Genomic DNA, 44553 nt, shown 5'->3' with positions numbered 1-44553 from the left:
TCTTCTATAAATGAAAATACTTCTGCATCTGCTTCTTGTAGTGTTTTGCTTGTTATGTAACTCATGGGTGAAATCCTTTTTAATATAATGAAATCTTTTTGTGAATAATTGTAATACATAATATAGGAATAAAACTATCAAATAAAGTTTTGTATTAATTATATTTTTGTATTTTGTGCAGTATAACAAAAAAATGAAGAAGGAACAATCCAGATATTGCTATTGTTTATCTTCAGGAAAAAATTAAGGCTTGTTTTGTTATACCGATTTTAATTGTAGTAAGGCTATACCTAAAGCAATAAAGATGCCCCCAGTAACTCTATGGAACCATGCCATTTTTCTTTCGTTATTGAATAAATGTTTTGCTTTTTTAGCCATGTAACCATAAGCAAATAAAGAAATAAAAGAAAAAAACATAAAAATACCTGTCATGACAAAAAACTGAGGCAAAATTTCACTTTGTAAATTTAAAAACTGAGGAAACAAAGCAATAAAAAATATTATAGGTTTGGGATTAGTAATTGCTAAAATAAAGGCTTCCAAAAAATAATGCAAAGAAGAATGTTCTTTTTTGTCTTTTTTATCTTCTTTTATAATTTTACTTTTTTTGGCATTTCTAAATTGTTTTACTCCTAAATACAGTAAGTATAAAGCACCAACAATTTTAACACCCATAAATAAAGACGAAGAAGTTGCTAAAATTACCCCTAATCCAGAAATAGAAACAGCTGATAAAATAAATAAAGCACAAATATTAGCAAAAGAAGAAATACTTAGGACTTTTAAATCATAAGTCATACCATTATGTAAAGCTAAAAAAACAGCAGGGCCTGGACTAATGACATAAAAAAACGAAACAAAAGCGTAGGTGATTAAAACTTCAATATTCATGTAAAAATCTTTTTTTGTTTAGTATAGCAAAAGATTAATTATTGCTTACTTTCTTCTTTGATATTAAATTCTTTAATCATTGTTGTTGCTAAGATTTGTAGGTTTCTTTTATGTGCAGCTGAAGAGAGATTTTTTTGAATATTGAGAATATTCTTATGAAATTTTTCAAAGAATTTAAGAATATCCTTCGTTTTTTCAGTATCGTTGTTAATTAGAGCACCTGCATTTATCATATCTAATACAAGAACCCGTTTTCCCATAAATGCAGCATAATTAATGGGTCTTACTCCAAAACTATCTGTTATATTAATAATTTCATTATTGTAGGAATGAATGAGTTTAAAGTAGCGTGAATTGTCTTTCCAAATACATTGATGAATAATACTTCGGCCTTTTTTATCAATAGCAAAAAAATTAGGTTTCGCTTCAAGTAATAATTTAACGGTATATTCACAGGATCTAGTAACTGCTTTATGTAAAGCGGTATCTCCAATATTGTCTTTTTCATTGATATTAACACCTAAGTTAAAGAGATTCTGAAGTGTTTCTAGATATTCATCTCTGTTTTTGATACCACTTTTTAGGTCAAGTTCTAAAAGATTAAAAATTATATTTCTGCCTTCTTTATCTTTTGCATTTATATTTTGTTCATTGTCTCTAAAAATTTTAAATAAAGAATAATTAAAATGCATAAGAGTATCAAAAAATAAAGGTTTTCCTAAAGAGTTTTTTTGATTTAAATCTACTTTTGAAGCAGATAATATTTCTAATAAAACAGTAAAATACTCTCCATTATCATGCAGCTGATTTTCTAATTCTTTGGTGATTTTTTTATTATTTTGTACATGAAGAATGATATCAATTAGTATTTCAATAATACTCTTGCCCTCTTTATTTACAATATTAGGATTGGCCATTTTGTTTAAATACATTTTTATTAATTCCAGATTATTTAAACCTTTATAGATTAAAGAAAATAAAACACTTTCTCCCTTAATATTTTGATGATTAATATCTATTTTTCTACTGGATATAAATAATTCAATTAAGTCTTTATTTTCACTTCTTGTTGCTTTAAAAAAAGCAGTTTCATTTTGGTCGTCTAAAGCATCAATTTTTACACCTTTTGCAATAAGTTTTTTAATCATTTCTAAATGGGAAGCTCTGGTACTTGTATCTTCAATATTGGTATTTAAAAAATGGTTAATTGATTCCATTAAAATGGTGGAGTTTTGTGCAGATCTTGAGTTTATATTACAGCCAAGTGAAACAGCTTTTTCTAAAATATTTGCATTCTGAATGCCTTTTGAAACAGCATAAAATAAAAAATTCTTTCCTTTTTTATCTTGAATGGTTGGATCCATTCCTAAATCCATTAATAAAATAGCCAATTCATTGTTTTTTAAGATTATTTCTTTATGTAAAACAGTATTTCCATCATTGTTTTTTTGATTAATATTAAGATTCTTTAATTTTGTAATTTTAATTATTGTATCAATGTCACCATTCGCAAGGGCATCAAATATAAGATTATGACCATAAGTATCACAGTTATTTATATCTTTTGTTTTTTCAATTAAAAAATCGACAAGTCTGTTTTTTGCAGAAAGTACGGTATCTTGCAATACATTTCTTTTGTAAATATTAAGATGATTGACATTTGCACCATGTTCAATAAGCGTATTTAACAAGGAGATATTATTGGCATGTATTGCATAAAAAAGAACAGTGCAACCTTCTTTATTGGTAATATTGGTTGAGGCTCCCTTTTTTAGTAACCACTGTATTGAATCTTTTAAGCCCTTTTTAGAACAAAGATGCAAAAAACTTTCTTCTTGCTCATTTAAATAATCAATATTTATAGTTTTGTTAAAAATTTCATCAAGTTTTTCTATATTAAAAAGAGGTTTGAGTAATTCATTTAATAAATCAATTTCCGTATATGTTTTTTTATTTAAAAACTTTTTAATCATTATCCCTCTTTATGTAATAATATTGAATTATATTATTATTATTCACCTAAATAACTAATAAATGGTAAATAAAAAACAAAAAGATTGATAATTATTATTGAATATCTTTTATTTGTAGGGCTATACAATATTTTTGCAAAAGTATTTTTCATTTTATATGGCTATAATACAAAAAATAAAGCTCATTATAAAGGAATAAATACGTGGACAGTCTTGAAATTTTTATCCATTCATGGATGCGTTGGTTAGTATGTTTTGGAGTTATTGCCAATTTAGCATTGGCATATTATGGATATTTTGCAAATAAACGTTTTACTTTGTTTAATAAAATATTCTCACATGTTTCAGTTGCATTTGTACATATACAGTTTATCTCAGGCCTTATTCTATATTATAACAGTGAAATCACTTCTATGTTTTTTGCAGATATGAAAGGCTCAATGAGTAATTTAGAAGTAAGATATTTTTCTATTGAACACTCATTGTTAATGCTTATTGCTGTTGTTTTAATAACAGTAGGTTCGTTTAAAGCAAAAAGAATCCAAGGGGATAAAAATAAATTCAAAACACTAATGATTTATTTTACCTTGGCCTGTATCTTGATACTTGTTGCAATTCCTTGGGAATTTAGTCCTTATGTTCAAAGACCCTTGTTCTCCTCATAGTATCTTATAATTAAGTAGGTAAAAAAGCTTACTTGATTATGTGTAAAAGGATATGAAATATTTATTTTTCATATGATGACTTAGTATAAAACAGCTTTATTCTAAAATTAAATATTAGTGCTGTAAAAGAATAATAGCTTCTGAAGTCTCTTTTGCTGCTTTAATTAACATAGGAAGAACATTTTTTTCAATGTCTTGGGTATTTTTATAACTCATATGAGAGCCAATATTCATAGCCCCTATTAATTTATTCTCTCTTCCATAAATAGGAACAGCAATAGATAATAAACCATCTTCTAGTTCTTCTTCTACCATTTGATAAGGATTATTCCTGTCTTTTCTTATTTTTGCTAATAATACTTTGGGGTCAATAATGCTTTTTTGGGTATGTTTAACAAAAACGGAATCTTTTATATATTTATTTAGACTTTCATCATCCATATGTGCCATGAATAATCTTCCTGTTGAGGTATAAAGTGCTGGTAATCTAGTCCCTACGTGAATTCCTTCATTTAAAATTCTAGTAGCAGGAATTCTCATTATACAAATAATATTAGAATCATCCAAAATAGAGATTGAACAAGATAATTTGCAGGCATCTACTACATGTTTCATATTTTTATGTGCTAAGTCTGTCCATGGTAAAGATGCAAAATAACTATAACCTAAATCTATAATTTTAGGAGTTAGAGAAAAAAATGTTCCATCTTGATGTACATAACCTAAAGACTCTAATGTTAATAATAAACGTCTGGCACTGGCTCTTGTAATATCAACTTTTTTTGCAACATCAGATAGAGTCATGCTTGTATTCTCATAACTAAAGGCTTTAATTACATTAAGTCCTTTAATAAACGCAGTGACAATATCTTTATTTTCAGTTTCATTTTTCATAGTTTCCAACTTTAACATTTAATTTTTTTCTTTTGCAATTAAGACTCCACCACTAATTATTGTAATAATACCAATAAAACCCAATATATTAGGTAAAGAATCTCCTAAAATAAGCCCAATAAGTAAAGAAAAGATAATAACTGAGTATCCTGCTGCTGCTACAAGCCCCGCTTTACTTGCTCCATATGCTTTTGTCATATAAATTTGGCCTAATGAAGCAGTGATTCCAATTCCTAATAAATATATCCATTGATTAGGAGTGGGAAGAATAAATTCTCCCATCATAAAAAAGAAGATATCACTTTTATAATAAGGAGAAATACCCATGGCTAAAAAAGGAATAATAACTCCCATAGCCATAAAACTTAATACAATGCTTCTTGTATCATAATATTTTTTGAGTTCTCTTATACTTGTAAATGCTAATGCAGCACAAACAGCATTCAAAAGCCCAAAAAGATGAGTCTTTTCAAAAAATAACCCCTCTGGTTGCATTACGAATAACATACCAATAAAACCTATAAAAATAGCCAACCATCCCTTTTTCCCAATTTTTTCTCTTAAAAACCATAGTGCAAAGATAGCCGTAAATATAGGTGACATCCTAGAATAAGTGATGGCCTCAACTAAGGAGATATTAGCAAGGTTGTAGAAAAAAGAAAGCATAGCCAATAAACCAATAGCTGCTCTGAAAAACAAAAGCCATGGTTTTCCACCTACTTGTTTAAGAGGTTTTTTTAAAAAAGTTAAACTTATTAAAAAAACACCAATAATATTTCTAAAAAAAACTATTTCAATACTTGGCATAGAGGAAGCAAGTACTTTGGCAAAAGCGCCCATTAAAGCAAGGCATACAGCAGAAATAAGCATGTATAATACACCTTGATTGATATTTTTTAGCAATATTTATCTCCTCTTAGCTTTTTTGTAAGTATAGGTAAAACAAGCTTTTAAAAACTTATTTCAAATCCTCATAAGGAAGACCTACATATTGTTCTGCAATTACTTGTTTTCCCGCATCTGAATTAAGAAAATATTTAAGTTCAGATTCTTCCATTTTTTTGTCAAAAGCATCTTTATTTTCATCGAAATTATGCAATAAGTCTGTCATCCACCAAGAAAATCTAACTCCATTCCAAATTCTTCGAAGCGCTATTGCTGAATATTGTTCTATGCATTTTTTATCCCCTTCTTTATAGACTCTTGTCAATATCTTATATAAGGTAGATACATCAGAAGCAGCTAGATTCAGACCTTTTGCTCCTGTAGGAGGTACTATATGTCCAGCATCACCTAATAAAAAAAGATTTCCATATTGTAAGGGTTCACAAATAAAAGAACGCGTAGGCACTATGCTTTTTTCAATACTAGGGCCTTTTACTAAATTCTTTCTTGCACTTTTTGGCATCCTTTTTTCGAACTCTTCCCAAAAAGCATCATCACTCCAGTCTTCAATTTTATCATCAAGTGGAACTTGTATATAATATCTTGATCTTGTTTTTGATCTCATAGAAGCTAGGGCAAAACCTCTATCATTTTTAGCATAAATTAGATGTGTGTTAATTGGTTTTACATCAGCCATTAAACCTAACCAACCAAAAGGATAAACTTTTTCGTATTCTGTTTTAACATCATTGGGAATGCTTTTTCTAGAAATTCCATGGAAACCATCACAACCAGCAATATAATCACACGCTAGGGTGAATTCTTTTCCATCTTTTGTATAGGTAATATAAGGAGCATCTGTTTTAACATCGTGCGGTTGTACCTTACTTGCTTCATAAACAGTTTCTAGGCCTTTTTCTTCTCTTACTTTCATCATATCTTTCGTAATATCAACTTGTCCATATACAATAACGCTTTCACCGGTTAATTCTTTTAATTTAAGTTCTATTCTTTCATCATTAAAAGCAAATTCAACACTGTCGTGAACTTCACCTTCTTCATCCATTCTTTTAGAAGCACCTGCTTCTCTAACCAATTTAGCAAAACCTTGTTCCAAAACACCTGCTCTAATTCTTCCTAAAACATAATCTCCTGTAACACGTTCTAAAATGATATTATCTATTCCTTGTTTATCTAGTAATAAACCCAATAACAAACCAGAAGGACCAGCTCCTATAATAGCAACTTGTGTTTTTTTATTTTCCATTATTTTCTCCTAAATATTTGCTTATGTATCCCAATTTGGGTCAATTCTTTTCATCATTCTGTAATATGCTGGCCATTCAGGAAGTCTAACTTCAGCGCCCGCTTGTGCTTCTCCACTTTCAAATTGATGCCGTGTTTTAATCATGGCTTCTTTTGAGGCTTGAATAATTTCTTCTCCCGTACTCATGGCTTTTATTTGTACCATACAGCCTTGAATTAATTGGTACATTCTCACAAATGCCCATGCCACACTAGCACCTGTTGTTATTACTCCATGATTATGAAGCATTAAACTATGATTAGTTGTACCCATCGCTCCTACAAGACGGTCTTGTTCACTTTCATCTAAAACAATACCTTCAAACTTGTGGTATCCAATTCTTTCATGAAATTGATAGGCTTCTTGCATTAAAGGAATAAAACCACATTTTAATGCAGATACAGCTTGGGTATCTGGATTATGCGTGTGCATAACACAATTTAAATCGTGCCTTGCTTTATGAATTGCGGAATGAATAACAAAACCTGCTTTATTTACAGGATAAGGACTGTCATCAACTTTATTGCCATCTAAATCTATTTTTACTAAATTAGAAGGTTTGATTTCGCTGTACATTAAACCAAAAGCATTGATTAAAATATGATCAGTACCTGGAATTCTTAATGAAATATGATTATAAACCTGGGTAGTCCATCCATAATAATCTACCAAACGATAAGCAAGTGCTAAATCTACTCTTGCTTTCCATTCTATATCACTATAAGTTTTAGAATCTAGTTTTTTATTAAATAAATCTTCCATTCTTCTTCCTTACTGTGGTTTTTCGCCAAGAACCGTAGCCCTATACATTTCACGTCTATAACCTTCATAATCATTAAAAGCTTGATGTAAACAAATTCTATTGTCCCACATAATAAATGTTTTGCTCTGCCATCTTAATCTACAGGTAAAAGATTCTTGTGTAATGAATTTTGCCAAGAAATTAATAATTGGCATAGCTTCATCTTCGCTCATTCCTTCAATGCCATTAGCATATGTACCATCAACATAAAGAGATTTTTCTCCTGTTACTGGGTGGGTTCTTATTATAGGATGGTAAGAACCTTTAATCATTTGTTGGGTATCAACATCTAATTCAATATTTCCAAGTTTTGTGATTTCACTACCTTGTTTGGCTGCTTTTTCAGCTTGCATAGCAGAAACTACTTTTTTTGCACTCATCCAAACTTTTAAAGGAGCTAACATTTTTTGCATAGCAGGTGTTAAACTATTGTAGGCTAATACTGTATTCGTGAACATAGTATCTCCTCCATAAGGAGGCATGTCTTTTCCATAATTTAAAGCAATAGAAGGTGGACGTTGTAAAAAAGCAGAATCGGTGTGCCATCCTGAACCAAATACCATTTTTGTTGTAGTTGTTGCTTCTTTTATAACAGGCTGAATGTTTTCATGTCCTACAACACCTTTTGTATATGCATCTGTTCCAAATTCACCAAGTCTTAGTGTTAAATTTTCATGATCAGTAAAAGAAATATCTTGTTCTCTAAAAAATATTAATTTATGTCTATAAAGCGCATTTTCAATTTCTGTAAAAGCTTCATCACTAACATTACTTAAATCTACGCCTCTTATTTCCGCACCCATTGCAGCTGCTAAAGGAAGAGCTGTTATATGTTTATACTCTCTTGGGCTATTATCAAAAAGCCCTGTTGGATGTACAATATTACTCATTTTTTTCTCCTAAAAATTAATTTCTAAATGACAAGTTAAATTCCTTACCAAAACATTTACTTAAAACGTAAAAAACAGTTTAAATTCACTATTTTTATTTATCCTGCCATCATGCGCGGTACTATTAAAACAAGCCACGGAGCCATTAATAAAATAGCAATTCTAATAATTTCTACACCAAAAAAGGGCATTACACCTTTAAAGGTTTCTATCATTGGAACATCAGTTGCTATTTTAGAAATTATAAATACATTTAATCCAACGGGTGGAGTTATTAGTCCTAACTCAATTACTATAAGTGACAAAATCCCAAACCATATTTTTAACTCGTCTAAATTCATTCCAAAAGCAGAAGAAGAAGCAGTAACATACTCTCCTCCATTAATATTTATTAACACAGGCCATATAAAAGGAATAACAACTAAAATCATTGCCATTGAATCCATAAAGAAACCAAGAATAATAAATATAACTAAAATTCCAATTAATACTAACCAAGGACTAACTTGAATAGTCATCGCCCATTCTGCTATGCCTTGGGGTAAACCTGAACGTGAAAAGAAACCTTTTAAAACTTCAGCTCCAAATAAAATAAAATATAACATAGCACTTGTTGTTGCAGTCTCAACTAAAGAATCTTTTAATCTAACAAAAGTTAAACCTTCACCTTTACCATTTTTCACTCTTAAAAATAATCCATAAACACCTATAATAAATACTCCAGCAGCAGCTGCTGGGGTTGGTGTAAAGAGACCAAGACCAAGTCCTAAAATAATTGAACCAAAGGTTACAACTACAGGAATTAAACGTAAAAGAGCTGTATTTCTTTCCTCTTTTGTAAGTTTTGGCCCTAAAGGTGCTAATTCTGGTTTTAATTTCACTTGAATCATAATTACTAGAATAAAAAATGAAACGGCAATAGCAGCTGGTAAAATTGCAGCTTGAAACATCTCTATAATTGAAGCTTCAACTACAATTGCATATAAAATTAAAGCGACTGAAGGAGGAATTAAAATACCTAAGGTTCCTCCTGCTGCTAATGTCCCTGTTGCTAACCTTGGGGAATAACCAAGTTTCTTAAGCTCAGGATAAGCAATTTTTCCCATAGTAGAAGCAGTTGCTAAAGATGATCCAGAGACGGCTCCAAAGCCAGCACAAGAACCAATAGCTGTTATACAAAGTCCCCCACGAAAGCGTCCCAAAATTGCATTCATTCCTACAAAAAGATCTTGCGCTAGTTTTGTCTGAGATGCCAAAGCACCCATTAAAATAAATAAAGGTATTACTGAAAGTTCATAAGAAGCTAAGTTCTCCCATAAAAGACTTTTATATTGTAAAATATAAGGTTCAAATCTAATATATGATACGGATAAGGACAGGGCAAAGGTTCCTGTAATTCCTACAAATATCATGGCAAAAGCAACTCTTGCTTTAAGTATTAATAAAATAAAAAACAGTATGATTCCTGCAAGTCCAATGAGTTCTTTTTCAATCATTTAGTTTTTCTCCTTTATTAATAAATATCTGAAAGGCAAGTACTAGTGCCCATAAAATTAGTGAAAGTACACCAGGTATATAAAAAGGCCATTCAATCCAGCCTAAAATACTTGATAATGCTCCATCATCTCTAGATTCAAGTAGTCCTAAAAACATTAAAATTCCTAAAAATATAACTAAAATCAAGGTTAAACTTAACCATAAAATATCAAGATTTTTTTGCCAAGCAGAAGAAAAATTGTTAGCAAAAAAATCTACTGCAATATGACCTCTTTCAGCTTGCGCCCAAGGGAAAAACATTAAAGCAATACAGCCAATTATTAAGCGTACAAAATCTTCATATCCTGGTAGTGCTGCTACATTAGAACCATACATTCTTGCTATCTTGTCTAAACCAAAAGCAGAGATATTAATAACAGTTACGAGTACTAATAATAATAGTAGTACCCCTGCTAAATAAACCCACCAAAGGCAGGCTTTTCTTAATAAAGCTTCCATTATTTACCTTTTATTTACTATTTCTTATAATAGCTTCTCTCGCTTTTTTAACTAACATATCACCATCAATACCTTTTTTGGATACTTCTTTAATCCATCTCTCTACAACTTTTTGTCCAGCTGCATCAAATTGCGCCATTGTTTTTGCATCATATCTTGCTATTTCAGAGTTTTTTGAAGCTGCTTGCATTTTCATACCTGGTTTTTCAACATCCATCCAAACTTGACCAATTTTTTTAACCATATCCATATTGAAACTTTCTTCAATTAAATCTTGCAAGTCTTTATCTAAAGAGCTAAATCTATCTTTGTTCATTAATAATAAAAATACTGATGTACCAAATCTATCCCCATTTGCACCTTGGGCAGAAAACTCAGTTAATTGATGGAACTTAAAGGGAGGAAAAACTTCAAAAGGAATTAATCCACCATCAACAGCTCCTTTTGAAAGTGCTTGAGGGAAACCAGGCATTGGCATTCCAACTGGTTCTGCTCCTAGTTCTTCAATTAACCAAGCTCCAACCCTTGAAGGAGTTCTTAATTTCATACCTTTTAAATCAGATACATTTCTAACTCTTTTATCAACCATATGTAAAGCATTTCCTGCATGAGTATGAATTAATAAAGGTTTAATTTTTTTAAAATCATCTTTAATTAAATCAAAATTTTCTCTAATTGCTATAGATGTTGCTAAAGAAGAACCTCTATGAACTGTTGGTAATTCATAAACTTCAGTTCTTGGGAAAACTCCTGGAGTGTAACCTGCAACTGTCCATACAATATCAGCTGAACCATTTCTAGCTTGTTTATACAACTCATTTGGTTTTCCACCCATAGACATTGAAGGGAAAAGTTCAATTTTAATTCTTCCCTTTGACATTTCTTCTATTTTTTTAGCCCATGGCATTAATAATTTAGTATGAGCAGGAGCTTTAGGACTTAAAAAGTGATGCACAGTTAATACTTCAACCTTTTCTTTTGCAAATAATGAACCTGTTAAAATAAGAGAACTTGCTAATAAAATAGCGCTTTTTGTTAATACATTTTTCATTTTCTATCCTTTTTTTGTTAAATTACTTTTGTAATTCTTTTTCACATAAGTCTAAGATCTTCATTGCCGCAAGAGCTTGTTGCACACTGGCATTTGGCTCACGTTTTTCTTTAATCGCTGTTATAAATTCTCTGTCTTGCAATTCAATACCATTCATTGAAACAGCTATTTTAGAGACATCAATTTGCTCATCTTTCCCATTAAATAAATCATCGTATCTTGCCAAATAAGTTCCTTTATCACAGATATATCTAAAAAACGTGCCAAAGGGCCCATCATTATTAAAAGAAAGAGACAAGGTACATAGTTTTCCTGAGGCTGTTTTCAAACCTATACTCATATCCAAAGAAATACCTAGTTCTTTATGAATTGGGCCTTGCATAGCTTGTACTTGTGTGATTTCTTCCCCTGTTTGGTAAGCAAATAAATCAACCGTATGGCAAGCGTGATGCCATAATAAATGATCAGTCCATGAACGCTTTTCTCCTAAAGCATTCGTATTTGTACGTCTAAAGAAATAGGTTTGAACATCCATTTGTTGGATACTTAATTCGCCCTTTTGTATTTTAGTATGTATATACTGGTGAGAAGGATTAAATCTTCTTGTATGACCAGCCATAGCCACCATTCCGGTTCTTTTTTGAGTATCTACAATAGCTTGTGCATCTTCTAGTGAATCGGCCATTGGGATTTCTACCATGACATGTTTTCCTGCTTCCATTACAGCAATTGCTTGTTGTGCATGTATTTGTGTAGGACTTGCAATAATAGCTGCATCAAAATCCATTTTTAATGCTTCTTCTAAAGAAGTAGTGTAAAAAGGAACATCAAAATCTTTTGCCACTTTTTTAGTACTTTCTTCTCTTGCACCCACTAAACAGACAACTTCTACATCGTCTATACATTTTAAAGCGTCCAGATGTTTTTTTCCAAAAGCACCATTACCAATAACACATATTTTCATATTATTTCTCCTTTTTATTTTCTAGAATGATTAAACTATAGTTCGTATTTGAAACGGGTGTATGCATGAATCTATAAGTTTCTACTACTTCTTCATCCATAGCACCTCTCATTACTAACCACATAATGGCTTCAATTCCCTCACTACCAGCTTCTCTTATAAGCTCAGTATGAGAAATATCTTTTGTAATTAAGGGTGTATTTACAAAACCATCTAACCATTTTTTGTCATAATCTTGATTTATTAAACCAGCTCTTTGACCTTGAAGTTGATGGGATAATCCACCTGTTCCTAAAATGGCAATATTTATATCTTCGGGAAAAGAATCGACTGCTTTTCGTATGGCTTTTCCTAAGTTGTAACATCTGTTTCCACGAGGTTGTGGGTATTGCACCACTCCTACATAAATAGGAATCACTTTACAGGGCCAGGCTTTTGGTTGATCATACATAATGGATAAAGGCACAGTTAATCCGTGGTCAACATCTAATTCATTGGATAAAACAATATCAAATTCATCAAATATTAAAGATTCTGCAATATGAGCAGACAAAGCAGGGTGCCCTTCACATGTGGGAACTTGTCTTCTTCCATATCCTTCATCAGCAGGCAAAAACTTTTCACCCATTCCAATTCCAAAAGGAATAACATCTTTTAAAGAAAAATTTGAACCATGGTCGTTGTAGATAATAATGCAAACATCGGGTTTATTCTTTTTCATCCAGTCACGTGCAGGTTGTATTCCTTTTATGAAAGGTTCCCAATAAGGCCCATGCATTTCATTGTTATCAATTACTTTTCCAATCGTTGGAATATGAGAAGTCCCAAGACCTCCAATAATTTTAGCCATTTTTATTCTCCTTCTTTGAGCGATTTCCTTCTATTGAACGACCGCCATTTATCATCATTTCTTGAAAATCTTTCTCTGAAAAACCTTCTTCTGACATCATTGCTCCTACTGCTTGCATTGAATGTCCTAAAACAGCCGCGATTTTAAACACATAATAAATATTTCCTCCAAGAGATAACATTTGGTTAATATCTCTGTCTTTAACTGCTTGGATTTGTTCCTTGCTCATATTAAACGTTTTTAAATATTCATCTTGATTATTTAAAAACTGCTTTCTTCCTTCTTCTCTGTTTAATGTTTCACAAAATTTATTTAAGGCATAACCTTTTTGTGACATTGCTATATCAAAAACATAGGTACCTGGAATATCATCATAATCTCTCATTTAAAACCTTTCTTATTTACAGTATTTTTTAATATGGGCATTAATTCTTGGAAATACTGTCCTAATATTATCTTCAAAAATCATTTTCTTTTTTTCATCAGAGATTTTAGCATCTGTGATATACCTTTTTGTATCATCAAAATAATGTCCCGTTTGTGGATCAATTCCACGTACAGCTCCAATCATTTCAGAAGCAAATAAAATGTTTTTTGTAGGAACTACATCTACTAGTAAATCAATGCCTTCTTGATGGTAAACACAGGTATCAAAATAGATATTGTTTTCTATAATTTTATCTATATGATCTAAGGCTAACATATCAGTAAATCCTCTATATCTACCCCAATGATAAGGAACTGCTCCACCGCCGTGTGGAATGATAAATTTTAAACTTGGAAAATCTTTAAAAAGAGTTTTGCTCATAAATAGTTGAGTAAAAGCTGTGGTATCTGCACCTAAATAATAAGATGAGGTAGCATGAAAAGTATCATTACAACAGCCACTTACATGAATCATAGCAGGCACTTCAAGTTCAACCATTTTTTCATATAAAGGATACCAATATTTATCATCTAAGGGTGGAACATCATTAAAATATCCGCCTGAAGGATCTGGATTTAAATTCAAGCCAATAAAACCTAAGTCATTAACACATCTTTCTAACTCTTTAATACTAGCTTCTAAACTTTCTCCTTGGGATTGAGGAAGTTGGGCAACACCTACAAAGTTTTTAGGGAAAAGTCCCACAATTCTTCCTATTAAATCATTACAATGTTCTGTCCATGCAATACTTGTGGATAAGTTACCTATATGGTGTTCCATTCTGCTAGCTCTTGGAGAAAAGATTGTTAAATCACTTCCTCTTTGGGTTTGAAGTTTTAGTTGATTATTTACAATACTTTCTTTCAATTGCTCATCTGTTATATTAATCTCACCTTTTAAGTGTTTAATTAATGGATCGTTTTTTAACTCATTTTTTTGTTTATCTCTATAATCTGTTAATTCTTTTGGCGCTGTTGTATAATGTCCATGACAATCAATAATCATATATTTCTCCTTGAAAAATATCCCATTTTTAAAGGGACCACTTTATTAATGTTTACTTTTTAACATTGGAAATAAATTCCAATTAAAAGTAACAAAATCCTAAAGAAAGAAAGGTGTTGCTTTTAAATGCTATTCTTTAAATCTTCATTTGTTTCAAAATATTTAAACCCTGCTTTTTTTAAAGGTTCTCTCATTTTGTATAAATCTAAACCTAAAACACCCTTATCAAACTCTTCTCTTTTTTCACTCTCATAAGTTTCTCTTTTTTCTCCTGCATCAGCTACAATTTTTGCGTTTTCATAAGGAACTACACAAATTCCATCATCATCAGCAATTACTATATCACCTGGATTGATTTGCTGTCCTGCACAAATAATAGGAACATTTACAGAGCCCAGAGTATTTTTAACAGTTCCTCTAATAGAAATTGCTTTTGACCAAACAGGAAAGTTCATCTCTTTTAAATCTCTTGTATCTCTAACTCCACCTTCAATAATTAAACCTTTTACACCTTGTGCAAGAGCAGAAGATGCAAGTAAATCCCCAAAAAAACCATCTGTATTTGAAGTGGTACAAGAAGCAATAATAATATCACCAGGCTGTGCTAGTTCCATAGCAACATGTAACATCCAGTTATCCCCTGGTTGTAATAAAACAGTAATTGCAGAACCTGCAATTCTAGCGCCTTGAAAAACAGGCTTTAAGCTAGGTTCTAATTGTCCTACTCTTTTTTGGGCTTCATGAACTGTTGCGCTTCCAAGTGTTTCTAATCTTTCAATTTGTTTCTTAGGGGCTCTGTTGATTTGTTTAACAGCAACTCCCAGTACTTGTTCTCTTAACATTTTTAGTTCTCCCATCCATAAAGTCTTGCTGGATTATCAACAAGTATTTGTTTTTGTAATTTAAGATCTGGCACCATTAAAGGAAATAAATCTAATAAATCGGCATCATTTGGCATATGTTCTTTTATATTTGGATGGGGGCAATCTGTCCCCCAAAGAATTCTATCAGATGCAATAGCAACTAAGCCTTGAGCATAAACAATTGCATCATAAAAAGGAGGACTAACAGCTATTCTTTCAGCACCAGAAATCTTAACCCACCAATTGGGTTTTTTCATAAATTCACAAAGAATTTGATAGGCTTTTTGTTCAACTCCTTTATTCGTTGGCACTCTTCCCATATGATCTACAATAATAGGTAAGTCAAATTTTTCAAAAAAATCAGCATAAGTAATAATATCTTCCGCATTGACATGTATAACTAAGTGCCAGCCTAAAGGAATGACTTTTTTAATGACTTCTTCCATCATTATTAAATCAGGAGCTCCGCCTAAATGCTGTACAAAATTAAAACGAACACCTTTAACTCCGTTGTCATCTAAATATTTGAAATCTTCTTTGGTAAAACTGCCATCTGCAATACAAACACCCTTATATCTTGCAGGATTTTTAGATATAGCATCAAGCATCGCGCTATTATCGGTGCCATGACAAGATGCTTGTACTAAAACAGCTCGTTGTATACCAATAGTATCGTGCATTTTTCTTAATTGTTCTTCTGAGGTATCAGGTGGCCAATAACTTGCTTTTTGAGAATAAGGGAATATCTCTCTTGGCCCAAAAACATGGCAATGTGCATCACATGCATTTTTCATTGTTTTATACTTGGGTATTTTTGTATTCCTAATAGGTGCTAAACAAGTTTTTTTTTCCAAAATTATTTCCTTTTTTACTGTAAAATTTCTCTATGGGGGTAGCATATACCCTTACTAATTATTCTTGCTGTTCGTAATAAACCAGCTTTTGTTATTTCTAATTCATTGTTTTTTTCTATACAAGTAAGTTCAACACTGAACTCACCAGAAGGATGTTCTACAGATATTTTTTGTACTAATTCTTTTGATGTATTCACAAAGTCTTTTGTAATGCATTGCTCAAATAAACAAGCACTGGCTACTGAAACTGCACCTAAAACACCAATAGCACTGTGGCAAGCATGAGGAATAAAGGTTCTAGTATTTATATGTCCTTTGTTTTTTGCTTTTGATAATAAGGTCATTTTAGGAATGACCTTAGAACTTACGTCTCCTAAGTTCATCATTTTTCCTGCTTCTAATCTAAGTTTTTCTAGTTTTTTTTTAAATTCTAAATCTTGTTCTAATTCATCACATGACTCATAAGCAGTTTTTCCAAAAGAAGTAGCTTTGATTAAAACAACAGGCATTCCATTATCAATACAAGTGACTTCAATGCCATTAATTACATCTATTTTCTTCCCCGTAGGAAATAAAGAACCACAAAGCGAACCTGCAATATTTTGATAATTGCAAATAATAGGAGAGCTACTTCCTTCTACTCCATCAATACTAGCTGATCCTTCAAAACTTAGTTTTTTATTTGGTGTTTGTATTATAAGTTCACAAAGTGTATTACTATTTATCATATTAATTACAATACAAGTCTCTTTATCTTGGGCTTTAATTAAACCTTCTTCTATACAAAAAGCACCTACCCCGGATAGGATATTCCCACAATTAGGAGATGTATCTACTTTATTTTCACCAAGAACAACTTGAATAAATAAATAGTCAATATCACAATTTATTTTTGTAGATTTTGAAACAATAGCAACTTTTGATGTAAGTGGATTTCCCCCACCTAAACCATCTATTTGATTTTTATCTCGTCCTACTATGCTTAAAATAATCTCATTTCTTTCTTTCTCATCTATTGGTAAATCTTTTTTGTTAAAAAAAATACCTTTTGAACTTCCTCCACGAATTTGCATATAAGGAATTGAAGAATACATCATTTTAAGCCTTTTACTATTTTACGAACATTTGTACGAAAATAGTAACATGGATAAAATTAAAGTTCGCTTAATGAACAAAAGTTCGCAAATGTGATTATTTAAATTATTATGAGATAAGTAAGGATGATAATTTGAAGATTAAGAAGAATAAAATATTCTTTCTAAAATAGCAAAATATTTTTTGTCTTTTTTAATAAAGACAGAATGCTAAAGTTTTATACTTAAAAGGTGAGAAAAATTACTCCTTGATTTATTTTGGTCTCTCAACCATATAACCTATACCTCTAATATTGATAATGAAATCTTCTTTAAGAACTTTTTTTACGCGGTTTACTTCTGCTCTAATAGTGGCATTATCAATAAAATCATCGTCCCAAACATAATCTCTAAACATATCGTAATTAACAACAAGAGATCTATTATTACTTAATAATTGAATGATTTGTACCTGTCTTTTTGGTAATATCTTTGGTTCATTATCAAAATATAAAGTCATTGTTTCATTATCAAAACTATAGGATCGTGATAATCTTTTGTGATGCATAGGTACTTGTCTGGTTTGAAGAATTTTATTAATTCTAATATTTAATTCTTTTAAATGAAAAGGTTTTTTTAAATAATCATGACAGCCTATATCAAATGCTCTGCTAATATCTTCTATATCAATTAAAGCTGAAATAAAAATAGTGGGTACCATTCTTTTTTCTTCATGCAGTTTTTCTAAAATAGACAAACCATCAATATTGGGTACATTAATATCTAAAATAAGTAAATCAAAACGTTCTTTTTCTAAAACATCAAGGCAGTGATTTCCTTCTTTTACTGAATGTATCGCATGCCCTATGGTTTCTAAATACTGTTTAATAGCCTCATTTAACATAATGTCATCTTCTAATAAGAGTATTTTCATTGTTCGCCTTTTTTAAATACATAAGCAAATGAAGTTTGAAATTCATTTGATTTTAGATGTATCTCTACATTTTCTTCATCACAAATTCGTTTAACTAAATTTAATCCTAAACCAAAACCTTCTTGTGATTTTTCTTCTCTGTAATATTCTTCAAATATTTTTTCTGGATGAATTATTTGTCTTGAATAAGATGAAACTAAAAACGTGTATGTGTTTTTTTCTTCTGTTAATGTGAGCTTGATATCTTCATTTTCGTAAGAATACTTTATAGCATTTGTTAGGTTATTATCAATTATTCGTTGAAGTTTTGTTTCATTAAAATAAATAAACATGCTAGGGTTTTGAGCTGTAAATATAAAGTTTGAATTGTTTTTATTCGCAACTTCTTCAAAAAAATCACTGCGAGCTCTTATATAATCAACTAAATCAATAGGATGTTTTTTATATTCTATTTGATCTTTTTTAACCAAATAGGACAAATCATCATAAATTGAAAAGATATTTTTCATGGCAACTTCAATATTTTTTAAATATTTATTTTTTCCATTTTCCATCTCAAAAAGCTCAATATTAGACATAATAACACTTAATGGAGTATTTGTCTCATGTACAGCATGACGCAAAAATTGTTTTTGTGATTTAAGTAAGTGTTGTGAATAGTTTTTCTCTTCTTGTAATTTAAAAGATTGTTCTTTATAATCTTTGGTGCTTTGTTGAATTAAAGAGGTGAGAGATTTAGTTGTGTTCATAAAAGCACTTTGATTAAGACCCATTTTTCTTTTAAGAGGGCTCACATTCATGGTTTCTATATTTTGATTTTCCGTAAGGGCAACGAGCGTTAATGTTTGATTTAAAAGTTCATTGTGGTCATTATTATGATAAAACTCTGCATACGTAAAAAAACCAGCAGTTGTAGCAATTCTTGCAAAGGGTTCAGTCTCTATTTTAATTAAATTTGGCATATATCTTCGCCTTGCCATGCAAGAATAAATAAAAATTGTTTCTGCTTTAAACGTATTAATATGCTCAAGGTATTCAATGGGATTCTGCATCAGCATTTCAGCATTTGCAAACCCTAGGTGTACCATATCCCCTTCATACAAGTTCCCCGCACAACCCAAAGAACCATCATCATAAGTAGTAAGTACTGCACGTGCAATATTTATTCCTTTTCGTTTTACAATTAAAGGATATTCTGTTTGTGCAAAAGAATCTCCAAGGTATTTTTCGTAAAATGCTTTGGCGCTCATACCTCCTATTTCGTAAATACGGTTACCCACTACTTTATCAATTCTATGCTCAATTCCAATTGGCAACCAATCAAACTTATGTGCATTTTTTACTTCCAATATATCTGAGTTTAAAGATACGGCAACAACTCCTTTTGAAATCATTTTATCACCTAAACATACATGCGTTTTTTTAAAAACTCCATTATCTCCTGCCATCCCTCCACAAACCATTAAGTGTTTGTCAAAAAGTTCTATTCCTTTTAAATAATCTTCTGCATTTGTATAAATCCCATCAGTAAAAGTAATAATAAGTTTTGTATTATTAGTTTTTAATGTTTTGGCTATTTTAAAACCAGTATCAGTACTTCCCACTTCTTCAAGAAAATGACCTTTTATATGAGTATGTTTAAATACCGAAATAGCAATTATAGTTTTAAGAGTAGAAATTCTTTTATTTGATATTTCTCCATCTGTGGTGGTCCCTATGCAAATAGCTTGAGGAATATTTTCTTTTATAGCAGATGAAATAAGTTGTAAAGTACTTCCTTTATGGCCACAAAAAATTTGTACTAAAATATTCTTTTCATCTTTGAACTTTTTATAAGGAATTAAATTGTTTAGATTATTGTTATTAAAGGTATACAGAAATGTTTTCATGTTTGATTGTAACATAAATATTTAACATTTTTTTTCGATTTTAATTAAAATATAGATGCTATGTTCACGCTATTATAGGACTTAATCCAGATAATATTAAATGCTATATTCACGCTATATTGCGGCTATATTCATGCTATAAAATAAATGTAAGCTGTCATATACAAAAAATTAAAGGATTACAAATGGTATATACTAAACCACAATACAAAGAACAATTCGAAAACTTTATCGGAGGAGAATGGGTGGCTCCCTTAAGTGGAGAATATTTTGACAATATTTCTCCTGTTGATGGAGAAGTATTAACTAGAATTCCAAGATCAAATGAAGCAGATGTTGATTTAGCAGTTGCAGCTGGAGTAAAAGCTTTTGAATCGTATAAACACAGCACGGTAGTTGAGCGATCAACAATGCTTAATAAAATTGCAGATGCAATTGAAGCCAATTTAGAAAATCTGGCAATTGCTGATACCTTGGACAATGGTAAAGCAATAAGAGAAACGTTGGCTGCTGATGTACCTTTGGTTGTGGATCATTTTAGATATTTTGCTTCAGTAATTCGTGGTGAGAGTGGCTCTGTAAGTGATTTAGATGAAAATACTATTTCTCAAGAAGTATATGAGCCCTTAGGTGTAGTTGCTCAAATTATTCCATGGAATTTTCCTTTACTTATGGCTGCATGGAAAATTGCACCTGCTTTAGCTGCTGGAAATGCGGTAGTTTTAAAACCTGCTTCATCCACTCCTATGTCAATATTAATGTTAATGGAAACTATTCAAGATATATTACCTGCTGGTTTGGTTAATATTATTAATGGTGCGGGTGGAAAAATTGGTAAACACTTGAGCACACATCCTGATATCAAAAAAGTAGGATTTACAGGTGAGACTTCTACGGGTCAATTAATTATGCAATATGCAACAGAAAATATTATTCCTTCAACACTGGAACTTGGTGGAAAATCACCTAATATCTTTTTAGAATCAATTATGGATAAAGATGATGCCTTTTTTGATAAAGCAATTGAAGGTTTAGTACTGTTTGCTTTTAACTCAGGAGAAGTGTGTACTGCTCCTTCACGTGCTTTAATTCAAGAATCAATTTATGAACCTTTTATGAAAAGATGTTTAGAACGAATTGAAGCAATTACTATGGAAAACCCACTGGATACTACAACAAAAATGGGAGCTCAATGTTCAAAAGCGCAACAAGAAAAAATTCTTTCTTATATTAAAATTGGAAAAGAAGAAGGGGCTGAGTTATTAATTGGAGGTGAAGCTTATGATAATAAAACCCATCCCAATGGTAATTATATTCAACCTACAATTTTTAAAGGTCATAATAAAATGAGAATCTTCCAAGAAGAAATTTTTGGACCAGTTTTAGCAGTTACTACGTTTAAAACAGAAGATGAAGCGCTTGAAATTGCAAATGATACTATTTATGGATTGGGGTCTGGTGTTTGGTCAAGAGATGCTCATCAATTGCATAAATTCTCAAGAGGAATTGAGGCTGGAAGAGTTTGGGTGAATTGTTATCATTTATATCCATCTCATGCTTCTTTTGGGGGATATAAAAAATCAGGAATTGGGCGTGAAACACATATGATGATGTTAAATTCTTACAGACATACTAAAAATATTTTAACGTCTTATTCTAAAGATGCACTTGGTTTCTTTTAGACTTAAAGAAAATATTTAAATGCATAGAATTTATTCTATGCATTTTTTTTGCTAAACTAAATAAAAGGATAAATTATGTTTACTTCACGATTAGATGTTACAGAAGCAGCAGCTCTTGTAATTGAAAAATTAAAAGAAGAAAATACTGATTTAGTATTTAATCAAAGTGGTGGTTGCTGTGATGGAACTGCACCTATGTGTTATGCTAAGAGTGATTTTCATGTACCCTCACGAAATGTAAAACTAGGTGAGATTTGTGGGATAGAATTTTTTATAGACAAAGATCAATTTGAGTATTTTAAACATTCTCATATTACAGTAGATGTAAGAAAAGAAACCGCTTTTGGAAATTCTTTTTCTCTTGAGATTGATTTAGGATATCAGTTTATTACCGTATCGCGTATTTTTACTGATGAAGAGTATGAGAACTTAGAAATAAAATAAAAGATTTAAGAATATTTAGATACTTTTAACATCTTAAATCTATCTCCCATCCCAGTTGGTTCTATAAGTGTTTTTACTTTTTGCACTTCACGTAAATAAACGTCGTCATTTGTATGCTCTTTAAGCATTTCTAATAAATCCAAGATTCCAAAATCAATAAGTGCTTTCATTTGTGTTTTAAATTCTGTTTCGCAAGAAGAATCTTTGGAAAATAAATTGATTAAATGATTAAAATGTACATCATAAGTTAAGTCACTTTTTTTGTAGAAGTTATTTAATTTTATATTCTCTTCAAAAAGAGGATGAACTTCATGTTTTTTATAAATACGAGATGAAAAATCATTTCTTATGTGTTTATCTCCATAATCAAAAGTGAGAAAGTCATAGTGCTTAATATTCTGATTTAAGGTATTTATAAAATCTTCATAAGTCAAACAAACTTCACCTTTTGTAATATTATATTTTTTACAATGTTCTATTAACGCTTTATTTTTACATGTTATAAAATGTATTTTGTGATCTTTTACGAAAGCTTGCTGTAAAATCTTATCTTTTGTGAAGACTAATTCACAGGCAAAAGCATCGAATATCTCATTCGCAAGAATATAAGCACTTGGGAGCTTGAGCTCTTTAATATCTTTACAAAAAGATAGTTTGATCGTTTTATTAAAAGATTCTTCTAGGTATTTTTTTTGCTGTTCTTGCAAAGTATCGAAACGTTCAACAATAACAAAGTTTAAGGTATCTAATAATTTAGGCTCCAGAGTATAAATAAATTGAATAATATCTGCTAACAAATAACCATGGTGTGCACCAATTTCAACAATAGAAGAATTTTTATCTAATCGTCCTTCTTTTATTGTTTTTATAATATCTAAAGCAATTGCACCACCAAAAAAAGAAGAAGTAGAAACTGAAGTATAAAAATCTCCTTCTTTTCCAATTGTTTTATAAGAGCCGTAATAACCATCTTTTTCATAGAGCCAAGAATGGAAATATTCACTAAATTTAATCATAAAGTATTTTATCACAAAAGATATGTAATCAAGATGTAAGTAAAATTTGTTATAATGTCATATCAAATTTTAAAATGTTCTTACTTTATAAATTTGTTTTACTGGCACATTTGCAAAGAATTCTACAAAACAAGAGAAGTTTTTATAAATATGCCATAGTAAAAACAAAAGTAATTATTAATTTTTGAATAAATATTAAGGAAAATAAATGTCAAAAAAAACTAAAATACTAGCAACACTAGGACCAAAAAGTGATACAGTTGAAATAATTGAGGGATTAATTAAAGCAGGTGCAAACATGTTTAGATTAAATTTCTCTCATGGAACTCACGAGTATCATTCTCAAACCCTAGCAAATATCAGAACTGCAATGAAAAATTGTGATACTGTTGTTGGAATCTTACAAGATATCTCAGGACCAAAAGTTAGAATTGGAGATATTAAAGAAAACTTCAGCCTTTTAAAAGGCGATACCATCACTTTTGTAAAAGAAGATATTGTTGGTTTCCAAAAATCATCAAATGAATATGTTGTTTCATTAAACTACCCTGATTTATTAGACAAAGTAAAAGTAAATGAGTTTATTTATTTATACGATGGAACTATTAGAGCTAAAGTAGTACAAACGGGTGAAAAAATCGTTGCAAACATCGAAAACAATGGAACATTGGGTTCAAGAAAAGGAATTAACTTTCCTAATACTATTATTGATATTGATGTAATTACTGCCAAAGATAAAATTGATATTGCTTGGGGAGTTGAAAATAAAGTTGATTATTTTGCAATTTCTTTTGTACAAAATAAAGAAGATATGCTGCAGGCACGTAAACTATTAAATGGTTACAATGGGAAATTAATTGCAAAAATTGAAAAATTTGATGCAGTTGAAAATATTGATGAAATTTTAGAAGCAAGTGATGGACTTATGGTTGCTAGGGGAGATTTAGGTATTGAAGTTCCTTATTACGATGTACCTACTATTCAAAAGACACTAATTAAAAAAGGAAATGCTGTTTCTAAACCTGTTATTACAGCAACTCAAATGTTATTATCAATGACAACAAATGAAAGAGCAACACGAGCAGAAATTTCAGATGTTGCTAATGCTGTTTTAGATGGCACGGATGTTGTTATGCTTTCGGAAGAGAGTGCTATTGGAGATGATCCTGTTAATGTTGTTGAGACTATGAGTAATATTATTAGAAAAACAGAAGAAATATATAATTATGAAAAACAGTATAAAATGGATTATTTAGATCATTTTGATGTTATTCAAGCAACAGCTACGAAATTAGCAGATGATATTCATGCCAAAGGAATTTTAGCACTTACTTCTTCTGGACAAAGTGCTTTAAGAATGTCAAGATACCGACCAAGAACTCCTCTTTATGCTTTCTCACATAAAAAAAGAGTATTGACTTCTTTAGCTATTTCTTGGGGTGTTAACCCAATTGCTACAATTAAAGAAGGAAAATCTTCAAAAATGTTAGCGAAAATGTTAGCTTCTTTAGAATCAAAAGGTTTATTAGATAAAAAAGGACCTTATGTAGCAACAGTTGGATATCCAGTTGGAATGCCTGGCTCTACCAATATTATTAAGATTTTAAATGAAAGTGAAATCGAATATTATTTAAGTTTACTAGACAATAAATAAAACGCAAAAGCGTTTTATTTTACCTTTTTATTCTACTTAATCTTAGCATATAAGTCTAACAACTCTATTTGCTCTTCATAATAAAAAATCTTTATATCCAATGCTTTTATTGCTTGTGAATTGACAAGTGTATCTACATCACTTTGTGTTTTTATTTGAGCGTCTTTTTCTTCAATAATTATTTTTAATAAAGAAGCATATAATTCGTAGTCTTCTTTTGCAAGTATTGTTTTTTTCTGAAGCATTTTTATTTTTGCTAGTTTATTTTTATATAAATTCTTTTCTTTAAGCTCAACTATACTTAGATTTTCTTTTGCAATTAAGGTGGCAATTTTTTGTGCCTGAATATCATTTGAAAAACGAATATCAAAAGGCATAGTAATATTAAAACCATAGGTACTTCCGTCTTTTAATAATTCATTGTTTGAAGCATGATATTTTGTATAATCGTAAACAAAATTTAAAGAAGGTAAATATTTTGCTTCTATTGTTTTACGATAATTATTCTTAGTTTTAATGTCAACAAGGCTTTGTTCAATAAGAATATTTTCTTGGATGAATGCTTTTTTAGAAAGTAAATTTAAATGAGGAGGTTTTAATTCATAGTATTTCTTATGTGAAATATTTGAGAAATTGTTTATTAATTCTTCTTTTTGATACTCTAAATCAATCAATAAACTTTTTTCACTGTTTGATTTAATAATGGCATTGTCTAAAAAAGATGTATCTAAAAATCCACCTAAAACTTGTTCTTTTTTTCTTGTTATATCCAATAATGCGTTTAAAATTGAGTGCTGTTGTTTTTTAATTTGTACATCCAGCTTATATAAATTAAAAAGAATTTTAGTAGCATCTTTAATCAGATTCTTTCTTTGAATATCAATGTCTAAATCTGAATATTTTTGTAGAAAACCAGCATACTTTATAGCAGAGAAAATTCCACCACTTTTAAAAAGTGGTTGAGAGATTGAAATATGTGACTTTGTTGTATCTAAAGTATCAGAATAACTTTTAGAGTATTTATAAATAATTGGATTAATCCAATCTTTTTTTAATTTAGCACTTTCTTCTTTTGTTTTTTCTTTATTAAGTTTAAATATGTTTTCATGCACAGGAGATAAAATATCTTCTTGTGCATAAACAAAACCAAGACATAAAGAAAAAATTACAGCCTTAGGTTTTAGCAAGTGCATTGTTTAATCTTTTGAAACCTTCATTGATTTCTTCTTTTGTAATAGTTAATGCTGGTAAAAATCGTAGAGTATCTTTTCCTGCTCGTAAAACCAATAACCCTTCTTCAAAAGAATTCTTAATAATATCTTGAAGTGTTTGCGTATCTTTTACTCTTAACCCTCTAATTAAACCAATACCTACAAGGGAAGTAAATAAATTCGTATTATTTTCATACACTTCTTGTAATTTCGAAGAAAAGTACTCAATGGTTTCATCAAGTGATCCCTTGTTTTTCTCTTCTTCTAAAATAGATAGAACTTCAAGAGCCGCCGTACTAGATAAATAATTTCCGCCAAAAGTTGAACCGTGATCTCCTGGTTCAAATACATCTTTTAAGGTGGTCATAACAGCTCCTATTGGAACGCCCCCTGCTAATCCTTTTGCAAGAGTAATAATATCAGGTGTAATACCGTAAGTAATAGATGCTAAAAAATCACCCGTTCTGTATATTCCTGTTTGCACTTCATCTATTATTAACAAAATATCATTTTCTTTTAAATATTTAGCTAGTTTTTGAATTTCATCTTTTTCAAAAGGATGAACTCCTCCTTCTCCTTGAACCAGTTCAATCATAACAGCAACCGTTTCATCATCAATGTTTTCATATAAAGCTTGAATATCTTTAGTATATGAGAAACCATCAGGATAAGGAGCAAAACTACTATCATGCATTTTTTCTTGTCCACACGCTTTTACCGTAGTAATGGTTCTTCCATGAAAAGAATGCTCAAGAGTAAGTACTTTGAATTTTTTATTTTTAAATCTTTTTTCTCCGTATTTACGTGCTATTTTAATAGCACCCTCATTGGCTTCAGCTCCTGAGTTTCCAAAAAATGTTTGTACATCCATTTTGCTTAAAAGATTTAACTTTTGGGCTAGTTTTGCCTGTGGTTCAATGCCATAAAGGTTTGAAACATGAGTAATATTTGACACTTGTTTATAAATGGCATCAGCAACTCTTTTGTTCCCATGTCCTACAGAAACAACTCCTATTCCTGTTCCAAAATCAATATAGTCTTTATTCGTATTATCCCATAATCTTGCGTTGTCACCTTTTACAAAATTGACATAATTTTTTGAATAAGTATTTAAAACATATTTTTTATCTAAGTCTTGTAAGTTCACACAATTTCCTTTTTCTTTATTGGCAAAATTATATCTAACATAGAATAAACACTGCGTTAATATAAAAGATGTACGTAAAAAGTAAAAAATTATTGAATTGAAATATTTTACTTTAATAGTGCATTTTTCCTAGGATGTCATTAAATTGTCATAAAAAAGTTATATATTATTTCAAGCGAAAAGCGAAAAGGAATGACGATGAACATATTAGGAACAAAATCCGCAAAAATATTGTTGGCTACAGTATTACTTGCTGGATTAAGTACTAGCTCACAGGCTAAAGAGAAAGTATATAAATGGAAGTTAGCAACAACTTGGGGACCAACATTATCTCCCTTTATTGATGCACCAAAAAAACTATCAGCAATGGTTGAAAAAATGTCAAATGGTAGGTTACTTATTAGAGTGGATGCTTCTAATAAACATAAAGCTGCATTTGGAATTTTAGATATGGTTAAGGGTGGTCAATATGATATGGGTCACTCTGTTTCATATTATTGGAAAGGTAAAGATATTAATACTCTTCCTTTATCTACTATGCCTTTTGGTATGACTGCTCCTGAGTTCTTTGCATGGTACTCTTATGGTGGTGGAGAAGAATTAACTAGAAAAGTATATTCAAAACATAAAGTATTGTCTTTTCCTGGTGGAAATACTGGAAACCAAATGGGTGGATGGTTTAAAAAAGAGATTAATTCTTTAGAAGATTTAAAAGGTCTTAAAATGAGAATTCCTGGTTTTGCTGGGGAAGTAATGGCAGAACTTGGAGCTACTGTTACTAATATTCCTTCAGGTGAGTTATATACAGCACTTGAAAGAGGTACTATTGATGCACTTGAATGGGTTGGCCCAGGAATGGATATCAAAATGGGATTTCATAAAGTAGCACCATACTATTACACAGGATGGCATGAACCAGGTACAGATTTACAGTACTTAGTAAATGAAAAGAAATTTAATAAATTACCTAAAGATTTACAAGAAGTATTATTAGCAGCTATTAAATTAACTGCATATGATAATTATGTACAAAATTATGCAATGTCAGCTGAAGCTTGGGATAAAATTGAAAAAGATTACCCAAATATTCAAATCAAAACTTTTCCAAAAGAAGTTATGGATAAAATGAAATCAGTAAATGATGAATTGATTATTAAAAAAGTGAATGAAGAATTAGCCAAAAACAATCCTTTATTTAAAGAAATAATTGATTCTCAAAAATCATTCCAGAAAAAAGCAAGAGCTTGGACTGAAATGTCAGATTTCTTATACTTAAAAGACAATTTAAAATAGTACTAATCCCTCTTCGGGGTTAGACATATAATGAAAAGTAAAGCAGCAATTATTTAAACAATTTAATGCAAATTGATGCTTATTATAAAATAGCAAAACAAAGATATCTAAATAATATAATCATAAAAATAATTTACACAATCAAGATTAAATAATTTTTTAGAATAATTATATTTTATAGAAAAATAAAATAATGCTTGCTATATAATTATTGTGGCGTATTTTTTTAAATTCCTATATCAAGTAGAAAATACCTATAAATCTCCTTTAAAAACAAAATTACACTATAAATACTGCTTATTCTAACAATAAAACAATTAATTTAAGAAATAAATAAAGATTAAAAACTTATTAATTTGACATAATTTTGTCATTTTAAAAATATATACTGAAATATTAAAAAAATAAAATTATTATTTAATGAAGAACTTAGTTCTTAATAATTATTAAATAATTGAAATTATAGGAGATAAAAATGGCAAAAATTGCATTTATTGGTTTAGGAAATATGGGAGAACCAATGGCCGCTAATTTACTTAAGGCTGGGCATATTTTGAATATTTTTGATTTAGTGGATGCCCCATTAAAAAGGTTAGAAAAAATAGGTGCGCATATATGTTTAAATGCAAAACAAAGCGTAGAAAATGTTGATTTTGTCATTTCTATGTTGCCTGCTAGTAGACATGTGGAAGGTTTGTATCTGGGAGAAGAGGGTTTATTAAATTATATCTCAAAAGAGACTCTCGTAATTGATTGCAGCACTATAGATGTATCTACTACTAAAAAACTTTCATTTGAAGCTATTAACAAAGGTATTTCTATGTTAGATGCGCCTGTTTCAGGTGGTGTAAATGGTGCTACTGCTGGAAGTTTAAGTTTTATGGTGGGATCTTCTAAAGAAATGTTTACTTTAGTAGAAACAATATTAAAAGATATGGGAGAAAATATTTTTCATGCGGGAAATGCAGGTTCTGGCCAAATGGCAAAAGCCTGTAATAATATGTTATTGGGAATCTTAATGGCAGGAACATCTGAAGCTTTACAACTTGGAATTGCTAATGGTTTAGATCCTAAAGTATTATCAGAAATTATGCTTAAAAGCTCTTCACGAAATTGGACATTAGAAGTATATAATCCCTGCCCAGATGTTCAAAAGAATGTACCTTCTTCTAATAATTATGAAGGAGGTTTTGCTTTAGACTTGATGTTAAAAGATATGAACCTAGCAATGAAAGCAAGTATAGAGAGTAATTCTCCCACCCCCTTAGGTTCGATATCAAGAAATCTGTATGCACAATACTCAAATGAAGGAAAGGGAGAAAAAGATTTTTCAAATATTTTTAATCTCTTTTCACAAAAATAACAATATATATAAAAAATTTTAAAAGGAGGCTTTATTTAATTCTTAAGAAGTACGTTAGAAAAAATTAAAAAACAAAAGGAAGATTATGAATATTAAAAATTTAGCAGTAACAGGATTAGTATCCTTAAGTATTTGTGCAACAAGTGTTGCAGCAGCTGAGAAAAAAGTTTTATTAAAAGTTCCAACAACGTTTTCTACAAATCTGATTGGTTTAGGTACACCCTTACCTGCATTTAAAAAAGGTCTTGAATCAATTTCTTCAACATTAAAAGTTAAAATATATGAGCCTAAGAAACTAGTAGCTCCCTTTGAAATATTAGATGCAGTTTCAAGTGGAAAAGTAAATGCGGGTTGGTCAACAGCTGGTTATTGGAAAGGGAAAATGCCTGCGGCAGCCATTTTTTCATCTGTTCCTTTTGGACCAGAAGCACCTGAGTTTTTCTCATGGTTATACAAAGGAAATGGTTTAAAATTGTATCAAAAAATGTATGATGATGCGAAATACAATGTTCATGTATTACCTTGTTCCATTTCTTCACCAGAAACTGCTGGTTGGTATAAAAAAGAGATTAATTCTCCTGAGGATTTAAAAGGTCTTAAAATGAGATTCTTTGGTTTAGGTGGAGATGTTATGACTAAACTTGGGGCTTCAATATCTCTCTTACCAGGTGGTGAGATTTTTTCTGCTTTAGAAAAAGGGGTAATTGATGCCAGTGAATTCTCAATGCCCGTAGTTGATCAACTATTAGGGTTTTACAAAATTGCAAAATTTAATTATTTCCCAGGATGGCATCAACAAGCTACTGTTTTTGAATTATTAATTAATAATAAAACATGGAATAAAATGTCTAATATGCAACAAAGTGCAATTGAAATGACTTGTAAAGCAAATATGACAGATTCATTGGCTGAAAGTGAAGCAGTTCAAGGTGCAGTTATTAAAGAAAATATTGAAAACCGTGGTGTAATTGTTAAAAAATGGTCTCCTGAAATGTTAGATGCATTTAAAGGTGCTTGGAAAGAAGCACTGGTTGATCTTAAACAAGATGAAACTTTTAATACAGTTTGGAGTGACTTAGAAAAATTTAGAGCAGATTATTCTTATTGGAGTAAATTAGCATTTTTACCAAGATAGTATTAATTTAGAAAATTAAAGGATTATTATGGAAGCAAAAGATCATATTGTAGAGCCTGTTAAAAGTTATGATGAGGTGAGTCATACTCTTGAACTTCAAGGAGGACTCAAAAATGAAAAAATACCAAAGATTTGTATTCTTTTGGATTCTATAGTCTATAAAATAGGGACAGTCATTTCTGGACTGTGCCTATTATTAATTGCTATCATTGTTATTCAAGTCTTTTTTCGATATACGCTTAGTATTAATTTTATACAATTAGAAGAATTACAATGGCACTTATATGCCATGATTGTTATGTTTGGATTGTCGTATGCAATGGTTAATCATTCTCACGTTCGTGTGGATATTGCTCGAATACATTTCTCAACAAAAACCCAACGGAAAATAGAAATTATAGGAATTTTATTTTTAATGCTTCCTTTTATGTTGATTGTTATTGATTACGGAATTGATATGACAATGCAAGCCTTAAGAATAAATGAGCGTTCCGGTTCTCCTGAGGGTTTGCCTTATCGTTGGCTCATAAAAAGTGTTTTGCCACTTAGTTTTATATTATTGTTAATTGCGAGTTTTTCTCGTTTAATACGGCATATCTCATTTTTAACAAAAGGAGTGAAAAATGGAAATTAACGAATATCTAGTCATCTCAATGTTTCTTTCATTTATATTTTTATTAATTTCTGGAATTCCTGTTGCATGGGTTTTAGCAGGTGTTGGTATTGCTTTTGCTGGTATTGGGTATTTATCTGATTTATATTTAGGCACTATTACAGGCTTAGATTATAATACAATTGGTTTATTAAGTAATAGAATTTTTAAAATTATGGACAACTGGATTCTAGTTGCTTTGCCTATGTTTATTTTTATGGGTCTTGCTTTAGATGAATCTGGAATTGCAGCAAAACTTCTTACGTCTTTGCAAAGATTTTTTGGAAAAATGAGAGGTGGTTTAGCTATTACTGTTGTCATTTTAGGAGTTTTATTAGCAGCTTCTACAGGTATTATTGGTGCATCTGTTGTTTTATTGGCGGTAATGTCTTTACCTGTAATGCTAAAACAAGGTTATGATAAACAAACTGCACTTGGAGTAATTGCTAGTTCTGGGACTCTGGGAATACTTATTCCTCCTAGTATTATGCTTATTATTATGGCTGATCAATTGAGTATTTCTGTGGGAAATCTTTTTATGGGTGCAGTCTTTCCTGGCTTGATTTTAGGTGCTTTATACGTAGGTTATTTAGTTATTTTAGGAATAGTTCGGCCTAGAAAAATGCCTTTAGTTACTAGTTCTTTGGATGATGAAAGCGAAATAAACCTAGTATGGGATTTATTTAAAAATATTCTTCCTCCTGCATTTTTAATTTTAGCTGTTTTAGGTTCTATCTTTTTTGGTTTGGCAACTTCTACTGAAGCTGCTGGAATTGGAGCATTTGGCTCTTTATTGTTAATGCTTATGAACCATCAACTTACTTTTAAGAAAGTGCTAAAGATTTCAAAAGCAACTATGAATACGACAGGATATATTTTTGCAATTTTTGTAGGAGCTACTTGTTTTTCTTTGGTATTAAGAGAATTAGGTGGAGATGAATTAATTATGTCAGCTCTTAATTCTATCTCTGAAGACCCTGTTATTATTATCTTATTTATACTTGGATTGATATTTGTTTTAGGTTTTGTTCTTGATTGGATTGAAATTACTTTAATTATTTTACCTTTAGTAGCACCTATTATTAGTGAACTTGCTTTAGAAATTAATGGTTTTGGAATTGAAAACCCTACTTTAGTCTGGTTCGTTCTTTTAGTTGCAATGACCTTACAAACGTCATTTTTAACCCCTCCTGTTGGTTTTGCTTTATTTTATTTAAAAGGGGTTTGTCCTCCTGAAATACAATTAAGTGATATTTATAAAGGGGTTATTCCTTTTATTATCTTGCAACTTATTGGTTTGGCCATTGTCTTTTCTTTTCCAGAAATTGTTACATGGTTACCATCCATCGCTTATACGTAAATAAATGCAGTTTCATCTTTTGAAACTGCCTTCATTCTTGAGTACATATTTAGCACAGCTACTTAGTTTTCAAAGAAAATACTTTCAAATAAATCAAATTATAAAACAAGGAATACAATGAAAAAATTAAACATAATGGTAAGTAATGAATTTATACAAAGTAATACAGATAAGTTTTATGAGAAAATTTGTCCCTTAACGCAAGAGGTACAAGTATTGGTTCCCTTAAGTACAAAAGATGAAATAAGTGCAGCTATTGAGAAATCGCACCGTGCTTATTTGTCATGGAAAGATACGCCTATAATGACACGTACACGTCTAATGTTAAAATATCAAGCATTGATTAAAGAAAATATTGATGAACTTGCAGAAATTTTAAGTATTGAACAAGGTAAAACCTTAGATGATGCAAAAGGAGATATCGTAAGAGGTTATGAAGTGGTTGAGTTTGCTTGTTCTGCTCCTACTTTAATGATGGGGGAAACCATTGAAAATGTTTCCACTAAAATGAATACTTACTCTTATAGACAAGCTTTAGGAGTTTGTGCAGGAGTTACACCTTTTAATTTTCCTGCAATGATACCTTTGTGGATGTTTCCTTTAGCTATTGTATGTGGAAATGCATTTATTTTAAAACCTTCAGAGATGGTTCCCAATACAGCAATGAAGTTAGCAGAGCTGTTTATTCAAGCAGGAGCACCAAAAGATTTATTACAAATAATACATGGACAAAAAGAACAAGTGGATGTTTTATTAGATCATGATTTAGTACAAGCATATTCTTTTGTAGGTTCTCCTGCTGTTGGTTCTTACATTTATTCAAGAGCTACTGCTAATTTAAAAAGAGCACAAGCTTTTGTGGGAGCAAAAAATCACTTAGTCGTTATGCCTGATGCGAATAAACAAAATGTTATAAATGCGCTCATTGGAGCTTCTATGGGAGCAGCAGGACAGAGATGTATGGGTATATCTGTTGTTTTATTTGTAGGACAAGCAAAAGCATGGATTTCTGAGTTAGTAGAAGCCTTAAGTAAAGTAAAACCAGGAGCATGGAACGATAAGAGTGCTTCTTATGGGCCTGTTATGACAAAAATGGCACTTAATCGAATTGAAGGATTTATTCAAGAAGGTGTGGATGCTGGAGCCTCATTATTATTAGATGGAAGAGGGGCAAAAGTAAAAGGGTATGATAAAGGAAATTGGATTGGGCCTACCGTTTTTTCAGAAGTTACTACTGATATGAGTATTTATAAAGAAGAGATTTTTGGACCTGTATTAAGCATAATGCAACCTAAAAACTTAAATGAAGCCTTAGATATTATTAATAACAATATGTTTGGTAATGGAACTTCTATTTTTACTTCCAGTGGGGCCAGTTCAACTAAGTTTAGAAGAGAAGTGAAAGTTGGGCAAGTGGGTATTAATGTACCCATACCTGTTCCTTTACCTTTTTTCTCCTTTACTGGATGGAGAGGCTCTTTTTATGGGGATTTGCATGCTTATGGAAAACAGGCAATAACCTTTTATACAGAAACAAAAACAGTAACAGAGAAATGGTTTGAAGAAGAAGAACATGAAGAGGTTGCTTTTAATTTTAAAGAAGACCACTCAAAATAATAAAAGTAGAATTATGGTAAAAAATAAAATAACAATAATTACGGGTTCCGCATCTGGAATTGGCTTAAGTATAGCAAGAGTATTTGCAAAAAATGAAGCAAAAATTGTATTATCTGATATTAATGAAGAAGCATTAACTAAGGTTCATCAAGAATTTATTAATGCAGGATATGACGTTTTAGCAATACCTTGTGATATTTCTAAAGAAGAAGATATTAAAAACTTAATTAAACAAAGTATGAAACATTATGGACGTATTGATATTTTTATCTCAAATGCGGGGATTCAACATGTTGATAAAATAGAAGATTTTCCTACTTCTAAATATGAGTTTATGTTAAAACTAATGTTAGTGGGTCCTTTTATTGCGATAAAAGAGTTGTTCCCTATTATGAAAAAACAAGGTTTTGGAAGAATAATTAATATGGCTTCTATTAATGGCCTGGTTGGATTTGCTGGAAAAGCAGGATACAACTCTGCAAAACATGGTTTATTGGGGCTTACAAAAGTGGCAGCGTTAGAAGGTGCAGAAGATAATATTACGGTTAATTCAATTTGTCCTGGATATGTGGATACACCATTAGTAAGAAATCAATTAGCAGATATTGCCAAAAACAGGAATATGAGTGAAGAAGATGTTTTAGAAGAAGTCATTTTAAAACTGGTTCCTCAAAAGAAATTATTAAGCTGTGATGAAATTGCCAATTACGCCATGTTTATAGCAAGCGAACATGGAAGATCAATTACAGGACAAGCTTTAGTAATGGATGGTGGATATACGATTCAATAAAGAAGAATAAGGCAGCTTTTGTCTTATTTTTTGGGTAAAAAAAGTGTTTATAGCTAAATAAATCATTTTCTCTCAAACTGTCATAATAATATCATTTTTTCGTTTTATAATTAGAAGAAGAAAATCACAAATAAAATAATTTAGATTCTTTTATTTGTGATTTATTAGCTGTTTATTAAGGAAAACAATATGGAAAAACAAATACAAATACACCAAATTTCTGAATTTTTAAAAGATGGAATGACTATTGCAATTGGTGGTTTTATGGGCTGTGGTAATGCACATAATATCATTGACGAAATTTTAAAAAGCAATGTTAAAAATTTAACACTAATTGCTACAGATACTGCAAGAGATGGATATGGTATTGGACGTTTAATTGATGACAGAAGAATTACAAAACTGTTGGCTTCTCATATTGGTACGAATAAAGAAACACAAAAACAAGTTATTGAAGGCTTTATTGATTTAGAACTTGTACCTCAAGGAACCTTGGCTGAACGTATACGAGCGAGGGCTGCAGGACTTGGGGGAGTGTTAACACAAACAGGTTTAGGTACTGAAGTTGAAATTGGAAAAGAAGTAATTACAATTGATGGAAAAGATTATATTTTAGAATTACCAATTAAAATTGATCTGGCATTTATTTCAGCACAAAAAGCAGATGAAGCCGGGAACTTGGTATTTAATGGAGCAACTAGAAACTTTAATGTTCCAATGGCTGGAGCTGCAAAAGTAACAATTGCTGAGGTAGAAGAAATTGTTAAAAATGGCGAATTAGATCCCAATTTTATCCATACTCCATTTATTTACATTAATCATATTATAAAGGCCTAAAGATGGAAGCAAAACAAATAATAGCTGCACGTGTTGCACAAGAATTCAAAAATGGTGATTTTGTTAATTTAGGAATTGGACTACCTACTTTAGCAGTAGATTATATTTCAAAAGATATTCATATTAATCTTCATTCTGAAAATGGATTTGCTGGTGTTTGGGATAAAGCTAACGAAGAAACCTTAGATAAAGATGTTGTAGATGCAGGAGGTACGAATGTGGTGCTTCAAAAAGGGGGTATTTTCTTTGATTCTGTTACCTCTTTTGAAATCATCAGAGGAGGGCATTTGGATATGACAGTATTAGGAGCTCTTGAAGTAGATGAAGAAGGAAATCTTGCTAACTGGAAAATTCCTGGAAAACTATTACCTGGAATGGGAGGAGCAATGGATTTAGTCAATGGTGCTAAAAAAGTGATTATTTCTATGGTTCATACGGCACGTGGGAATCCTAAAATACTTAAAAAATGTACTCTTCCTTTAACAGGAAAAGCAGTAGTAGATATGATTATTACTGAAATGGGCGTTTTTGAGTTTATTAATAATAAACTTCATTTAACTGAATTAAGTAAGGGTGTTAGTTTAGAAGAAATTAAAGCATTAACCCCTGCTTCTTATGTTGTAGCGTTAAAAGACTAAGGAATAATATGAAAGTATATATAGTAGAAGCAAAACGATCTGCAATTGGAAGTTATTTAGGATCTTTAAAAGATTTAGATCCTGGACATTTAGCAGGTGAAGTAATAAAAGATCTTGTAAAAGATTTTGATAAAAACAGAGTAGATGAAGTGATTGTTGGGAATATTTTATCTGCTGGACATTCTCAAGGAATAGGAAGACAGGCTTCAATTTATGGAGGCCTTAGTGAATCTACTGTTGCTTATTCTTTAAATATGTTATGTGGTTCTGGAATGAAAGCGTTAATGACAGGTGTTTCTGAAATTAAAGCAGGTGAAAAAGATGTCATTATTGCAGGTGGGGTTGAATCTATGTCAAGCGCACCTTATTTACTTCCAGGAAAAGGAAGAAGTGGTTTAGGGCTTGGAAATGTAACTATGGTTGATTCTATGGTTAATGATGCTTTAATGGATGCTTTTGGTGGTTACCATATGGGTATTACTGCTGAAAATATTGCGGACAAATATTCTATATCAAGAGAAAAACAAGACGAATATGCAATTAATTCTCAAAAGAAAGCGATAAAAGCTGATGATGAGAATAAATTTAAAGATGAAATTACGCCTATTGTTATAAAAAACAGAAAAGGGGATACTATTTTTTCAAAAGATGAATATATAAATAGAAGAACCTCTTTGGAAAAATTATCAAGTTTAAGACCTGCTTTTAAAAAAGGTGGAAGTGTAACTGCTGGTAATGCTTCTGGAATAAATGATGGTGCTAGTTTTACTCTTCTTGCTTCTGAAAAAGCAGTTAAAGAATTAAATTTAAAACCATTAGTTGAAATTATTGCTCATACTCAAGTTGGAATCGATCCTAATGTGATGGGTTTAAGCCCTGCTTATGCTATTAAAGCTTTGCTTGAAAAAACGAAAATGACCTTTGAGGATATTGATATTATGGAAATTAATGAAGCTTTTGCTGCTCAAAGTTTGGGAGTTTTTGAAATGTTAAAAGAAACATGTCACTTAAGTGAGAAAGATATCAATGAAAAAATCAATGTAAATGGTTCTGGTATTGCATTAGGTCACCCAGTAGGTGCAAGTGGAAATAGAATTATTGTTTCATTGGTACATGAAATGTTAAAAAGAAAAAGTGAATATGGCATTGCTTCTTTATGTATAGGTGGAGGCTTAGGAACGGCTGTTTTATTAAAAAGAGTAAACTAATAGTATTATTAAATACTCTTTGATATAATTCTAAAATGTTAAAAAGGTATGTAATGAAAACAAAAAAGAAAAAATCTTTACGAGGCAACTTAACCTTTGAGGATGTTTTATTAGATACCCTTCCCAATCCTGTTTATTATAAAGATATGCAAGGAATGTTTATTCGTTGTAATACCTCTTTTGCTAAACTTCTTGGCACGAGTAAACAAAAAATCATAGGTAACTCTGCCTATGACTTTTTCCCTAAAACAGTAACTGACAGACATAAAATAATTGATAAAAATATTATGAGTACCTTAAAACCTTATGAAGATGAAGTCTATTTTATAAGCAATAAAGGTGAAATTTTATATTTTATTTTAAACAAAGCAGTCTCTTTGCATCCTAATGGAGAAGTGGCTGGTATTGTCTGTGTGATGAATGATATTACAGAAAGAATAAAAGAAAAAGAGTTTTTAATTCAACAAAGCAAGTTTGCTGAAATGGGAGAAATGATTGCTTCTATTGCTCATCAATGGAATGAACCTTTAGTAGAACTCTCTGCACAAATTCAAAGAATGCAGTTGTATTACAACATGGATAAAATCAATAAAGACAAAATGTCTGATTTTGTTAATGACTCTATGATTCAAATACAATATATGTCAGAAACCTTAAGTGATTTTAGAAACTTTTTAAAACCTTCTACACTAAAAAAAAGTTTTGGTATCAAAAAAGCCATACGTGATATTTTTGATATTGTAGGAAAACAGATTTTTTATTTTAATATTCAAGTCATTTTTGATTTTGAAGAAGTGAAAGATGAAATGTTTATTTATGGTTATGAAAATGAAATGAAACAAGTGTTATTGAATATTATTAACAATGCTAAAAACAAAATAGTTAAAGTCAATGAAAGCTCAGATTTTAAAGGAAAAATAAATATTCGTCTTTCTTTTTGTAATGATTATAATTTAATAGAAATAAAAGACAATGCGGGGGCTATTAATGAAGAGATAAAAGAACAGCTTTTTGAGCCTTTTTTTACTACCAATGTAAATGGTACAGGTTTTGGTTTATACATGGCAAAAATAATTATAGAAGATAAAATGCATGGGAAAATTACTGCGCATAATGACAAAAACAATGCAATTTTCACCATAAAAATTCCTAAAAGTAAAGAGAAATAACATGAAAATACTATTATTAGAAGATAACAAAACATTAAATGAAACCATTATTCTAAAATTTGAATTAAAAGGTTATCAAGTAGACTCTTTTATTGATGGAAAAGAAGCCTATTCTAATATCACAAATGGATATTCTTGTTTTATTTTAGATATTAATGTTCCTAATGTTAATGGTATTAAAATTCTTAAAAAAATAAGAGAATATTATGATGATGTTCCTGTTATTATTATTTCAGCAACCGTAGAATTAGATATTATTAAAGAATCCTATGATTTTGGTTGTAATGATTATTTAAAAAAACCTTTTTTTATCGATGAACTAGAAATTAAAGTAGATAAACTGTGTAATATTACTAAAAAAACAGTAGCTTTTGATAAAAATTGTTATTTTTCTTTTTCAGAGAGTTGTATTAGTATTGAAAATAAAAAAAGCCAATTGACACAAAAAGAGAATTTATTAATGAATTTATTTTTAAGAAATAAAAATGAAATTGTTTCTTATGAGAACATACAAAACTATGTTTGGGAAGGAAACTATGCTTCTTTGGATGCTATTAGAACACTGATTAAAAGATTAAGAAAAAAATTCGAAAAAACCTACATTCTTGCTTCTTCTAATCGAGGTTATATGTTTGAAGTAGAATAAATTAGGAATTTATTTAAATATTCCTAATATTTCTCTCATATTTTGTGTTGACACTTTTTTAATATTTAAGGCTTTTAATTGATTTCTTAAATATTCTACTTGTTTTTGATTACTTAAGGCTATATCTCCATTAGGAAGTTTTCTTGAGTTTTCGAAACCAATTCTATTATGCCCTCCTAAAACAGCAGCTGCTGATAAAGAAGGAATTTCCATTTCTCCAAAAGCACATAACATCCAATGTACATCTTTTTCTAAAGACAAGTCTTTTAAACTTTGTAAATACGGAATTAAATCTTTAGCATCACAGCGCTGATCTTTTGCATAACGTCCCAAGACAAATAAAATACTGTGTTTATTTCCTTGAATGATTTCTCGCTCCAAAAGATTCGCAAAACGTTTGACATCTTCAATCGAATATAAAATATGCTGAACCCCAATATTTTCTTCTCTTGCAAAAGAATAAAAATCTTTTGCAGCATGCAGTTCTTCTTTTGTATCATTTAAAATAAGCTCTCTAATTGCAACAGATGTTGCCTGTGGTTTTAACTCTTTTATTAAGGATATCATTTCATTTGCTTTATACATTCCAACTGCTTCTGTAGTAGCTTGTATGATAAAATCTTTTGAACAAAGTTTTTTTATAGCTTTTGTTGTATCTTGATATTTTTTTACATCTAAAATATGTTTGAAATTATCGGCTCTTACATGTAAATGTATTGCTTGCGCTCCTGCTTGTTCACATTCATAAGCCGTATTTGCAATATGCTCTTCTTTTAAGGGTAAAGCTTCATGTTCATCTTGTAATAACCTTGCCCCATTAGGTGCTACCATTATTCCTGCATTCATACTAAACCTTTTTCTTCTAAACTTTGATTAATTGCTTTTTCTAAAATATCAACGAGTTCTAAAACTTGTTCTTTATTAATTATAAAAGGAGGTGCTAATAAAATGTGGTCACCTTCTTTTCCAAAGTTAGTTCCACCCATTGGATAACAAAGTAATCCTAAGTTTTTTGCTGTTGATTTTATATGTGCAAAAAGTTTATGTTTGGGATCAAAACATTCTTTTGTTTTTCTGTTTTTTACAAGCTCTAAACCAATAAATAAACCTCTTCCTCTGATATCTCCTACATGCTTGTGATTAAAAAATCTTTTTTCTAAGGTGCTTTTTAAATAATGCCCCATTTTTTGAACATTTTCTAATAAATTTTCATTCTCAAATTCTTTTAAAACAGCAATTCCTGCAGCACAAGCTGTTGCATGTGCAATATAAGTATGTCCATGAGAAAAATCTCCAGAACCTTCTTCAATAGCTTTACAAATTTTTTTAGAAATTAAACAAGCAGCTAAGGGCTGATAACCAGCACCAATTCCTTTAGCAATAGTAATTAAATCTGGTTTGACATGGGTATATTCACTTGCAAATAAATATCCCGTTCTTCCTGTTCCACACATGATTTCATCAAATACAAGTAATACTCCATATTTATCGCAGATTTCTCTTACTCTTTTATAATAAGACAGAGGTGCTTCAACAGCACCTAGGGTTGAACCAACTAAAGGTTCAAAAATAAATGCGGATACAGTATGGGCTCCTAATTCTAAGATTTTTTCTTCTAATAAATTAGCAGCTCTCAAACCATATTCGCTCAAACTTTCATTGTCTTTTTTAAGTCTGTAAGCATAAACGGGGTCAATATGGTGCATACATGTAGGCAGATATGGTAGAAAAGCTTCTTTTCTTTTTATATTTCCACCTGTTGCTAAAGTGGCCAGCGTATTTCCATGATAACTTTGTAAGCGCGCAATAATATTTTTACGCTGTGGTTCCTTATTTTCAAGATGATACTGTCTTACTAGTTTTAAAGCCGTTTCAACTGCTTCAGAACCTCCCGTTAAAAAATAAACCTTATCAAAATTATCAGGAGCTCTAGAGATAAGCATTTGTGCTAATTCTTCTGCTGGTTTAGACGTCATAAAAGAAGTATGTGCATAAGGTAAAGCATCTAACTGTTTTATTATGGCATCTTTAATATTTTGATTGCTATGTCCTAAACAAGATACGGCGGCACCTGAGGAACCATCTAAGTATCTTTTCCCATTTTCATCAATGAGATAAATACCATCACCTTTTACAGCAACAGGAAGATCTGCTTTTAAACTTCTTTGTAAAATATATTTTGAACTCATGTTTTATCCTTAACGTAATAAAATAATCTTATTTCCTGTATGGAAATAGTGTTCTTTTATTGTATTTTCAATGTTTTGTGTATTTTTGCTTATCAAAGCATCTGCAATTAATTGATGTCTTTGTTTTATTTCTTCTCTTGAATATAATTTTGAAAGATTTTTTGAAAAAAGTAAATGAGACTTTTTATTTAGTTTTTCCAATTCATTTAATAAAAGAAGATTTTTAGCGTACTTTAAATAATGTTTATGAAAAAGAGTTCCAATACCAGCAATATCTTTTTCACTGTTGGTATTTTTACTCATCTTTATTACATAAGCATTTAATAAATCATAATCTTTTTTAGTTGCATGTGTAATAAAAGAGGTTGCTAAAAAACCTTCTATTATTCCTTTTGCTTCATAGGTATCAATAATATCTTGTTTATTAATTTCTTTTACAAATACACCTCTTTTTTCTATTTGCTCAAGAATTCCTAAACTTACCAAATGTGAAAAAGCTTCTCTTATTGGGGCTCTACTTACTTTTAACTTATTTGCTAGGTGGGTTTCTTTTATTTGATCTTTACTTTTGAATTCATTATTAAGTATGGCTTCAAAAATATAATCCACTATCATGTTTTTTAAATTGTCCTTTATTTTAAGGGACATAGTATTTCCTTTTGTCGACAATATATATATTATTGTCGACAATTTTAGGCTCTTTTTGCTTAAAAATACTTTAAATTAAAAATAATAATTAAATAGGATTTGTTGAGGACTTTAGTTTCCTAATAAAGGTAAGTATAGTAGGTAAAAAAAATAGAAAAAAAAAGCCTAGTTATAAAATAACTAGGCTTAGATTTATAAGAGAGAAAGATTAAAGGCTTTTATCCTCTGAACTCTCTTCTTTTTTCTTTTTTTTCTTTTTAGGAGAAGAAACCCATAATTTCTCAATATGGTTATAATGATCATCCAATCGTGAATGATTTTTCACGATTTTATCTTGATTGTTTTGAATACTGTCTCTATTTGAATCAATATTCTTTCGATTCTCATCAATTAATTCTTGCATTTTGTTCATCTTTTGTTCGTACTTATAAATAATTACATACATTGCAACTGCAATACCAACAAGTATAATCCACTCAATCATATTAAATCCTTCTTTTTAAGATTTTTGTTCTTCTTGTCTTTTTTTACGTTTTAGTTGCATCCATGCCATGAAGAATAAAAATGCAAAAACAGGAATTAAAACAATTTGTTTTGGTAATCTGTCTGTTTTAACTCTTACGGATTGAACAATCCATCCGCTATCAACACCAGCAGTTTTCATCGCTTGTACTTGTTTATTATGCCCTGGATTAACCATTGCTACTTCCATTGGTCCAAACATATTATCCAACATAAAACCAGTACCATCTAATCTTTCTTTTCCATTTTTACCTTCTGATAAAGGAAGTCCAAAAGTAAAAACTCTTTCATCTCCATCAATTGTTTCTCCTTTTACCGTGAATTCTAAAGTAGAACCAGCAGGCATAGTTCCCGCAATTTGGAAGATTTCAGACCCTGGTCTGTTTTCAAAAGGTGCTTGTACCTTGTCCCAAATATATCCTGGTCTAAACATTAAGAATGTTATTGCTAATAATAATAGTGTTTCCCACCATTTATTTCTAACCAACCAGAAGCCTTGAGTTGCTGCTGCAAAGAGCATCATTCCCACAATGGCTGTAATTACTACTACAATAAAATCAAAAGTATTTTCAATCCCTATCATTAATAACTGTGTATTAAATATAAACATAAATGGTAATAAAGCAGTCCTTATATCATAAGTAAAACCTTGAATACCTGTTTTAATTGGATCTCCACCTGATATGGCTGCGGCTGCAAAGGCGGCAAGCCCGACAGGTGGTGTATCATCGGCTAGAATACCAAAATAAAATACAAACATATGCGCTGCAATTAAAGGAATAGCAATATCATTAGCTGCTCCTAAACTTACAATTACAGGAGCCATTAAACTAGAAACTACAATATAGTTAGCAGTTGTAGGTAATCCCATTCCAAGAATAAGTGAAATGATTGCAGTTAATAATAAAATTAAGAAAATATTTCCGCCAGAAATAGTCTCTACTAATCCAATTACCACTTGTCCAACACCTGTTAAGGTAACTGTTCCAACAATAATTCCAGCAACTGCAGTAGCAACTCCAATCCCAATCATATTTTTAGCACCATTTACAAGACCTTCTTTAAGATCGTAAATACTCTCACCCATTCTTCCAAAAATAGTCTCTTCTTTTCTAAAAAAG

The 44553-nt window shown here is 30.5% G+C and carries 43 protein-coding genes (1 of these 43 running past the window's edge); 16 read left to right on the top strand and 27 right to left on the bottom strand.

Annotated elements, in window-relative coordinates; genetic code table 11:
- Window positions 1–258: 258 nt before the first annotated feature.
- Window positions 259–891 (bottom strand): LysE family translocator, encoded by a 633-nt coding sequence (locus HRT41_08340; protein ID NQY24032.1) that lies wholly within the window; start codon window positions 889–891, stop codon window positions 259–261.
- A gap of 38 nt (window positions 892–929) precedes the next feature.
- A complete protein-coding gene (locus HRT41_08335; GenBank protein NQY24031.1) occupies window positions 930–2864 on the bottom strand; it encodes an ankyrin repeat domain-containing protein in 1935 nt (644 codons plus the stop codon).
- Between the two features lie 203 nt (window positions 2865–3067).
- Between HRT41_08335 and HRT41_08330 the strand changes: the two genes are divergently transcribed.
- On the top strand, window positions 3068–3529 hold the full coding sequence (locus tag HRT41_08330) for a hypothetical protein (protein ID NQY24030.1): 462 nt from the start codon (window positions 3068–3070) through the stop codon (window positions 3527–3529).
- A gap of 114 nt (window positions 3530–3643) precedes the next feature.
- Here HRT41_08330 and HRT41_08325 read toward each other — a convergent pair whose 3' ends face one another.
- The 17 genes from HRT41_08325 to HRT41_08245 form a co-directional block, all read right to left on the bottom strand.
- On the bottom strand, window positions 3644–4441 hold the full coding sequence (locus HRT41_08325; GenBank protein NQY24029.1) for a helix-turn-helix domain-containing protein: 798 nt from the start codon (window positions 4439–4441) through the stop codon (window positions 3644–3646).
- On the bottom strand, window positions 4442–5293 hold the full coding sequence (locus HRT41_08320; GenBank protein ID NQY24028.1) for a DMT family transporter: 852 nt from the start codon (window positions 5291–5293) through the stop codon (window positions 4442–4444).
- Between the two features lie 88 nt (window positions 5294–5381).
- Window positions 5382–6575 carry a 4-hydroxybenzoate 3-monooxygenase gene (gene pobA, locus HRT41_08315; GenBank protein NQY24027.1) on the bottom strand — a complete coding sequence of 398 codons (1194 nt, stop codon included), beginning with the start codon at window positions 6573–6575 and terminating at the stop codon, window positions 5382–5384.
- A gap of 21 nt (window positions 6576–6596) precedes the next feature.
- On the bottom strand, window positions 6597–7376 hold the full coding sequence (locus HRT41_08310; GenBank protein ID NQY24026.1) for a class II aldolase/adducin family protein: 780 nt from the start codon (window positions 7374–7376) through the stop codon (window positions 6597–6599).
- Window positions 7377–7385: 9 nt separating this feature from the next.
- The gene (locus tag HRT41_08305; protein ID NQY24025.1) at window positions 7386–8306 is read right to left on the bottom strand and encodes a TauD/TfdA family dioxygenase; all 921 of its coding nucleotides are present in this window, start codon (window positions 8304–8306) and stop codon (window positions 7386–7388) included.
- Window positions 8307–8404: 98 nt separating this feature from the next.
- Complete coding sequence (locus HRT41_08300; GenBank protein ID NQY24024.1) at window positions 8405–9802, bottom strand: TRAP transporter large permease; 1398 nt, start codon at window positions 9800–9802, stop codon at window positions 8405–8407.
- Window positions 9795–10301: a TRAP transporter small permease gene (locus HRT41_08295; protein NQY24023.1), complete on the bottom strand. Its 507-nt coding sequence runs from the start codon at window positions 10299–10301 to the stop codon at window positions 9795–9797. The genes HRT41_08300 and HRT41_08295 overlap by 8 nt, the downstream gene beginning before the upstream one ends.
- A gap of 10 nt (window positions 10302–10311) precedes the next feature.
- Window positions 10312–11352: a TRAP transporter substrate-binding protein gene (locus tag HRT41_08290; GenBank protein ID NQY24022.1), complete on the bottom strand. Its 1041-nt coding sequence runs from the start codon at window positions 11350–11352 to the stop codon at window positions 10312–10314.
- Window positions 11353–11374: 22 nt separating this feature from the next.
- Window positions 11375–12316: a Gfo/Idh/MocA family oxidoreductase gene (locus tag HRT41_08285; GenBank protein NQY24021.1), complete on the bottom strand. Its 942-nt coding sequence runs from the start codon at window positions 12314–12316 to the stop codon at window positions 11375–11377.
- 1 nt (window position 12317) lies between these two features.
- The gene (locus HRT41_08280) at window positions 12318–13166 is read right to left on the bottom strand and encodes a protocatechuate 3,4-dioxygenase (GenBank protein ID NQY24020.1); all 849 of its coding nucleotides are present in this window, start codon (window positions 13164–13166) and stop codon (window positions 12318–12320) included.
- Window positions 13159–13551: a protocatechuate 4,5-dioxygenase subunit alpha gene (ligA, locus tag HRT41_08275; protein ID NQY24019.1), complete on the bottom strand. Its 393-nt coding sequence runs from the start codon at window positions 13549–13551 to the stop codon at window positions 13159–13161. Before ligA ends, HRT41_08280 begins: the two co-directional genes overlap by 8 nt.
- 12 nt (window positions 13552–13563) lie before the next feature.
- Window positions 13564–14598: an amidohydrolase gene (locus tag HRT41_08270; GenBank protein ID NQY24018.1), complete on the bottom strand. Its 1035-nt coding sequence runs from the start codon at window positions 14596–14598 to the stop codon at window positions 13564–13566.
- Window positions 14599–14720: 122 nt separating this feature from the next.
- Window positions 14721–15440 carry a 4-carboxy-4-hydroxy-2-oxoadipate aldolase/oxaloacetate decarboxylase gene (ligK, locus tag HRT41_08265; protein NQY24017.1) on the bottom strand — a complete coding sequence of 240 codons (720 nt, stop codon included), beginning with the start codon at window positions 15438–15440 and terminating at the stop codon, window positions 14721–14723.
- A 2-nt stretch (window positions 15441–15442) separates the two neighbouring features.
- Entirely contained in the window at window positions 15443–16315 is an 873-nt protein-coding gene (locus HRT41_08260) for an amidohydrolase family protein (GenBank protein ID NQY24016.1), read from the bottom strand.
- 14 nt (window positions 16316–16329) lie between these two features.
- Window positions 16330–17409: a 4-oxalomesaconate tautomerase gene (locus tag HRT41_08255; protein ID NQY24015.1), complete on the bottom strand. Its 1080-nt coding sequence runs from the start codon at window positions 17407–17409 to the stop codon at window positions 16330–16332.
- Between the two features lie 253 nt (window positions 17410–17662).
- On the bottom strand, window positions 17663–18322 hold the full coding sequence (locus HRT41_08250) for a response regulator transcription factor (protein ID NQY24014.1): 660 nt from the start codon (window positions 18320–18322) through the stop codon (window positions 17663–17665).
- On the bottom strand, window positions 18319–20211 hold the full coding sequence (locus HRT41_08245) for an FIST C-terminal domain-containing protein (GenBank protein NQY24013.1): 1893 nt from the start codon (window positions 20209–20211) through the stop codon (window positions 18319–18321). Before HRT41_08245 ends, HRT41_08250 begins: the two co-directional genes overlap by 4 nt.
- Window positions 20212–20396: 185 nt before the next feature.
- Here HRT41_08245 and HRT41_08240 point away from each other — a divergent pair, with 185 nt between their 5' ends.
- Together HRT41_08240 and HRT41_08235 are read left to right on the top strand one after the other, a co-directional pair.
- A complete protein-coding gene (locus tag HRT41_08240) occupies window positions 20397–21893 on the top strand; it encodes an aldehyde dehydrogenase (protein NQY24012.1) in 1497 nt (498 codons plus the stop codon).
- A 75-nt stretch (window positions 21894–21968) separates the two neighbouring features.
- Window positions 21969–22337, top strand: coding sequence for a DUF779 domain-containing protein (locus tag HRT41_08235; protein NQY24011.1), 369 nt, complete (start codon window positions 21969–21971; stop codon window positions 22335–22337).
- Between the two features lie 5 nt (window positions 22338–22342).
- Here HRT41_08235 and HRT41_08230 read toward each other — a convergent pair whose 3' ends face one another.
- Window positions 22343–23353 (bottom strand): SAM-dependent methyltransferase, encoded by a 1011-nt coding sequence (locus tag HRT41_08230; GenBank protein ID NQY24010.1) that lies wholly within the window; start codon window positions 23351–23353, stop codon window positions 22343–22345.
- 208 nt (window positions 23354–23561) lie between these two features.
- Here HRT41_08230 and pyk point away from each other — a divergent pair, with 208 nt between their 5' ends.
- Complete coding sequence (gene pyk, locus HRT41_08225; protein NQY24009.1) at window positions 23562–25007, top strand: pyruvate kinase; 1446 nt, start codon at window positions 23562–23564, stop codon at window positions 25005–25007.
- 32 nt (window positions 25008–25039) lie between these two features.
- Here the strand turns inward: pyk and HRT41_08220 are convergent, their stop codons facing one another.
- On the bottom strand, window positions 25040–26200 hold the full coding sequence (locus HRT41_08220; GenBank protein ID NQY24008.1) for a TolC family protein: 1161 nt from the start codon (window positions 26198–26200) through the stop codon (window positions 25040–25042).
- Window positions 26181–27365: an aspartate aminotransferase family protein gene (locus HRT41_08215; protein ID NQY24007.1), complete on the bottom strand. Its 1185-nt coding sequence runs from the start codon at window positions 27363–27365 to the stop codon at window positions 26181–26183. The genes HRT41_08220 and HRT41_08215 overlap by 20 nt, the downstream gene beginning before the upstream one ends.
- A 198-nt stretch (window positions 27366–27563) precedes the next feature.
- On the opposite strand from HRT41_08215, the gene dctP reads away from it, so the two are divergent.
- From dctP to HRT41_08155, 12 genes are all read left to right on the top strand, one after another.
- Entirely contained in the window at window positions 27564–28658 is a 1095-nt protein-coding gene (dctP, locus tag HRT41_08210; GenBank protein ID NQY24006.1) for a TRAP transporter substrate-binding protein DctP, read from the top strand.
- Window positions 28659–29133: 475 nt separating this feature from the next.
- Window positions 29134–30021 carry a 3-hydroxyisobutyrate dehydrogenase gene (gene mmsB / locus HRT41_08205; protein NQY24005.1) on the top strand — a complete coding sequence of 296 codons (888 nt, stop codon included), beginning with the start codon at window positions 29134–29136 and terminating at the stop codon, window positions 30019–30021.
- Between the two features lie 85 nt (window positions 30022–30106).
- Window positions 30107–31156: a TRAP transporter substrate-binding protein gene (locus tag HRT41_08200; protein ID NQY24004.1), complete on the top strand. Its 1050-nt coding sequence runs from the start codon at window positions 30107–30109 to the stop codon at window positions 31154–31156.
- Between the two features lie 28 nt (window positions 31157–31184).
- The gene (locus HRT41_08195; GenBank protein ID NQY24003.1) at window positions 31185–31790 is read left to right on the top strand and encodes a TRAP transporter small permease subunit; all 606 of its coding nucleotides are present in this window, start codon (window positions 31185–31187) and stop codon (window positions 31788–31790) included.
- Window positions 31780–33168 carry a TRAP transporter large permease subunit gene (locus HRT41_08190; GenBank protein NQY24002.1) on the top strand — a complete coding sequence of 463 codons (1389 nt, stop codon included), beginning with the start codon at window positions 31780–31782 and terminating at the stop codon, window positions 33166–33168. The genes HRT41_08195 and HRT41_08190 overlap by 11 nt, the downstream gene beginning before the upstream one ends.
- A gap of 117 nt (window positions 33169–33285) precedes the next feature.
- Window positions 33286–34785 (top strand): CoA-acylating methylmalonate-semialdehyde dehydrogenase, encoded by a 1500-nt coding sequence (locus tag HRT41_08185; protein NQY24001.1) that lies wholly within the window; start codon window positions 33286–33288, stop codon window positions 34783–34785.
- A 13-nt stretch (window positions 34786–34798) separates the two neighbouring features.
- Window positions 34799–35575, top strand: a complete 777-nt coding sequence (locus HRT41_08180) for a 3-hydroxybutyrate dehydrogenase (GenBank protein NQY24000.1) — start codon at window positions 34799–34801, stop codon at window positions 35573–35575.
- Between the two features lie 189 nt (window positions 35576–35764).
- On the top strand, window positions 35765–36412 hold the full coding sequence (locus HRT41_08175; GenBank protein NQY23999.1) for a CoA transferase subunit A: 648 nt from the start codon (window positions 35765–35767) through the stop codon (window positions 36410–36412).
- Between the two features lie 2 nt (window positions 36413–36414).
- On the top strand, window positions 36415–37050 hold the full coding sequence (locus HRT41_08170) for a 3-oxoacid CoA-transferase subunit B (GenBank protein NQY23998.1): 636 nt from the start codon (window positions 36415–36417) through the stop codon (window positions 37048–37050).
- Between the two features lie 8 nt (window positions 37051–37058).
- Window positions 37059–38258 carry an acetyl-CoA C-acetyltransferase gene (locus HRT41_08165; GenBank protein ID NQY23997.1) on the top strand — a complete coding sequence of 400 codons (1200 nt, stop codon included), beginning with the start codon at window positions 37059–37061 and terminating at the stop codon, window positions 38256–38258.
- 53 nt (window positions 38259–38311) lie between these two features.
- Window positions 38312–39427 carry a PAS domain-containing sensor histidine kinase gene (locus tag HRT41_08160; protein NQY23996.1) on the top strand — a complete coding sequence of 372 codons (1116 nt, stop codon included), beginning with the start codon at window positions 38312–38314 and terminating at the stop codon, window positions 39425–39427.
- A 1-nt stretch (window position 39428) separates the two neighbouring features.
- On the top strand, window positions 39429–40073 hold the full coding sequence (locus HRT41_08155; protein ID NQY23995.1) for a response regulator transcription factor: 645 nt from the start codon (window positions 39429–39431) through the stop codon (window positions 40071–40073).
- Between the two features lie 9 nt (window positions 40074–40082).
- Here the strand turns inward: HRT41_08155 and HRT41_08150 are convergent, their stop codons facing one another.
- From HRT41_08150 to HRT41_08130, 5 genes are all read right to left on the bottom strand, one after another.
- Window positions 40083–40919 carry a 3-keto-5-aminohexanoate cleavage protein gene (locus HRT41_08150; GenBank protein ID NQY23994.1) on the bottom strand — a complete coding sequence of 279 codons (837 nt, stop codon included), beginning with the start codon at window positions 40917–40919 and terminating at the stop codon, window positions 40083–40085.
- Entirely contained in the window at window positions 40916–42262 is a 1347-nt protein-coding gene (locus tag HRT41_08145; protein NQY23993.1) for an aspartate aminotransferase family protein, read from the bottom strand. The genes HRT41_08150 and HRT41_08145 overlap by 4 nt, the downstream gene beginning before the upstream one ends.
- 9 nt (window positions 42263–42271) lie before the next feature.
- Complete coding sequence (locus tag HRT41_08140; protein NQY23992.1) at window positions 42272–42910, bottom strand: GntR family transcriptional regulator; 639 nt, start codon at window positions 42908–42910, stop codon at window positions 42272–42274.
- Between the two features lie 208 nt (window positions 42911–43118).
- Window positions 43119–43394, bottom strand: a complete 276-nt coding sequence (locus HRT41_08135) for a hypothetical protein (GenBank protein NQY23991.1) — start codon at window positions 43392–43394, stop codon at window positions 43119–43121.
- 15 nt (window positions 43395–43409) lie between these two features.
- A protein-coding gene (locus tag HRT41_08130) for a TRAP transporter permease (GenBank protein NQY23990.1) crosses the window boundary here: on the bottom strand, window positions 43410–44553 show its 3' portion. It continues 1436 nt past the right edge of the window; 1144 of the gene's 2580 nt are visible here — the last part of the coding sequence; its start codon lies beyond the right edge, outside the window — the gene reads right to left on this strand; the stop codon is at window positions 43410–43412.

The organism is Campylobacteraceae bacterium, assembly GCA_013215945.1.
GTDB lineage: Bacteria > Campylobacterota > Campylobacteria > Campylobacterales > Arcobacteraceae > NORP36.
This window is presented reverse-complemented; position numbering and strand designations above follow the sequence as displayed.

Bases quoted from the DNA above. Each gene is read 5' to 3' on its own strand.
- HRT41_08340 (NQY24032.1), bottom strand. From the start codon at position 891: ATGAATATTGAAGTTTTAATCACCTACGCTTTTGTTTCGTTTTTTTAT.
- HRT41_08335 (NQY24031.1), bottom strand. From the start codon at position 2,864: ATGATTAAAAAGTTTTTAAATAAAAAAACATATACGGAAATTGATTTA.
- HRT41_08325 (NQY24029.1), bottom strand. From the start codon at position 4,441: ATGTTAAAGTTGGAAACTATGAAAAATGAAACTGAAAATAAAGATATT.
- HRT41_08320 (NQY24028.1), bottom strand. From the start codon at position 5,293: ATGCTTATTTCTGCTGTATGCCTTGCTTTAATGGGCGCTTTTGCCAAA.
- pobA (NQY24027.1), bottom strand. From the start codon at position 6,575: ATGGAAAATAAAAAAACACAAGTTGCTATTATAGGAGCTGGTCCTTCT.
- HRT41_08310 (NQY24026.1), bottom strand. From the start codon at position 7,376: ATGGAAGATTTATTTAATAAAAAACTAGATTCTAAAACTTATAGTGAT.
- HRT41_08305 (NQY24025.1), bottom strand. From the start codon at position 8,306: ATGAGTAATATTGTACATCCAACAGGGCTTTTTGATAATAGCCCAAGA.
- HRT41_08300 (NQY24024.1), bottom strand. From the start codon at position 9,802: ATGATTGAAAAAGAACTCATTGGACTTGCAGGAATCATACTGTTTTTT.
- HRT41_08295 (NQY24023.1), bottom strand. From the start codon at position 10,301: ATGGAAGCTTTATTAAGAAAAGCCTGCCTTTGGTGGGTTTATTTAGCA.
- HRT41_08290 (NQY24022.1), bottom strand. From the start codon at position 11,352: ATGAAAAATGTATTAACAAAAAGCGCTATTTTATTAGCAAGTTCTCTT.
- HRT41_08285 (NQY24021.1), bottom strand. From the start codon at position 12,316: ATGAAAATATGTGTTATTGGTAATGGTGCTTTTGGAAAAAAACATCTG.
- HRT41_08280 (NQY24020.1), bottom strand. From the start codon at position 13,166: ATGGCTAAAATTATTGGAGGTCTTGGGACTTCTCATATTCCAACGATT.
- ligA (NQY24019.1), bottom strand. From the start codon at position 13,551: ATGAGAGATTATGATGATATTCCAGGTACCTATGTTTTTGATATAGCA.
- HRT41_08270 (NQY24018.1), bottom strand. From the start codon at position 14,598: ATGATTATTGATTGTCATGGACATTATACAACAGCGCCAAAAGAATTA.
- ligK (NQY24017.1), bottom strand. From the start codon at position 15,440: ATGTTAAGAGAACAAGTACTGGGAGTTGCTGTTAAACAAATCAACAGA.
- HRT41_08255 (NQY24015.1), bottom strand. From the start codon at position 17,409: ATGTATTCTTCAATTCCTTATATGCAAATTCGTGGAGGAAGTTCAAAA.
- HRT41_08250 (NQY24014.1), bottom strand. From the start codon at position 18,322: ATGAAAATACTCTTATTAGAAGATGACATTATGTTAAATGAGGCTATT.
- HRT41_08245 (NQY24013.1), bottom strand. From the start codon at position 20,211: ATGAAAACATTTCTGTATACCTTTAATAACAATAATCTAAACAATTTA.
- HRT41_08240 (NQY24012.1), top strand. From the start codon at position 20,397: ATGGTATATACTAAACCACAATACAAAGAACAATTCGAAAACTTTATC.
- HRT41_08235 (NQY24011.1), top strand. From the start codon at position 21,969: ATGTTTACTTCACGATTAGATGTTACAGAAGCAGCAGCTCTTGTAATT.
- HRT41_08230 (NQY24010.1), bottom strand. From the start codon at position 23,353: ATGATTAAATTTAGTGAATATTTCCATTCTTGGCTCTATGAAAAAGAT.
- pyk (NQY24009.1), top strand. From the start codon at position 23,562: ATGTCAAAAAAAACTAAAATACTAGCAACACTAGGACCAAAAAGTGAT.
- HRT41_08220 (NQY24008.1), bottom strand. From the start codon at position 26,200: ATGCACTTGCTAAAACCTAAGGCTGTAATTTTTTCTTTATGTCTTGGT.
- dctP (NQY24006.1), top strand. From the start codon at position 27,564: ATGAACATATTAGGAACAAAATCCGCAAAAATATTGTTGGCTACAGTA.
- mmsB (NQY24005.1), top strand. From the start codon at position 29,134: ATGGCAAAAATTGCATTTATTGGTTTAGGAAATATGGGAGAACCAATG.
- HRT41_08200 (NQY24004.1), top strand. From the start codon at position 30,107: ATGAATATTAAAAATTTAGCAGTAACAGGATTAGTATCCTTAAGTATT.
- HRT41_08195 (NQY24003.1), top strand. From the start codon at position 31,185: ATGGAAGCAAAAGATCATATTGTAGAGCCTGTTAAAAGTTATGATGAG.
- HRT41_08190 (NQY24002.1), top strand. From the start codon at position 31,780: ATGGAAATTAACGAATATCTAGTCATCTCAATGTTTCTTTCATTTATA.
- HRT41_08185 (NQY24001.1), top strand. From the start codon at position 33,286: ATGAAAAAATTAAACATAATGGTAAGTAATGAATTTATACAAAGTAAT.
- HRT41_08180 (NQY24000.1), top strand. From the start codon at position 34,799: ATGGTAAAAAATAAAATAACAATAATTACGGGTTCCGCATCTGGAATT.
- HRT41_08175 (NQY23999.1), top strand. From the start codon at position 35,765: ATGGAAAAACAAATACAAATACACCAAATTTCTGAATTTTTAAAAGAT.
- HRT41_08170 (NQY23998.1), top strand. From the start codon at position 36,415: ATGGAAGCAAAACAAATAATAGCTGCACGTGTTGCACAAGAATTCAAA.
- HRT41_08165 (NQY23997.1), top strand. From the start codon at position 37,059: ATGAAAGTATATATAGTAGAAGCAAAACGATCTGCAATTGGAAGTTAT.
- HRT41_08160 (NQY23996.1), top strand. From the start codon at position 38,312: ATGAAAACAAAAAAGAAAAAATCTTTACGAGGCAACTTAACCTTTGAG.
- HRT41_08155 (NQY23995.1), top strand. From the start codon at position 39,429: ATGAAAATACTATTATTAGAAGATAACAAAACATTAAATGAAACCATT.
- HRT41_08150 (NQY23994.1), bottom strand. From the start codon at position 40,919: ATGAATGCAGGAATAATGGTAGCACCTAATGGGGCAAGGTTATTACAA.
- HRT41_08145 (NQY23993.1), bottom strand. From the start codon at position 42,262: ATGAGTTCAAAATATATTTTACAAAGAAGTTTAAAAGCAGATCTTCCT.
- HRT41_08140 (NQY23992.1), bottom strand. From the start codon at position 42,910: ATGTCCCTTAAAATAAAGGACAATTTAAAAAACATGATAGTGGATTAT.
- HRT41_08135 (NQY23991.1), bottom strand. From the start codon at position 43,394: ATGATTGAGTGGATTATACTTGTTGGTATTGCAGTTGCAATGTATGTA.